The organism is Saccharopolyspora rhizosphaerae (assembly GCF_003931915.1).
GTDB lineage: Bacteria > Actinomycetota > Actinomycetes > Mycobacteriales > Pseudonocardiaceae > Saccharopolyspora > Saccharopolyspora rhizosphaerae.
Window position 1 is genome coordinate 57672 of record NZ_RSAA01000006.1, and the last position, 55948, is coordinate 113619.

Consider the following 55948-nt stretch of genomic DNA (forward strand, 5'->3'; position numbering starts at 1 on the left):
CTGCTGATCGGTTGCCGCCAGATCGCGCCCAGCAGCTCCCGGTACTGGTACGGGACCTCGGGGATCTCCTCGAGGACGGGGTGTTCGACCGTCACCGAGGCGACCTCGCCGAGCAGCGCCACGCGCGCTTCGTCGCGCAGGAAGGTGTCCTTCTCGGCCAGGTCGAGCACCCAGGAGGTCAGGGCCGGAGCGGCGACCGTGCGTTCGGTCGGCAGACCCCGCCAGACCAGCGTGTTGAGGATCGACAGCGGGACCTTGACGTGGTGCCGCTGCGGGGCGTCGAGGTTGGCGAAGGTGCGGATCGACTGCTGCGCCCGGTAGAGGTCCGGGCCGTCACCGAGCACGACGATCCGCTGGGCGGCGATGTCCGGGGTGAACACGGGCAGCACGACCTCGTCCCACTGCCAGGGGTGCACGGGCATCCACACGTAGTCGTCCGGGTTGAGCCCGCGTTCCGCGAGCTGCTGGGTGAAGCGCTGGCGGGTCGCCTCGTCCAGCTCGTGGGCGATCAGCTTCTCGTCAGGCAGGTCCGCGACGCCGCGGTACTGGGCGAGCTCGCTGTGCACGGCGATCCAGGGCAGGCGCAGGTCCTGCCGGGACTCCGGGGCGTAGCGGGCGGCGTCGGAGGCCGAGAACCCGATCCGGCCCTTGTTCGGCACGATCCACGGGTGCCCGGTCTGGTGACCTTCGAGGTCGACGTAGTTCAGGTCGGCGAGTTCGCTCGCGGTGGCCGCCTGCGAGCCCAGCAGCTTGGCGTCGGCGGCGAGGGTCGCGGTGAGCTCGCGGGCGAGGTGGCCGGCGGTGTCGCCGCTGATGCCCAGCGTCGAGTGCGCGTCCAGCAGGAACTGCAGGGTGTCGTGCGCGGGCCGCTCCTCGCCGGCGCGGCTGCGCACGATCGACTCGGCGTCCACCGTCCAGTGGCCGAACGATCCGCGCCGGGCGGCGAAGGTGTAGGAGACGTCGTCGGGCAGGTCGAGGCGGTACCGGCCCTCCTCGACCTCCACCGGTTCCAGCATCAGCTCGTAGGACAGCTCGGCCAGCGACTTGGCGAGCATCTCGCGGTCGGCGCGCCGCCAGTTCTCCGCGGTGAGTTCAGGGGGTACGGACAGGGACAACGGACACCTCCGTGGAGCGAGGGCGGGAAGGTCGTGCGGTCGTGAGCACGGGTTTCGTGATGATCGCGAGGACTGCGAACAGCCCCGCACCGATGACCAGCGGTGCGGCCAGGTCGTGCGCGGTGGCTGACATCGCGATCAGCGGAGCGGTCAGCAGACCGGTGTGCTGGGCGGCGGCCACCATGCCGTAGGAGGCTCCCGAGCCACGCGCTGCGATGAGGACCCGGAAGTCCAGGGCGACCTGGCCGAGCCCCAGGCCCGTGCCGAACACGAGCCGTCCCAGCGCGAGCAGCGACGGATCGGTGACGGCCGCCTGCAGCGCCAGGCCGGCGGCGGCGAGGACGAACGGGACCACCAGTCCGGGGGACGCCGTGCGCACCCGCCACACCGCCGCCAGGGCGGCGATGTGCGCGGCGACGAACAGCAGCGCGGCGACCAGCTCGGACTGCCCGACCGCGGTGACGTGCTCGGTGAAGTACGGGCGGACCACGGCACCCGCGAGGGCGAACCCGAGCACGAGCACCGCCAGCGGCAGCAGGGCCCGACGCGGCACGTCGACACCCGGCGGTGGTGGCGGTGCCGCCGACTCCGCCACGGGGGTGCGCAACGCGATCACGCAGACCACCAGCAGTCCGGCCTCGACCACCGCGAGCAGCGGCAAGGCCTGCCTCGGGTCGGGTGAGCTGACGATCCACGTCCCGATCGCGGACGCGGCGATCACCGCGGTCTGCAGCACGGCGACGTACTGCCGCACCCCCGGTAGCAGCCCGTCCGGGTGGGTGCGGGCGGTCTTGGGGTGCGCCAGCAGCACGACCGCCTTGGCCGCCACCAGCGCGACCCCGATGCCGGTGAAGACCGCGTAGCTGGGTGCCAGCGCCAAGCACGCCGTCAGCACCACCGCGGCCGACTGCCCGACGAGCACCAGGTGCTCGACGCGCCACCGGCGGGTCGCCAGTCCCCACAGCGGCACGGCGATGATCGCCGCGATGCGGGTGAAGGCGATGAAGTACCCGGTGGCAGCGAGGTCCTGGACACCGAACGCCGTCCGGAACAGCGCGGGGTAGAACGGCGCGAGCGCCGTCTCGGTGACCATGTGCAGTCCCGCTGCCGCCAGGAGGACCGGGCGTGAGCGCATCACACGACACCGAAGGTGGTGAACGCTCCGCGTTGCGGCAGCGAGTACGTCTGGCGCCCGGACACCGCGTTGAGGATCACGGCCGCGCGGTGCGCGCCCAAGCCCAGGTCCGGTGCGCCGACGCCGTGGCTGTGCATCTCGGCGTTCTGCACGTACACGTCACCGCTGACGGCCGGGTCGAGCACCACGCGGTAGTCGTCGTCGACCTGGTACCGGCCGTGCGCGTCCCAGTCGATCACGCCCGACAGCGGCTCGAGGCACTGCGGCCGGTTCGGCGAGTACCCGGTGGCCAGCACGACCCGGTCGGTCCGGACGGCGAAGTCGCGTTCCTGCTCGGTGTGCCGGCACGCCAGCTCGACACCGCCGTCGACCTGCTGCGCGCCGGTCACGGCCACGTTGGGCATGAGCTCGACGTCCAGCTCGTCCCGCCCGATGCTGCGTTCGTAGAGCACCTCGTGGATCGCCGCGAGGGTCGTCGCACTGCTGGCCTTGTACAGCTGCCACTGCGCGGGCACGACCCGGTCCCGGGTCTCCTGCGGCAACGTGCGGAAGTACCGGGTGTAGTCGGGCGTGAAGTGCTCCAGCCCGAGCTTGGAGTACTCCATGGGCGCGAAGGCCGGGGACCGGGTGAGCCAGCGGACGCGCCAGCCGGCGCTCTCCTGGGCTCGCAGCAGGTCCAGCGCCACCTCGGCACCGGACTGCCCGGAGCCGATCACCGTGACGTCCTCGGCGCCGCGCAGCGATTCCTGCCGGTCGAGGTACTCCGAGGCGTGGAAGACCTCCTTGCCCAGCAGACCGCGCACCGGTTGCGGCACGGTCGGTTCGGTGCCCACGCCGAGCACCACGTTGCGGGCGGTGAGGGTCTCCCGCTGGGCGGTGTGGACGTCCTCGGCGTCCACGTGGAACACCTCGCCCTCGGCGTCCCAGCGCACCGCGGTCACCTGCCGCCCGAAGCGGCAGGACGGCAGCGAGTCCGCGACCCACCGGCAGTAGTGGTCGTACTCGCGGCGCGAGATGTGGAAGTTCTCCGCGAAGTAGAACGGGAAGAGCCGGTCGTGCTCGCGCAGGTAGGACAGGAACGACCACCGGCTGGTGGGGTCGATCAGCGTGACCAGGTCGGCGAGGAACGGCACCTGCAGGGTGGTTCCGTCGATCAGCAGACCGTGGTGCCAGGAGAACTCGGGCTTGGCGTCGAGGAAGGCGACCGAGAGGTCGTCGACCGGGTCTGCCAGGGCCGCCAACGAGAGGTTGAACGGTCCGATGCCCACGCCGACCATGTCGTACACGCGGCTCATGCGGTGGACTCCCCTTCCGCGAACGGGTTGGTGAGGTCGACGTAGACCGACTGGGTCTCCAGCGGGCCGACCAGTTCGTCGAGCCCGTCGAGCCGGGTGAGCAGGTTCGCCTTGCAGCGCAAGGTCTTCTCCTCGACGAGCGTCCTGACCAGTGCGAGGTCGGAGAACGGGCGCAGCCGCTCGGCCAGCAGGGCCAGCAGCCGCCGTTCGTCGGCGAGGCCCTGCGATCCGAACGCGCCGACCAGGCCGAGCAGGTTGTTGATGCCGATGTAGTAGCCCAGCCGTTCGTCGATCACGGCGTCGGCGACGCGGTTGTCACCGGCCACCCCGACTCCCGGCAGGAACTCCTCGAGAGCGGCGACGCGGGCCTCGGAGATGTAGTAGCCCTGGTTGTCCCGGTACCAGCCGCCGCACGGCCAGCCCTCGGCGTCCAGGCTGATCAGGGTGTTCTGCTGGTGCGCCTCGAGACCGAGGCCGTGCTCCCGGTACAACCACAGCACCGGCGCGATCAGCTCGTCGAAGTAGCGGGCGCACCACTGCTCGGCGACCTGCGCGACGGGTTCACCGCTGTGCTCGGCCAAGTCGGTGATCACGGCTTCGAGAGTCGATCGACCTGCGTCGGGACGTTCGGCGACCAGCCCTGCGACGCACGCGACGCGCTGGTCGGGGTCGAACGGGTTGTCGCGCAGCACGACCTCCAGCCCGCTCTCCGCACCGGGTGCGTCGGGCAGGTCCACGGTGAGCCACGCGGGATCGCGCACGACCGAGAAGTTCGGGTGCGCGGCAGCGATCTCACCGCCCAGACCGGCTTCGAGCAGCCGGTCGATCTCGGCACCGCGGAGCAGTTCCTTGCGCAGGTTCTCCCGCTTGGAGTTGGTGATCGGCAGGCCCAGCGAGAACTTGAGCATGACCGGCGCGTCGGGCCGGTACAGCGTCCGGATCGAGGCGGTGGGGTACCAGTGCGCCCCCGACGTGCCGAGGTCCTGCACCAAGCCCGCGTCCACCAGCTGCCGCACTCCCGGGCGCTCGCGCACCTCGCGCGCCTGCCACGGGTGCGCCGGAACGGCCACCATCCCGTCCGGCACGGCCGGGGCGAACTCCGCGAGCAGCGCCTCCGCGCCACCCTCCCCGGAGATGACCGAGCGGTCGGCGGCGAACCAGTGCAGCTGGAAGCTGCCGCGCAGCTCCGGCGAGTACGCGGCGGCTTCGCGGTCGGTCCAGCCGATGCGGCTCTTCGGCGTCGGGTGCAGTGGGTGCCCGAGGACCAGCGCCTGCTCGGCGGCGAGGAACGAGACCGCGCCGTCCGCCTCCGGGCTCGCACGGCGTTCGCGCAGGTGCGTCGCAGTGCGGTGCTGCGAGTCGGCGACTCGGCCGACCAGGTCGACGACGCCCGCAGGATCGGGCGCGCCGCCGCCGGCGGCCTCCGAGGCGATCAGCGAGGCGAGCGTGACGGCGTTGACCGCGGCACCGCTGGGGAAGCTCACCTCACCGAAGCGGTGGTGCCCGGTCGCGGAGCGGTGCTGGACCTCAGCGCAGATCGTGGTGTCCGCGGTCTTCAGCGGCAGCTGGAGCTGCCCTGGTTCCGGGACGTGCGCACCGGTTTCGCGGACCCAGCACCGCAGCAACGCGTTGACCGTCGCCGACTCGGCGATCCGCTCGGGGTCGAATGCGGTCGTGGCGCTCATCGGGTCTCCTCGTCCACAGCGGCGGTGACCAGTTCCGCCAGCAGGTCGTTGATCTCGGGTTCGGTCGTGTTCGGGTTGAGCAGCGTGAGCTTCAGCCACACCGAGCCGTCCAGTTCAGTGCGGCCCACCACTGCCCGACCGCCGCGGAGCAAGGTGCGGCGCACCTCGGCGTTGATCGCGTCCGGGTCCCCGCTTTCGGGCCGGTATCGGAAGATGACCGTGGTCAGCACCGGCTCCTGGTACAGCTCGAGCCGCGGGTGCTCCCGGACCGTCGCCGCCGCGTTCCGGGCCTGCTCGTGGCACCGGTCGACCAGCTCGCCCATGCCGCGGCGGCCAAGCGCGCGGAAGGTCACGGCGATCTTGAACGCGTCCGGGCGGCGCGTCGTGCGCAGCGAGCGCCCGAGCAAGCTCTGGAAGCCCGCGGCCTCGTCGTCGGCGGTGTTGAGGTAGGCCACCCGCCGCTCGATCGGGTCGAAGGCCGCGGCCCGCCGTGCCAGCAGGATCCCGGCGGCGACCGGCTGCCACCCCAGCTTGTGCAGGTCGAGGGCCACCGAGTCGGCGCGGTCGACGCCGGTCAGCAGCGGGGCCAGCCGCTCGGAGAACAGCGCGCCGCCGCCGTAGGCGGCGTCGACGTGCAGCCAGGTGCTGTGCTCGGCGGCGATCTCCGCGATCTCCGGCAGAGGATCGATCACACCGAGGTCGGTGGTGCCCGCGGTGGCCACCACGGCGACCGGGATGTCCCCGCGGGAGCGCAGGTCAGCCAGGGTCGACCGCAGCGCCTGCGGGTCCATCCGGTTGTCGCTGCCCAGCGGGACCTGGACCACGGCCTCCTCCCCCAGGCCGAGCACACCGGCGCTCCGCGCGACCGAGAAGTGCGTGGCCTCCGAGCACAGGATCCGCAGCCGGCCGTGCAGCTCCGGAGGAATGCCCGACTCCACGCCGTGCGCACCGGCCGCCTGGGACAGCGCGTGCTCGCGCGCCAGCAGCAGGCCCGTCAGGTTGGACTCCGTGCCACCTGAGGTCACGGCGCCGGAGGCCACCTCGGGGTCGTAGCCCACGAGGCCGGCGAGGGCGTGGATGACCTGCGACTCCACGTGCGTGCCGGAGGGAGCCTGGTCCCACGAGTCCAACGAGGAGTTCAGCACCCCGGCGACGAGGTCCGCGGCGACCGCGATGGCCAGCGGCGGTGTGTGCAGGTGCGCGACGCACGACGGGTGGGCCGGGTCGGCCGCACCTTCGGCGAAGGCCTTCGCGAGGCCGTCCAGAGCCGTCTCCGCACCGTCGCCCTCCCACGGCAGCACGTCCTCGGCGAACAGGGCTCCGACCGCGTCGGCGCCACCGGTCGGCAGCGGCCCGCCTCGGTCGACGGTCCCCTTCCCCAGGGCGTCGAGCGCCGTGGCGAGCAACGGACGCAGGTTCTCCGGTCCACTGATCCCACCCGCGAGCTGGATACTGGTCGTCAAGTCCACTTCACCTCGTTGTCGAGCCGCGCGCCGCCGCGTCGCGCAGGAGTACGGCAGCCGCCATCCGGCAGCGGAGCAGCAGGTGCAGTGGTGCACCGCTCGCCGTCCGCCGCCGACGACCGCACGGATGTGCCCTGGTGGGGGCCGGGCCGCACCACCAGGAGGAGCTGGTTAGGTTTGCCTAGCCTTGCTGGGACGCGACCGTATCGGCCAACCGGGCAGATCCACAAGTCCGGACGATGAGGCCTACTTCACCCCGCAACGGACGGGGAGACACCGATCGGCGATGTGCCGCATCAGGAACGTTCCCGTCCACCTGCGCACACGGGGTCGAGAGTGTTGTCCACTGTGGACCTGCGTTCGACTCGTGCGTTGTCGGACACCGCGCCGACGCCACCCGATCGGACCCGCTCGCGATCTCACGGATGGTTGCAGCGCAGCAACTTCTCCCGGTGAAGAACCGGCACCGCGCCCGGACGCAGGGCGCCCGATGAGCCGCCGTGCTCGCCCGGAGAGACCGGCTCCCGGGCACCACCTGGACGAGGGCTGGGGAGATCACGAACTTCGCCGCCACGTGGTTACTTTCGGCCGTGGCGGCTCCTCCGGCACGCGCCCAGCATCGAGGGTGGGCACCGCTGCGCGTGCCCGGCTACCTGCGCCTTGGGGAGGTTGTGATGCGCCCGCGACACCAGTACACGATCGCGGTCGGCGTGGACGGCTCAGCCGCGTCGAAGACCGCGCTGCGCTGGGCGGCCTGGCACGCCGAACAGCTCGGCGGGAAGCTGGCCACCCTCATGGCCTGGGAAGTCCCGCTGATCTACAACTGGCAGGTGCCCGAGAGCGACGACATCGCGCGCCGCACCGCCGAAGCCTTGCACCAGGCGATCGTCGACACCATCGATCCGAACTCCGATCTCGTGGTCAGCAAGGACGTCGCCAACGGGCACCCCGCACGCGCCTTGCTCGACCTCGCCGAGGAGGTCGAAGCCGACCTGATCGCGGTCGGCAACCGCGGGCTCGGCGGCATCACCGAAGCCCTGCTCGGATCGGTGAGCCAGCACGTCGTGCAGCACGCCCGATGCCCGGTCGTCGTCGTCCGCGGCGACATCTCATGACCGCCGGACGCCTCGTGTTCTCCGGCTTCGACCCTGCCGATGAGGGGCGGCGAGAAGCGTTGTGCACCTTGGGGAACGGGTACTTCGCCACGCGTGGTGCCGCGCCTGAGTCCACCGCGGACGGCGTGCACTACCCGGGGACCTACGTCGCGGGATGCTTCAACCGGCTCACGAGCGAAGTCGCCGGCCACCGGTTCGAGGACGAATCGATCGTCAACGCACCGAACTGGCTGCCGCTGACCTTCCGCGTCGACGACGGACCGTGGTTCACCCTGCAGGAGGTCGAGCTGCTCGAGGCCGAGCAGGAGCTGGACCCCCTGCGCGGGGTCCTGGTGCGGCGACTGCGTTTCCGCGATCAGCACGGGCGCACCACCCGCCTGGTGCAGCACCGCCTCGTGCACCTCGGCCACGCGCACCTCGCCTGTCTCGACACGACGCTGCAGGTCGAGGACTGGTCAGGGACCCTCACGGTGCGCAGCGGCCTCGACGGCGACGTCGCCAACACCGGGGTCGCCCGCTACCGCGCGCTCGCGGCGCACCACCTCGTCGACCACCACGTCGCCGAGGCGAGCCCGGAAGTGGCCGTGCTGGACGCGCAGACCTCCCAGTCGCGCGTGCGCATCGCCGTCGCGCAGCGCACCCGGCTCCTCGTCGACCGCGAGCACCGGCAAGTGCCGACCAGCCACCTCGGCGAGAAGCGCGTGGACCACGCGTTCACCACCGACGTCATCCCCGGCGCGCAGGTCCGGGTGGAGAAGACCACCTCCTTGCACACCTCGCGGGACCCGGCGAGCAGCGAACCCGTCTCCGAAGCCGTGGACAGCGCGGGGGACGCGCCCGGTTTCGACGAGCTCTGCCGCAGCCAGACCGTGGCCTGGGGCCGCCTGCACCGCCACTTCACCACCACCACCGGCCTGGACGAACCGGCCCGGCGGAGCCTACTGCTGCACCGCTTCCACCTGCTGCAAACCGCCGCCCCGAACATCACCGACCTCGACGTGGGGCTGCCCGCGCGCGGGCTGCACGGCGAGGCCTACCGCGGACACGTCTTCTGGGACGAGCTGTTCGTGCTGCCCGTGCTCGACCTGCGAATGCCGCAGCTGTCGCGCGCGCTGCTGAACTACCGCTACCGGAGGCTGCCGCGCGCACGCCGGGCCGCCCGGCAGGCGGGCCTGGCGGGAGCCATGTTCCCGTGGCAGAGCGGCAGCAACGGGCGCGAGGAGAGCCAGTCCTGGCACCTCAACCCGCGCTCGGGCCGCTGGTTGCCCGACCACACCTACCTCCAGCGCCACGTGGGCCTCGCCGTCGCCCACAGCGCGCGCCACCACCACCTGGCCACCGGGGACGACGACTACCTCAGCGACCAAGGCGCGGAACTGATCTGCGAGATCGCGCGGTTCTTCTCGTCGCTGGCCACCTACGACCGCGGCACGGACCGCTACGTGATCCGCGGCGTCGTCGGGCCGGACGAGTACCACACCGCCTACCCCGGCCGCGACGAGCCGGGGATCGACAACAACGCCTACACCAACGTCATGACCGCCTGGCTGTGCGCGACGGCGACCCAGGTCCTGCGGGAACTGCCCGCCCTGCGGCGGCGCGAACTCGTCGACCAGCTGGACCTGCGCCACCACGAGGTGGACCGGTGGGACCAACTCGCGCACCGGGTGTTCGTCCCCTTCCACGGACCCGGCCTGCTCAGCCAGTTCGAGGGCTACCACGAGCTCGCCGAGCTGGACTGGGAGTCCTACCTCCGCCGCTACGGCACGATCCAGCGCCTCGACCGCATCCTGGAGGCCGAGGGCGACGACCCCAACCGCTACCAGGTCAGCAAGCAGGCCGACGTGCTCATGCTCTTCTACCTGCTCACCGCCGAAGAACTCGAGGAAATCCTCGGACGCCTCGGCTACCCCACGCCCGACATACCCGCCAACGTCGAGCACTACCTCGCACGCACCAGCCACGGCTCGACGCTCAGCGCCGTGGTGCACGCATGGGTCCTCGCGCGCGGCCACCGGCCCCGCGCGCTGGAGTTCTTCGACGACACGCTCGTCAGCGACCTGCACGACACCCAGCACGGCACGACAGCCGAGGGTGTCCACCTGGCAGCCATGACCGGCACGCTCGACCTGGTACAACGCTGCTTCACCGGAATCGAGGTCCGCCCCGACGGCCTGCACCTCAACCCCCTGTGGCCGACCGGACTCGGCCCGCTGGACCTGACGCTGCGCTACCGCGGCGTGCCCCTGGACGTCCGCGTGTCGGGGCGCACGGTCGCCGTGCGCACAGCCCCAGGACCACCAACGCCGACCATCACCTGCGTCTGCGGCCCGCACCACGCCCACCTCAGGCCCGGCGAAACCGCCCGGTTCTCGATGGACGCCACCGCGGCGGGAGGAGCTACCGACGAACCGCTGTGAGCGGGTCCTCTCCCGCGCCAACTCCACGGAGCACTTCATGAACGACCACGCCGCACACCGCATCGTCGCCGCCGTCGACGGCTCACCGCCGTCCCTCAGCGCGTTGCGCTGGGCGGTCGACCACGCGCGAGACACCGACGCGACCATCACCGCGGTGACGGCCTGGACCGTTCCCGACCTCTACGACTGGCCGATGCCCACGGCCGAGCAGCTCGACCTCGCCACCACGAACGCGCTGCGCGAGATCGTCCGAGGAACCGTGCCGGAGGCCGAACTCCCGCGCGTGCGCTTGCACACCGCGGGTGGGCACGCCGCCGAGGTGATCCTCGACTGCGCGGAGGGGGCCGACCTGCTGGTGGTCGGGCACCGAGGCATGGGCACGTTCGCGCGCGCCCTGATCGGCTCCACCGCCCGGTATTGCGTCGACCACGCCACCTGCCCGGTCGTCGTGGTGCGCGGGCCCGAAGCCACCTCGCAGCGTCAGGAGTGAACGCGTCGCCAGCCTCGGACGTCCCGCGTTCGAGTGAACTCTGTGGACACGCCGTGATGTCACCACGAGGACCGTCACGCCTGGGCTGGATCCCGCGCTGTGGCGGTGGAAGCCCCCACGACGAGGCGGTGGATCCTCCCGCTCGACAGGTCTCTCGACCCTTCCCGGGAGCCGGAAGGACGTCCCATGCTGGATCGGGAAAGCGACCACATCCAGGAGGAACACCATGACGAGCTTGCTTCCCAGCTCCGCCAGGGGATTGCCGGACCTCTTCCGCATCTTGGAGAGCGAATGGCCCTTCGCTGAACGGCAGTCGATGCGGATCGAAGCGTTCACGGAGGAAGGCAACTTCGTGGTCCGCTGCGAACTTCCCGGCGTCGAGCCCGACGACATCCACATCAGCGTCGAAGGTGACCAGCTCAAGGTCGAAGCCGAACGCAGGAAGGAAGAAAGGAACGAGGAGCACAGCGAGTTCTACTACGGCTCCTTCAGCCGCACGATGCTGCTGCCGTCCGGCTGCGACATCGACAACATCAAGGCCGACTACGACAACGGCATCGTGACCATCCGCGTGCCGCGGAAGGAGGCCCCTGCGACCAAGGAGATCCCCGTCGCACGCAAGGGATCGTGAGGTCGCGCGGAAGACTTCGAGGGCTGCCGGGGCGTCAGGTGACGACCACCGTCGCCACCCCGAAGTAGATGCTCACCGACAGCAGGTCCTGCACCACGGTCGCCAGCGGCCCGGAGCCGAAGGCCGGGTCCACGCCCAGCCGGTGGAACAACCACGGCAGGGCCATGGCGACGAACGTGGACGTCGCCGAGGCCGCGAACAGCGCGACCGCCACCGCGACCGCCACGGTCACGTCACCCCAGATCAGCACCACCAGCGGGAGCGCCGATCCGGCCAGCAGCAGGCCCAGGACCGCGCCGGTGAGGAATTCGCGGAACACCACGCGGGACACGCTGATCCCCACGGACAAGCCACGGATGATCAGCGCCTCCGTCTGGGTGCCGATGGCATCGGCCAGGTACACCACGCCCGGGACGAAGAACGCGATCAGCACCTCGTGCTCCAGCTGACGTTCGAAGGCGCCCACGATCAACGCCGCGACCAAGGCACCGGCCAACCCGACCAGCAGCCAGGGCAACCGGTGCCACAACCGGTGTCCGACGCCCTCGGTGGAGGCGCTGCGCGCGGACTCGGACGAGGCGAGGAACCCTCCCAGTCGCGCCATGTCCTGGTCGTGCTCCTGCAACAGGACGGACAGCAGGCGGTGCGGCGGGATCAACCCCAGGAACCGGCCCTGCGGTCCGACGACCGCCAGGCCCGGCTCCCGGTGCCGCACCGCTTCCCACGCCGCTCGCTCCTGGTCCGTGCCCGGGGCGACGACCGGTGGGTGGTGGTCCATCACCTCGCTCACGCGCACGCCCGCCGGTGCCGCCAGCAACCGCTCCACGGTCGCCAGACCCAGGAGCCGGTCGTCGTCGCACACCGCGACGACGGCCGCGCTGTCGAACCGCCGGCCGCGCAGACCGGCGAACACCTCGTCGACGGAGTCGCCGGGAGCCGCGATCGGCACGTCGGCCGACGCGTGGTGCTCCGCGATCCCCAGGGAGTCCCGGTTCGCGGTCACCGGCTCCGGTTCCGCCTGGGCCATCGCTCACCTCCGCCGGTGCACCAGGGCACGATGATCGACTCCACAGTGGTCGTGAACCACGCGAACTGCCTGGTCACAGCAACGATGCCCTACCTCACGGTAGACTTGGGGCGTTCCGGGTGGCCAACCCGCACAGCACGTCTGCGCCACGAGCACCGAGGAACGGTGCACCGAGCGGGAGCGCGGCCCCACGGTCCGACCGGACGAGGGGGAGTCATGTCCCGCGGCCGCGAACGCCGTCGTCTCAAGAAGATCGCACGCCAGCTCAGTTCCGATGATCCCGAGTTCGCCCACCGGATGACGACACCTCGACCCCTCTCGAAGCTGGTGGGGTGGATGACCGCGTGGCGAGCGCTGGGCGTCCTGGCGGCGTTCTTCGCCTTGCTGTGCCTGGTCCTCGGCCAGGCGGCCGAGTTCTTCATCGCGGCCCTCACCTCCGCCCTGCTGCTGGTCTACGCGTCGTGGCGTCAACGCGACCGCGGCAGCTGAGCAGCTCACCGGCGGGTCTGCACGGAGTTCCAGGCGGCGGACACGGCCGTGTCCGGTGTCCCCGAGCTGTCCACCTCGACCGCTTCCGGCCACGCGGCGAACCGCTCGGCCATCCGCTCGGCGACCTCGACGGTGGCGTCCGAGACGTCGTCCGTGCGGGCGGCCAGGCGGGCCGCGGTGACGTGCGGCGGCTCGTCGCAGCGGAGCTCGACGAGCGTGGCCCGCGTCTGCCGCGCGAGCGATCGGGCCGCCTGACGTTCGTCGGCGCTGCTCCAGCTCGCGTCCCGCACGACGCTCTCGCCGAACTCCAGCAGCCGCCGGGACCGCGCGACCACCTCGACGTAGGTGGCGTGGACCTGCCTGCTGTCGTACAACCCCCGCCCGTACCCCGCTCGGGGGTCGAGGGCCGCCGCGATCGGCCTCTCCTTGCGGATCTGGTCGGTTCGGAGCAGCACCGCGCCCATCCGGTCGGCCAGCGCGCCCGCCACCGTGGACTTGCCCACCCCCGGCAGCCCTCCCACGAGGACCAGCAGGACCTGGCCCGAGCGCATGTGCTCCCCCGTCATGTCCGCCAGCCGACGTGCCTGCTCCGCCGCCGCCGAGACGCCTTGCTCGTACCGCAGGCACGCGACCTTGCACCGCACGAACGCGCGGTACGCGATGTAGTGGTGGGTCAGCGACCGGGGAACTTGAGCGCCGGAGAAGTCCGCGTACCAGTCGAGGAAGGAGCGGCCCAGCTCCCCCGCGCCGAGGCGTTCGAGGTCCATCGCCAGGAACGCCGCGTCGTCGAGTCCGTCGACGCAGCGCCGGGCGTCGTCGAACTCCAAGCAGTCCAGCACGCGCGGCCCGTCCGGCAAGCAGAAGATGTCCTCGGCCTGGAGGTCGCCGTGCCCGTCGACCACGTACCCGCGCCGCCCCCGGCCCTCCAGCGAGCGTGCGCGGCCATCGACGTAGTCCAGCGCCCGCCGGACGATGCCGTCGACGGTGTCGCGGTCGAGGACCTCCCCCACGAACGGCTCCGCGCCCTCGACCTTGTCCGCCCACCGGCGGCACAGCGCGGCCGGTTCACCGGCCGACTCGACCTACGGACCGCGCTTCGCGGTGCTGTGGAAGGACACCAGCTTCCGGGCGAGCTGCTCGAGGTCCGCGCGGATGTCGACGCCGCGTTCGACCAGCGTCGCCATCCGGCGCTCCGGCGCATGACCACGATCCAGTCCCCACTGCGGCCCTCCCCGTCGAGCACCTGGCGACGTCGAGGTAGAAGTCCGGCGCCAGGCGCCGGTTGAGCTCCACCTCGCGGGCGCACGCCGCTCCGCGGGCTTCGGCGGAGGTGAAGTCCAGGAACCCGAAGTCCACCGGCTTCTTGACCTTGTACGCCCGGTCGCCGGGAAACCGACCACCGCCGTGTGGCTTTCCGCCACGGGCGCCACCTCGCGCGGTGGGCGCCGGGCCGTGGCCAACGCCCTCCACCGCCTGCCGCGTGCTCGTCATGCCCATGCCGTGCTCCTGCTGAGGAGGTGGGTCAGGCCGCGTGCGTGGTCGCGATCTTCCGGGCCCAGGCGGCGATCTCGTCCCAGTCGCGCATGTCCCTGGACGCCGGGTCGATCGACTGCGCCATCCTCCGGCGGAGGAACCCGCCGCTCCGATCGGAGACCGCACCGCCGAAGACCACGTGCTCGTGCGCGCCGATCCGCTCACCACGCCGCGTGATGCGCTGCGGTCGGGTCCAGTTCTCCCCCGCGCCGCTCCGGGCCTGCTCACCGACCGGGCCGCTGCTGAACAACCAGACGTCGCGCCCGGCCAGCTCGCGCCGCTCCAGCAACCGGCGCGCTTCCGGCACCCAGCGGCCCAGGTAGACGGCGCTGCCCAGCACGACCACGTCGTAGTCCTCAACACCGCGGACCTGACCGGCGCGGAGCACGTCCACCTCGAAGCCCGACTGCGCCAGTCCATCGCCGATCGCCGCAGCGATCTGCCCCGTGGCACCGAACTTCGTGCCGTAGGCGACGAGCACGCGCGTGCTCATGGGCGCCCCCTCGGCTCGACACCGCCGAGTGTCCTCTCCTGCGCCACCCGAACGCACCTCGTCCGCGAGAGCACCGGCGAGGCCCGGGCTTCGAACGAGGTCGCGAACCTCCGGCAACGGCCCGACACTGTGCGTACCCCCGCCCGGATCCGGGTAACCACGAACCACGCCTCACCCACTCGTCCCACGAGCCACGGAGCCGACATGGTCGCCACGGGCCTCGATCCGCGACGCCACCGCGGCGTGGTGTTCGACGTGGACGGCGTCATCACCAACACGGCTGCGGTGCACGCAGCGGCCTGGAAGCGGATGTTCGACGACTACGTGGCCGAGCGCCCGCCCGCCCCGGGCGAGGACCACCGGCCCTTCAGCAACGAGGACTACGTCGACCACGTCGACGGCAAGCGCCGGATCGACGGCGTGCGGGACTTCCTGAACTCCCGGGGCATCTCGCTGCCGCTCGGGGGCGCCGACGACGTCGCCGGCGCCCACACCGCCCACGGTCTCGGCAAGCTCAAGGACCGCTACTTCACCGACTCGCTCGCCTCGTCGGGCACGCTGCTGTTCGAGGACGTGGTCCCACTGGTCGAGGCGCTGCGCGAGCACGGCGTCCGCACCGCCGTGGTCTCCGCCAGCCGGAACTGCCGGGCGGTGCTGAGCCGCGCAGGCGCGGAGCAGTTGTTCGACGTCCTCGTCGACGGCGTGCTCGCCGATGACCTCGGCCTGCCCGGCAAGCCCGACCCGGCGATCTTCCTCAAGGCAGCGCGGCGCCTGGACCTGCCGGCCTCGGCGTGCGTGGTCGTCGAGGACGCTTCGGTCGGCGTCCGCGCGGGCCGGCGCGGCGAGTTCGGCCGCGTCATCGGCATCGCCCGCTTCGGACCGCCGAACCGCTTGGTGCGAGCAGGAGCCGACGTGGTCGTGTCCACGCTCGCCGACATCACGGTCACGACCACGCCGGACCGGCGCCTGTCCGAGGTGGGCGACGCCCACCGCTGCTGGGACGAGATCGCGCAGAGGCTGCGAGGTCGCCGGGTGGTCCTGGTGCTGGACTTCGACGGAACCCTCTCCCCGATCTGCGACGACCCCGCCGGGGCCGACATGTCCCCGCGCACGAGGGACGTCTTGCAGCGGCTGTCCAGGAGCATCCCGGTGGCGGTGCTCAGCGGCCGGGACCTCCAGGACGTGCGCCACCGGGTCGGCCTCGAGGACCTCTGGTACGCGGGCAGTCACGGGTTCGAGCTGGCGGCCCCCGGTGGGGAGACCGCCGCCCACGGCCTCGGGGAACCGGCTTCGGCCGACCTCGACGAGGCCGAACGGCTCCTCGGCGCTGAGCTGCGGGAGGTTCCGGGCGCGGAGGTGGACCGCAAGCGGTTCGCCCTCGCGGTCCACTACCGCCACGTAGAACCGGGGCTCATCGGTGACGTGCTGTCCGCGGTCGACCGCGTCGGCCGCTCACGCCCGACGCTCCGCGTGGCGCACGGACGCCAGGTGGTCGAGCTCGTGCCGGACGTCGAGTGGAACAAGGGCTGGGCGCTGCGCTGGCTGCTGAAGCGCATGGGTCCGGCCAGCGCCGGCGCGGTACCGGTGTTCGCCGGGGACGACTACACCGACGAGAACGCCCTGCACGAGATCCACCACGACGGCGTCGGCGTTGTCGTGCGCAGCGCGGAGCACGGCGACCGCCTCACCTGGGCCCACTACGCCGTCAACGACCCGTGCTCGCTGACCGAGCTGCTGGCACACCTCGCCTCGCTCGCGGAAGGCGGGAACTCCGACCGGTCCTGAGCCGTCGGTCGCGCGAGGTGCTCAACCGGGTCTTCTGGCCTGTCGTGGCCGCGCGGACCGGAGGTATGCCTGGAGCGTCGGACTCGTGCCGCCGGCCGGGGGCACGAGCCACCCCGCCGCAGCGACGGGACGTGGGCGCACAGCGAGGCAATCCGATGGGGGAACCGAGATGTCGACACCGGACAAGCCCGTGGTCGTGGGGATCGACGGCTCCGACGACGCCACCCGCGCGGCCGGCTGGGCCGTGACCGAGGCGGACCGCCGCCAGGCGCCGCTGCTGCTCGTGATCGTCAACGACGACCCGGCCCGCACGTCCTACGCCGAGGGCGCGGTGCACCGGACCGCCGACAAGTGCCGGGCCATGGCGCCCCAGCTCTCGGTGGACGTGGAGCTGGCGAGCGGACGACCGGTCGAAGAGCTGCTCCGGTACAGCCGGCAGGCGCAGCTGGTGGTGCTCGGCGGACGTGGGCACGGCGGGTTCACGGACGCGCTCCTCGGCGGGGTGAGCTCCGCGGTGGCCACCCACGCCTCGTGCCCGGTCGTCGTGGTCCGCCGGGGCGTGCCGACGACCGCGGGCCCGGTGTTGGTCGGGGTCGACGGTTCCGACTCGAGCACCGCCGCGCTGCGCTTCGCGTTCGAGGAGGCCCAGCTCGCCGGTGCCCAGTTGCTGGTGGTGGAGGTGTGGCACGAGGGAGATCTGCTCGCCGGCCCGCTCCGCCGCGAGGAGAGCGACCGCGTGCAGGAGGACGTCGAGAGGTCGCTGGCCGACCAGGTTTCGGCCGTGCAGGAGCAGTTCCCGGACATCCGCACCAGGCTGCTGGCCCAGCGGGGCCACCCGGTGGCCGCGCTGACCGACGCGGGCCGGGACGCGCAGCTGCTCGTGGTCGGGCACCGCGGACGTGGCGAGTTCGGCGGGCTGTTCCTGGGGTCGGTCGCCGCCGGCGTCCTGCACCACGCGCCCTGCCCGGTCGCGGTCGTCCGCCACGCGGCGGCCCGCTCCAGCTGACGCCTGGGCCGGGTTCCCCCGATCATGACCGCGCCGAGCCACCATGGAGGAGAAGAGTCCACCTCGGAGCGTGATCATGAACGCGACGATCCCGCTGGGCCGCATCGCCGGAGTGCGCGTCGGGCTGCACTGGAGCGTGCTGGGCATCGTGGTGCTGATCACGGTGGGGCTCGCCGTGCACCAACTCCCCCAGACCTTCCCCGGCCGTTCCACCGCCGCGTACGTCACGAGCGGGGTCGCCGCTTCCCTGCTGCTGGTGTTCTCGCTCCTCGGCCACGAGCTCGCCCACGCCGCAGTGGCCCGCCGCAACGGCGTCGCGGTGGAGGGCATCACGCTCTGGTTGTTGGGCGGCATGGCCCGACTGCGCGGCGAAGCGAGCAACGCCGCCGCCGAGCTGCGCATCGCGGTGGTCGGCCCGCTGGTCAGCGCCCTCCTCGCCGGGGTGTTCGGCGTGCTTGCTTGGGGTGCGCACGCAGCCGGGGTGGACGAGCTCGTGCTGGCCGTGATCACGTACCTGGCGCTGATCAACGCCGTGCTGGCGGTCTTCAACCTCGTCCCGGCCGCGCCGCTGGACGGCGGTCGCGTGTTGCGAGCGGTGCTGTGGCGGTGGAGCGGCGACCGTTTCAAGTCCGCGACCTGGTCGGCCCGAGCCGGTCTCGGCCTCGGCTACCTGCTCATCATCGCCGGGATCGCGCAGCTGATCGGCCAGCGTGCCGGCGGGTGGTGGTGGATCCTGCTCGGTCTGTTCATCAGCAGCGTGGCCGCCGCCGAAGAGCAACGCGCCCGCCTCGGCACCGCACTGGCCGACGTGCGCGTCCGCGACGTGATGTCCCACCCGGTGGACACCGTGGCGGGGGCCGTGACCGTCGAGAAGTTCCTGCGGACCGCCGAACGTCCGCACGCGGGCTACCCCGTCGTCGACGGGCTCGGGCGGGTCGAGGGACTGGCCACCGTCCGGCGCATGCGAGCCGTACCCCAGCGATCGCGGGACAGCACCACCGTGCGGGAGATCGCGACACCGCTGGACGACACCGCAACAGCCACCCCCGGTGAACCTCTGTCCGCGGTCCTGCCCCGGCTGTCCAGCGAGAGCGGCGGCCGCGTCCTCGTCTTCGACGGGCGCGAGCTGGTCGGCATCCTCGCACCGTCGGACATCAGCGGCGCCGTGGCGGAGCGCGGTGGTCACGTCCACCGCCCCGAGGACGCGGGCCCGCCGCCGCGGAACTGGTGGTATCCCGGCCAGGACCAGCGCCGGTGAAGGCGGTTCCGGTCAGGTCGCGGAGCCGATGCGGAGGATCGCGGCGCCGCGCACGCGATCACCGGCGAGATCCGCGAGTGCGCGATCGGCTTCCTCGAAGAGGTACGGGGTGGTCGTGACCCGGAGGGGATGGCGGGCGGCGAAGCGGAAGAACTCCTGTCCGTCGCACCGGGTGTTGGCCGTGACGCTGCGGACGGTGCGCTCGTAGAACAGGTGACGCTGGTAGGTGAGCACCGGCACGTCGGTGAGGTGGATCCCGGCGATCGCGAGCGTGCCGCCCCGGTCCAGCGCTTCCAGCGCCACCGGCACGAGGTCCCCGACCGGCGCGAACAGCACCGCGGAGTCGAGCGGCTCAGGTGGGCGGTCCGCCGGGCCGCCCGCCGAGGCCGCGCCCAGCTCCAGGGCCAGCGAGCGCGCCGCCTCGGAGCGCGTGAGCACGTGCACCGTCACACCGGACGCCAGGGCGACCTGGGCGGTCAGGTGGGCGCTGGCGCCGAAGCCGTAGATGCCGAGGCGGCCGCCGTCGGGGACCTGGGCCCGCAGCCACGCCCGGTAGCCGATCAGCCCCGCGCACAGCAGCGGGGCGAGCTGCTCGTCCGCGTACCCCGGGGGCAGGCGGTAGGCGTACTGGGCCGGCACCGTGGTGTGCTCGGCGTAGCCCCCGTCGGCATCCCACCCGGTGTAGAGCGAGCGGGGGCAGAGGTTCTCGCGACCGCCGCGGCAGTACGTGCACCGGCCGCAGGTGCGCCGCAGCCACGCGATCCCGACACGGTCGCCGACCTCGAACTCCGTGACCTCGGTCCCCTTCTCCACCACTTCGCCGACGACCTCGTGGCCGGGCACCACGCCGGGCCGGTGCACGGGCAGATCACCTTCGGCCACGTGCAGGTCCGTCCTGCAGACCCCGCACACCAGCACGCGCACGAGCAGCTCGTCGGCTTCGGCTCGCGGCATCGGCCGGGATCGCAGCGACAGCGGTCCGCGTTCCAGCGGCCCCGGGTTCTCAACCGCCCACGCTCGCATCGTCTCCGTTGCACCCATGACTCCCAGGCCAGCGGAGCTCCCGCCTCGGCGGTAGGGACGAGCGACCTCGATCCGACAGGAGCGGCGCCACGGACCTTGGACCCTGGTGATCCAGGACTCCTTCAGCGACGGTCGCAGCATCTCGTCCGACTGCGTGCCCGACCAGGAGGTGGCCGTGCTCAAGGTTTCCACGGCACTCGGTCTGACGGCCGCCGAGATCGAGCACGTCATCGAGCTCGCTGGGCTGGCTCCGTCGCTGCACAACTCGCAACCCTGGCGGTTCCGGGTCCTGCCGCACGTGATCGAACTGCACTACGACCCGTCCCACCGGCTGCCGGCCACGGACCCGTCGGAACGCGAGCTGCGCCTGGCCTGCGGCGCCGCGTTGTTCAACCTGCGGCTCGCGCTGGAAGGCGCCGGCGTCCGGCCGGTCGTGACCCTGCTCCCCCACCTGGCTGAGCCGACCGTGCTGGCGGAGATCCGCAGCGGTGGCCGCGCCGAGCCCCGCCCGGAGAGGCTTCGCCTGCGCGACGCGATCCCGAAGCGGCACAGCCACCGCGCCCCCTTCCGCGACATCCCGGTCCCGGCCGCGGACCGCAACCAAATGCTCCACGCCGCTCAAGCCGAGCAGTGCTGGCTGCACCTGATCACACCCGGTGAAGTCGGACCGCTGGAGGGCTTGGTCCACCGCGCGCACCGGGTGCAGGAGGCCTCTCCCCGGTTCCGCGCGGAGATGGCGGCGTGGACGGGACGGCCCGCCGACGTCTGGGAAGGCGTTCCCGCCTCCGCCGCAGGCCCCAAGCCGGGGCCGCAGGACCAGTGGGTGCACCGGGACTTCTCAGCCGGAACCGCCGCTCGCCCGGAAGGGCTCGAGTACGAGTCGCACCCGCTCCTGGCGGTGCTGTGCTCCCACCGCGAGGGGCAGGAGGCCGAGCTGCAAGCCGGGCAGGCGGCCCAGCACGTCTGGCTCACCGCCACCGACCGCGGCCTGTCAGCCTCGATGATCTCGGAGGTCATCGAGGTTCCCGACACGCGCGACGAACTGCGCCAGATGCTCGGCGGCACCCTGCACCCCCAAGCCCTGCTGCGCATCGGCTACGGAGGGGGCGCCGCGGTTCCCGCACCACGACGAGCCGTCGACGACCTCATCCTCGACGACGACACCTGAGGCCTCGGCTGCGCGCACGCGGGCGGACCACGGCTCGAGCATCGAGGTCGGGCACGTGCAGCCACGGGTTCGGACCCGCGCGTCCGCGCCCTGGCGTGATCGGGTCGCCGTCATGACCGGGCGTGGTGTGCGACCCGGGCAGATCCGCCGTGGTGAGGACATCCCCCCATCCAGGGCGGCGAGCGTGGTCCTGGGAGTCGGAACTCGCGCCACCATCGCCGAAGAGGAGCGTCATCGGCGCCGGTCGCGGACCAGGTCGACGATCCGGTCGGCCGCGGCTTCCGGGTCTTCGTGCTCCCAGACGCGGACCACCAGCCAGCCGGCGGCGGTCAGTTCGGCGTCGGTGTCGCGATCCCGCCGCACGACCCCGTCCAGCTTGCACCGCCACCACTCGCGGTTGTTCTTCGGGACGCGCCCGTGCTCCGGACACGAGTGCCAGAAGCCGCCGTCCACGAACACCGCGATCCTGGCCCCGCTGAGCAGGACGTCCACGCGCCGACGCCTGTTCGTACCGGGCGGTGTCGCGTCCACCATGTAGCGCAACCCGCGCCGGTGCAACGCCCGGCGCAGCCGCAGCTCCGGTCGGGTGTCCCGGCGCCCCGTCCTGCGCATGAGCTCGGCGGTTGAGGGCGAACTCGCTCGAGGTGCAGGACCTGGGTCGACGAACTCGTACACCTCCCCTCCCCCCACCCGGTTTCGAGGCCGCCTCAGGAGCGGTACCGGCCGACTCCCAGCGCAGTGTCCTCCGTCCTCGGAGATCCCGCGATCACGACTCGCCGGGGCGGAAGGAGGGGCGCCGGGTCCGCGAACAGCGACCCGGTCCAGCCTCTGCTCACCCGGATGCCCCGGCGTTCCGGGTGGCCCAGGCGTGGAAGGCTTCGGCGGAGGTGTGGGTCGGGGTGTACCCGAAGACCTCCTTGAGGCGCCGGTTGTCCAGCACGGGGCGGTGTTGCAGGAAGCGCGTCTGCTCGGGGCCGTAGGCGGTCAGGCCCAGGCGCTTGCCGATCGCCAGTGCTGCGCGCAGCAGTGGTTCCGGGATCGTGAGGACCGGTTTGCCGAGCCGGGTGGCGATCTCGTCGACGGTGAGGGCGCCGTCGCCGGCGACGTTGAACGTCCCGGTCGCCGGGCCGGTCACCGCGCGCTGGATGATGGCGACCACGTCGGTGTCCCAGATGAACACGAACGGGCTTTCGGCGCCCTTGATCTTGAGCAGGCGCGGGCGCTGGAACAACGCGGTGATCTGGTTGTCGACGTCGGCGCCGAGGATCGTGCCGCTCCGCAGCACCACCTGCTCCAGCTCGGGGTGGGTCTCCCGCAGTTCGGCGAGCATCGCCTCGACCAGTCCCTTGTGGTGGCTGTAGGCGAATTCCGGGTTGCCGCGCACCGGCTGGTCCTCGCTGATCCAGGACGGGTTGTCGGGGTGGTAGCCGTAGGCGGCGCCGCTGGAGGACACCACGACCCGCCGCACGCCGTGCTCCAGGCAGGCGTCGAAGACGTGCCGCGATCCGGTGACGTCGACGGCGTGCTCGCGCTCACGACTGGAGTTCCGGCCCGGTGTCACGACCGCTGCGAGGTGGACGACGACCTCGGGCCGGGCCGCGGCGATGGCCGACGAGACGACGGCGCGGTCGGTGACGTCCACGTGCACGTGCTCGACGCCGTCCACCGGCCGCGTCGGCTCCTGCAGGTCCGCGCTGACGACCTCGTGGCCGGCTGACGCCAAGCCGTGGACCACCGAGCGGCCGAGGAAGCCGTTCCCGCCTGTGACCAACACCTTCATGCCTTCTGCACCTCCGTGCGCGATCGCCACCACTGCGCCAACGCCAGTCCCGCGATGATGTCCCAGATGCCCCACCAGGCCGCGACCAGCGCCATGCCGCCCAGTCCGTCGAAGAAGGTGAACACCAGCAGCAGGCCGAGACCCGCGTTGCGGATGCCGACCTCGAAGGTCATCGCCTTGGTGCTCGCTGCGGGCAGCCTGCTCGCCCGCGCGACGAGGAACCCGATCAGCAGCGCCAGCGCGTCGTGCAGGAACACCGCGACCAGCACCACGCCGATGTGGGCGGTGAACACGTCCCAGTTGTTCACCAGCCCGACCGCGATGACCGCGCTGAGCGCGAGGAACGAAACCGGGCCGACGACGCGGTGCCCGGTGCGCGCCGTCCGCGGCCACAGCCTCGCGATGGTGGTGCCGAGGGCGAACGGGAGGAAGATGACGAACGCGATCTCCCCGAGCAGCGCGGCCACCGACACGTCGATGTCGCGGACCAGCGCGCCACCCGTGGGGTGCAAGGCGCCCCAGAACGCGAAGTTCAACGGCATCAGCACGACCGCCAGCACGTTGCCCACTGAGGTCATCGACACCGACAACGCGACGTCACCGCCGCTGCGGTGGGTGAGGATGTTGGAGACGTTGCCGGGAGGGCAGCAGGCCACCAGGACCATGCCCAGCGCGACCGACCCGCGGACGTCGAGCAGCACGGTGAGCGCGAAGGTCAGGGCGGGCAGCACGAGGAACTGCGCGACGACGCCGATCCCGATCGTCACCGGCCGGCGCAGCGCCGCGGCGAACGACGACAGCGGTGTGTCCAGCGCGATGCCGAACAGGATCGCGCCGATGACGATCTTGAGCGTGGTCAGCGAGCCGCCGTCGAAGGCGATCCGGACGCCGTCGACGTCGGTCACGGCCGCAGTCCGAGCGCGTCGATCTCGCGGCGCACGGCGCGGCGGTAGGCGTCCTTGTTGACGTAGTAGGCCATGCGCTCGACGCCGAGGTACCGGTAACCACCGGAGAGGTCGGGTCGTGGGCCTCGGGCGCGAGACTGCAGCGCGGCCGCCGCTGCCGGTCGTTCGGTGCGGGCGCGCAGGGACGAAGCGACGAGCTCGGCCTGCTCGTAGCGGCCCTGCCAACCGATGCCGGAGGCCTCGATCATGCCCAGCACGAACAGGTCCGGTTGGTCCGGGTTGAGGATGTTGAGGTAGAGGTCCGGTGCGGCGGGCGGGTTCCAGCGCAGCAACTGCCGGTCGATGAACGGGTAGTGCAACCGGTAGCCGGTGGCGAGCACGATCATGTCGTACTCGCGCCGAACGCCGTCGCGGAACACCACCGAGGAGCCGTCGAAGCGTTCGACGTCCGCGCGCACGCTCAGGTCGCCGTGCCCGAGGTGGTGCAGGACCAGCGAGTTGACGATCGGGTGCGACTCGTAGAGCTTGTGGTCGGGTTCGGGGAACCCGAACCGGGTCGGATCGCCGGTGAACAGGCGCAGGACCCGCGAGTCCAGCGCCTGCTTGATCTTGGCAGGCAGCGGCCTGCCCTGGTTGAGCGTGTCGGAAGGCTTGCCGAACAGGTACTTCGGCACGAAGTGGTAGCCGCGGCGCACCGAGATGTCCACGGCCGCCGCGTGGTGGACCGCGTCGACGGCGATGTCGCAGCCGGAGTTGCCCGCTCCGATGATCAGGACCCGCTTGCCCGCGAAGATCGTCGGGGACTTGTAGGCGCTGGTGTGCAGCAGCTCGCCGTCGAAGTGCCCCGGGAAGGTCGGGACGTGGGGCTCGGAGAGCGTGCCGTTGGCGAGGAGCACACCGGTGTGGTGCTGGGTCCGCTCCCCCTCCGGGCCCGAGGTGGTCACCTCGTAGCCGCCACCGTCCGCGGGTTGCACGCGGGTGACTTCGGTGCCGAAGCGGAATCCCGCCTCGAGGTCGAAGTGCTCGGCGAACGCGCGGAAGTAGGCGAGCAGTTCCCGGTGCGAGGGGTAGTCCGCCACCGCATCGTCCATCGGGAACTCGGTGAACTGCGTCGTGGTCTTCGAGGAGATCAGGTGGGCCGAGTCGTACACGGTGCTGCGCGGAGCTCGCGCGTCCCACAGGCCCCCCACGCCGTCGGCGAGTTCGTAGCCCTGCCACGGGATGCCGAAGCGTTGCAGGTTGCGGGCAGCGGCGAGACCAGAGGGGCCCGCCCCGATCACGGCGTAGGACACAAGGCGGACTGTAGCCCAGACAACGACCTGTCTCGTGTGTCGATCGTCTCTCCCCGACCACCTGGCCGAGGCGCAGGAGCCGATCTTTCGTCAGACCGAGCTTGGAAGGTTCCGGAGGGACCTGCCAGACGGACGAAGGACTTGGTCCGAACGGCAGCTGTCGTAGGAACCGTGCGTCCAGAGGCTCGGTCAGCCCGGAAGCAGGTGGGTCACCGGGCTCGACTGGAGCTCTCCACGCCGCTCGCCGTGACGGCGGCCGCTCCCGCCCGGAGGTCGCGCAGCCACGCCAACCACTCCGCGAGGCCGTCGCCGCGCGTGGCGGAGATCTGCTGGATCTCCAGGCGTGGGTTCACCGCCAGGGCGTCCGCGCGGAAGCGGGCCACGTCGAAGTCGACGTGCGGCAGCAGGTCGACCTTGTTGAGCAGGACGAGGTCCGCTGCGCGGAACATGTGCGGGTACTTCAGCGGTTTGTCCGCGCCCTCGGTGACCGAGGTGATCACCACCCTCGCCCGCTCTCCCAGGTCGAACAGCGCGGGGCAGACCAGGTTGCCGACGTTCTCGACGACCACCACGGAGTCCTCCGGCGGTTCGAGATTGCGCAGGCCGTCCGCGAGCATCTCCGCGTCCAGGTGACAACCGGCACCGGTGTTGATCTGCACGACCCGGCACCCGGTCGCCCGGATCCGGTCCGCGTCGAACAGCGTCTCCTGGTCGCCCTCGATCACCGAGATCGGCGGCGAGCCGGCGGCCTCGGCCAGGGTTCGTTCCAGCAGCGTGGTCTTGCCCGAGCCCGGTGAGCTCATGAGGTTGAGCGCCACGATCCCGGCTTCGGCAAGCCGGTCGCGGTTGCGCTGGGCCAGCGCGTCGTTCTTGGCCAGCACCCGCTGTTCCAGCGTCACGGTCCGGTCCGCGCCGTGGCCGTGGCCGTGCTCGTGCTCGTGCTCGTGGTGGTGTGCCGGCGCTGCGCCCACCTCCGGCCCGCTGATCCGGACCCCCGCGTCGCCGCACCCGCAGGTCGCACACATCTCACATCACCTCGACTGATCTGATCCGCAGCTCGGTCCCCGCGAGCAGTTCGACGTCGGCGTTGCCGCAGGGGCACAACGCCACCGGCCCGTTGATCTCGGTCTCGCTCCGGCACCGCGCGCACGCGATGCGCCCGCGCGGTTCGTCGATGTCGAGCCGGGCTCCCTGCACCGTCGTGCCCTCGGCGACCAGCTCGAAGCAGAAGCGCACCGAGTCGGCCACCACCCCGGAGAGCGCACCGATCTCCAGTTGGAGGCTCGCGATCCGCGTCGAACCCATCCGCTCGACGACCCCGCTCACGATGCTCTCGGTGATGGCCAGCTCGTGCACCCGACTCCCTCCTCGACGAGCGGCAGGACCGCCACCCCCACACCGGTTCACCGGGTGGGGCGCTCTTCCTCGGGCATGGCCTGCCCCATCAGCTCCAGCCCGGACAGGGCCTCGTCCGCCTGCGCCCGGTCGACCTTCTCCACGGCGAAACCGACGTGGATGAGCACCCAGTCACCGGGAGCGAGGCTCCCGGGCTCGAGCAGCCCGATGTTCACCCGCCGCCGGGCGCCGACGACGTCCACGATCGCGAGCTGGTCGTTGTCGGCGACCAGCTCCACGACCTCTCCGGGAATTCCCAGGCACATGCTCGTGACGCTCCCTCGACGCTGTCGTCACATCGTGCGGATCCGCTTGTACCGCTTGACGTCCGGCCACGACAGGACGCCGAGGTAGACGCCTCCGGCGACAGCCGCCAGCAAGAACACCGTCGTGGCGATCCCGAGCTTGCGCATCATTTCTCCTCACCGGCGCCCGCAGGCGCCAACTCGTGGTTCAACAGGGACGTGATGGTCGCGACGGCCGGTTCGAGCGCCGCCGCGACGGGTTCGGAGAGCCCGAGGGACTCCTCGGTGGACAGTGGTGTGCAGCCGACGACGTAGGTGCGGGGCAGTTCCCCGCCCATGGCCACGAGAGTGGCCAGCACCGACGTGGGGTTCATGCTGTGCGCGTCGAGCCCGTCGGCCTCCTCCACGTGCTCAGGCCCGACCTCCAGCACCCGCATCTCGCCGGGCGCACCGTCGGCCGGGAGGGCGTCGACGAGCACCAGGGCGTCGTACCCGTCCAGCAGTTCGTAGGCCAGGTGCAGTCCCCTGATCCCGTAGTCGATGACCCTGGCGTGCTCGGGCACCGGCCTCGCCGAGAGCAGACGGACGACCTCGGGGCCGAAACCATCGTCGCCGAGGAACATGTTGCCGATCCCGGCCACGAGCACCCGGGGCCTCATGCGACACCTCCGGGCTCGAGCGGTTCGATCTCCTCGGGTCCGAAGTAGAGGTAGCGCCCGTACCACTGGTGGAGGTCGCCGGCGGGGTCGTCGCGCAGCACCACCGCCACGTGGACCCGCCCGTCGACGTCGCGGTCGACCCTCGTCACCACAGCGACCTGGCCCGCGAGGAAGAGGTCCTGGGCGTCGGCCCGACGCGAGGGTCGCAACCGCACGTGACTGCCCGCTGCCACCGGGGTTCCGCCGACCAGCACGGAGTCCGTCTCAGGCCGCACGCTCGCATCCACGTCCGGGTCCCACCACGGCCGGTCCGCACCGTCGTGCCCGGGTGTCGACCACGTCGGGACCTCGCCGCCCGCGGGAACCTCGCGGGTGGTGCCGTGCAGCCGTCCGAGCTCGGTGTCGGGCAAGCTCTCGCAACGGTCCAGGAGCGCCCGGGCGCGGTCGTCGGTGGCGCGGACCTCGCGCTTCTCGTCCTCGGTCAGCGTCATGACCCGCAGCGTGAGCAGCTCGTCGATCTCGGTGGAGTCGAAGAGGTCACCGGGGCTCTCGGCGGCGACCTCGGGCCAGTCGTAGAGGATGATGGGCGCGGCGAGCACGACGTCCTGGTCCCCCTTCTCGCCGACGAGCACCGGCCAGCAGCGGTGGTTCGCGCACTGCGCCGCCGCCTCGGAGGCCCAGGCCGGCGGGTCGATCACCGACAGGAACCGGCCGTCCAGCACCGAGAGCACCACGTGCGCGCTGAGCAACGAGCGCTGCAACGCCTGGTCCCGGTGCGGTCGACCGGATTCCAGGGGGACCCACGGGTGCTGGTTCTCCAGCCGCAGGCCGACCGCCACGGCACCACCCACCCGCCGCGCGCTCACCCGCAGCACCGCGCTCAGCGGCAGGCGCTCGCGCACGACCTTCCCGACGAGCTCGCCGTGCTCGTCGCGGAGGAGCTCGGCCTCCGCGCCGCCCGGGACCTCCACCGGCAGGAGCCGCTCCACGCCGTCCAGCAGCTCCGGGATGTGCTGCGGGGCGAGGTCCACCTCCTGCTCCACCGCTTCGTCCCAGCTCAGCCAGGTCTGGGAGCCGCAGGTCAGCTCGTGCACCGGCGTGAGCCGGCGCGGTGTCGCCTCCCGGCGCCACACCGTGCGCGACTGCAGCTGCAGGAAGCGCACGCGGATGTCCACAGTGGTCTCACCGCCGAGCTCCAGCAGGCAGTCGGTGGACATCGCGGAGTCCTCGCCGCAGCCGGCCTCGCGGGCGCCGATCGGCCCGAGCACGCCGAACTGCCAGCGCACCTGGTTCTTCGCGGCCGAGGCCCGGTAGGGGTAGAGCAGGTAGCCCTCGTAGAGCACCGCGTCGGCGATCACCCGCGCCCGGTCGAGCAGGTCCGTGCTGGTCACGACCTCACCTCCGCCGCGTCCCGCGCTTCGTCGAGCAGTGCGGCGCACACCTCGTCCCAGCCGAGCAGACCACGCCGCTTCTTGAAGCGCCGCAGCTCGGCGATGGTCTCCTCCTGCAGCCGCAACCACCCGCTGCCCGGGAAGTGCCGGTGCACCAGTTCGTCCCAGACGGCGACGGGCATCCGGTGGTCGACGTCGTGCTCCCAGGAGATCTGCTCGACCGCGAAACCGGTGTCACCGCGGGTGAAGACCGTTCCGGCGAAGCTGAGGCAGAGCGGTACCTCGCCGTCCTCGAGGGCGTGCAGGTACTTCGACGCGGCGACCTCGTGGTCGTAGGTGACCGACATCGGCAGGTCGAACTCACGAGCACCCCGGAAGCCCTGCACCGTGGTCGAGCAACACCCCCATAGCAGGGGTTTCAGCGTGCGGCCCCACCGTTCGGGTTCGCCGAAGAGGTCGGTCACCCCCTCCTGTTCCGCCTCGGTGTAGCGCCGCCGCTGCGCGTCGATGCGCACCTGCGCGCGCACCGCCATCGCGTGCACGGTCTCGCCTGTGCTCTCGTCCACGCGCACCCGGAACTGCAGCACCGGCGACACGGCGTAGGGCTCCGGCCGGGCGTCGAGGACCGCGAAGGTCAGCCGAGTCATGAGGCCTCCTGTCCGGTGCGCACGGGGCGGCTGCGCGTGCGAAGGTCGTCGAAGAACCGCTGCAGCCGTTCCCGGACCTCCTGGCCGCCGTCGAAGCCGCGCCACTGCCGCCGCAGGTGCCCGACGAGCTCGTAGCAGGCGTCGATGGGGACCAGGAAGCAGTCGAAGGCGTCCTCCCCGGCCCCGACCGGCCCCTCGACGTTCCGGTCGGCGACCAGGACGGCCTCCACGTCGGGTTCCGCGTCGGCAAGACCGGGGTTGACGGCGACGACCTCCTCCCACCCGGCCACGGTCAGCTCGGACTCGGTGGCCCCGGCGGGGCTCGGGTAGAACGCCACCACCCGGCCCAGCCGCGAGTTGCGGAAGAAGAACGCCATGCCGACCGGGACCCCGAGCGCTTCCCACTGCGCCCTGGTCAGGGCGAATTCCGGGAACTGCTGGTAGCGCTCGGGAACCGCTCGGTACCGGCCGGCCGCGGCGCCCTCCGGGACGAACAGGAACGAGCACGGCCGGCAGGTGCACATCAGCTCGCGGCTGTCGAGGTCCACCACGTGCGGGTGGGACTGCTCGACGGGTTCCGCGCACATCTCGCAGCGCTCGCCGTCGCGGCGGCTGGGAGCGTTGCGCATCACCCGCTGCAGGGCGCCCACCGAGCCCGGGGGAACGCGCCGGCCCGTCATCCCGCCACCGCCGGTGCCGGTACCGCGATCTCCAGCACGCCGTCGTTCTCCAGCAGCGGCAGCGGGTCCAGGTGGCGGGTCCCTTCGTCCAGCCCGGCTCCGGCGGCCCGCACGTCGTAGTGCGACCGGCAGGTCGGGCAGATCAGGATCGCCGAGCCGGCTGGACCGCCGGGTGCCCGCTGCAGGCTCGCCCCGGCGACGCTGCCGCCGCACCCGGGGCAGGCGTCCCGGAAGGCGTAGCTGTGCCGGCCGACCCGGCAGACCACGACGTCCACATCGGACACCACCAGCGAGCGGATCTGCCCGGACTCCAGCGGACCGGCCTCGACCTGCTCCCACACCGCGTTTCCCGCGACTCGGCCGGCGCGAGCACGGTGCAGCAGGGACTCGGCCGGGATCACCGAAGCGTCCTCCGGCGAGTCGTCGCACTCGATGGACTCGATCTCCGGTGCGGCGGCCTCGATCGCCCCCTCCACGGCCAGCGTGAGCGTCACCGTCGAGGAGGGGCAGCCCTGGCAGGTGCCGAGCATCCGCAGCCGCACCACGGAGTCCTCGACACCGAGCAACCGGACGTCGCCACCGTGCGAGCCGAGGTAGGGACGCACCCGTTCCAGGGCCCGCTCGATCCGCGTCTCGACGTCGTGCGGGTGCAGGCCGTGCAAAAGCAGCAGGCTCGACACCAGCTCGTCGTCGGCGAACCGCTCCAGCAGGTCGCCGCTGAGCAGCCCCGCCTCGTCGGTGATCTCCAGGACGCGTTCCAAACCTGCGCCGTGCAGCCGCGAGACCAGCCGGACCAGTTCCTCGGCGCGCTGCCGGGCCAACGGCCCGCTCGCGTCGAAGGACGCCAGCAGCTGGTCGATCCGCTCTCCCGAAACCTCGTTGCCGCTCATTCCTCCGGACTACCTCCGCTCGGCGAGTGCAACCGTTCCAGCGACTTCCCCTTGCCCAGGTACATGTGCACGCCGCAGGGCAAGCAGGGGTCGAAGCTGCGGACCGTGCGCATGATGTCGATGCCCTTGAAGTTCTCCCGGTTGTTCTCCTCGAACAGCGGCTGGTCCTGCACCGCGTCCTCGTAGGGGCCCGGGGTGCCGAAGCTGTCGCGCGGACTGGCGTTCCAGGGCGTCGGCGGGTACGGGTGGTAGTTGGCGATCTTGCCGTCCTGGATCACCATGTGGTGCGAGAGAACGCCGCGCACCGCTTCGGTGAAGCCGCAGCCGACCGCCTCGTCGGGCACCTCGAAGCGCTCCCAGGTCTTGGTGTTGCCGGCGTGGATCTCGGCCATCGCGCGTTCGGCGAAGTGCAACGCGCACGCGGCGGCGTAGGCCTGGAAGTAGGTCCGGGCGCGGTTGCGCTCCAGCGTGTTGCTCCACTTCGGGATCTTCCACTCGAGCTCGACCTCGGGCTTGAGCCCGGTCTTGGGCAGCCGGATCTTCACGCTCTGGCCGGTCGCCTTGACGTGGTCGGTCTCGACCTTGCCCGCCAGCGCGGTCGCCCACAGGCGGGCGAGCGGGCCGCCACCGGTGTCCAGCGGCAGGTGGTCCTTGCCGTCGTACCACCGCGGCGACATGACCCAGCTGTACTTGTCGTCGAGGTCGCGGCGCTGCGGGTGCGGGTTGGTGTGCTGGTTCCAGGGGTGGCGTTCGTCGACCGGGTTGCCCAGCGGGTCGCGTTCGACGAACTTGCCCTGACCCTTCCAGTCGTCGTAGTAGGAGCTGCCGAGCAGGATCCGGATGCCCAGGTTGATGTCGACCAGGTCGGTGGTGACCAGCCTGCCGTCCACCACGACTCCAGGGGTCACGAACATCTTGTTGCCCCAGGCGTTCATGTCCTTGTAGGAGAAGTTGCACACCTCGGGGTCTTGGAAGGCCCCCCAGCAGCCGAGCAGGATGCGCCGGTTGCCGACCTGCTCGTAGCCGGGCAGCGCCTCGTAGAAGAAGTCGAAGAGGTCGTCGTGCAGCGGCACCGCGCGCTTCATGAACTCCACGTAGCGCATCAGCCGGGTCGTGTAGTCGGTCATGAGCTGGACCGTGGCGACGGTGCCGACCCCGCCCGGGTACAACGTGGAGGGGTGCACGTGCCTGCCCTCCATGAGGCAGAACATCTCCCGGGTGCTGCGGCTGACCTGCAGCGCTTCGCGGTAGTACTCGCCGGAGAAGGGGTTGAGCGCGCGCATGATGTCGGCGATGGTCCGGTACCCGTGCTTGTCCGCGTTGGGAGCTCGGGTGTTCTCCGCCTTCTTGAGCACGCCCGGGTTGGTCTCGGAGACCATCTTCTCGCAGTAGTCGACCCCGACCAGGTTCTCCTGGAAGATGTTGTGGTCGAACATGTACTCGGCGGCCTCGCCGAGGTTGACGATCCACTCGCTGATGTTCGGGGGCTTGACCCCGTAGGCCATGTTCTGCGTGTAGCAGGAGCAGGTGGCGTGGTTGTCCCCGCAGATGCCGCAGATCCGGCTGGTGATGAAGTGCGCGTCGCGCGGGTCCTTGTCCTTCATGAAGATGCTGTACCCGCGGAAGATCGACGAAGTGCTCTTGCACTCGGCGACGGTCCGGTTCTCGAAGTCGATCTTGGTGTAGATCCCGAGGCTGCCGACGATGCGGGTGATCGGGTCCCAGTTCATGTCGACGAGCTGGGTCTTCTCCTTCTTCGTGGAAGGCTGCACTTTCGTGGCCATGTGGCTGTCCCCCTGCGGACGGGTGCGAATTCGGGCGGGTGCCCGGGCGCGGTGCCGGGCTGGGTGCCGGCTAGCGCTGCGATCCCTGGTAGCCGGTGGTGAGCTCGGCGGCGCGATGGCGCCACTTGGGTTCCTTGTCGAGCGTCTTGCCGGTGATCTTGCGCAGCGAGCGGACCGCGGCGCCGTAGGGACCGACCACGGTGGTGGACAGCTTCCCGCCGGGGGGTTCGTCCATGAACGGCATGAACTTGTCCGGGAACCCGGGCATGGTGCAACCGATGCAGATGCCGCCGACGTTGGGGCAACCGCCGATGCCGTCCATCCAGCCCCGCTTGGGCACGTTGCACTTGACGACCGGGCCCCAGCACCCGAGCTTGACGATGCACTTCTCCGAGCCGTACTCCTCGGCGAAGTCACCCTGCTCGTAGTAACCCGCGCGATCGCAACCCTCGTGCACGGTCCTGCCGAACAGCCAGGTCGGCCGCAGCGCCTCGTCCAGCGGGATCATCGGCGCCTGACCACTGGCCTGGTAGAGCAGGTAGGTGATCGTCTCGGCGAGGTTGTCGGGCTGGATCGGGCAGCCGGGCACGCACACGATCGGCAAGCCCGCCTTGGACTTCCAGTCCCAGCCCAGGTAGTCGGGGACACCCATGGCGCCGGTCGGGTTGCCCGCCATGGCGTGGATCCCGCCGTAGGTCGCGCAGGTTCCCGCGGCCAGCACGGCCAAGGCCTTGGGCGCGAGCCGGTCGATCCACTCGTTGGTCGTGATCGGCTGCTGGGTGGCCGGGTCGTTGCCGAACCCGCACCAGTACCCCTCGCCGCTGACCTCCTCGTTCGGGATCGAGCCCTCGACCACCAGCACGAAGGGCTCCAGCTCGCCGCGGTCGGCCTTGCGGAACCACTCGAGGAAGTCGTCGGCCCCGCCCTGCGGACCGCACTCGAAGTCGATCAGCGGCCAGTGCACCGCCACGTTCGGCAGTCCCGGCAGGGCGCCGAGCGCGATCTCCTCCACGCTCGGCTGGGTCGCGGCGGTCAGCGCGACGGAGTCGCCGTCGCAGCTGAGTCCTGCGTTGATCCACAGCACGTGGATCGGTGCTTGCTCAGGAGAAGTCTTCGCCCCTGCTGTCATCGTGCCACCACCTCCAGGTGTCTCGGACGGGCCGGGTGGGCCCGGGTTCCTCGGCGATCGGGTGGCACGTCGTGTCAGCGAGCTCCGCTCCGCGGCGGTGGCACGGGTGCTACCCCTCGGCGGTGGCCCGGCACGAGCTCACCGCTCCTCAACTGATCCGGCACGATCACCCCCTCTGCTGTCAGGAGCCCTCGAGGTCGGCGGACGGACGTTCGGTGCGCGCGGTCCGGTCCCGGGCGAGGGTCCGGTTGGTCAGCCGCAGCTGACGGTCGGTGCAGTCGCGCAGTGCGGCGAGCTGCCGGTCGTTGAGCCGGTCGCAGACCCAGTCCCAGTGCATCGAAACCTGGTCCCCGGGTTTGATGTCGCGCAGCAGCGAGCGTCCGCGGTCCGCCCAGCGCGGCCGTTCCTCCCGTTCCGGACCCCACGACAGCTGCCGGCCGTCCCACCTCAGCGGGCGGGAGCGCACGACGGCGCGGTCCCCTTCCACGGCCAGCACCCGGCCCCACCGGATGCGGCACTGGTCGAGCACCGACAGGGCGGGTTCGCCGTCACCGCGGCCGAGCATGCCGACCCACGGGTACACCTCGAAGACGTGGAAGCTGTGGTGCGGCAACGCCTCCGACGTCTCGAACCGTCCCGCGGGCAGTCCGGAGAACCGGGCTCCGACCTGGTCGGCGAAGCGGGCCCGCACCGTCGCGCCGAACCGGACCGGGTCGACCTGCTCCAGCAGCGGGCTGCCGATCCAGTACGCCTCGACGACGGCCGGATCCAGGGGATCCGTACCGGTACCGGCGGAGATCACCTCCAGGTAGGCCCACGCCCCGTCGAAATCTCGTGCGCGGCGGACCAATTCGCTCTCCGACACCACATCCTCCGCAGACGCGGAGGACAGCAGCTCCTCGGCGGAAGGCGGCCCGCAGTAGCCCAGCTCGTTGGGCGGGTAGGCGTAGCGCGCGAACATCGCAGGTCCGCTCTCCAGCTGGTGCACGGTCCTCCTTCCCCGACCCGACGGTCAGCAGATCCGGGGCAGCTGCTCGCCCAGCGGCAGGTCCACGACCCGGGTGGCGCCGAGGCCGGTCCGGGCCACCATCGTGCCCGGGTGTTCGGCCACGCACTCGCCGATCACCCGCGCCTCGGCACCGAGCTCGTGGCGGCGCATCGCCTCCAGGACCCTGTCGGCGTCGTCTGCGGGCACGATCGCGATCAGCTTGCCCTCGTTGGCCACCAACATCGGGTCCAGTCCCAGCAGTCCGCAGGCGTTGACCACCGAGTCCGGCACCGGCAACGACCGCTCGTCGATGCGGATGCCGACCTGGGCGGCGCGGGCGATCTCGTTGATCGAGGCCGCCAGTCCACCGCGGGTGGGGTCGCGCAGCACGTGGATGTCGGCGCCCGTCGCGAGCATCTCCGTGACGAGCCCGTTGAGCGGCGCGGTGTCGCTGCGCACCGCCGTGCCGAACTCGACGCCGTGCCGGCTGCTCATCACCGCGACCCCGTGCAACCCGAGTGGGCCGCTCACCAGCACCTTGTCGCCCACGCTCGCCCTCGACGGCCGGACGTCGACGCCATCGTCGACGATGCCGATCCCAGCGGTGTTGACGTAGATCCCGTCCCCGTGGCCGGAGTCGACGACCTTGGTGTCCCCTGTGACCAGCCGGACGCCCGCGCGCAGCGCCGCCTCCCCCATGGTCCTGGCGACCCTGCCGAGGTCCTCCATCGACGTGCCCTCCTCGATGATGAAGGCCGTCGACAGGAACTGGGGCCGTGCGCCGGACATCGCCACGTCGTTGACGGTGCCGTTGACCGCGAGGTCACCGACGTTGCCGCCGGGGAAGAACGTGGGCTTGACGACGTAGGAGTCAGTCGAGAACGCCACCCGGCAACCGGGCAGCGGCAGCACCGCGGCATCCCCGCCGTCCCCACCGTTGGCCTCGCCGTAACCGGCGAGGAACAGGTGCTCGACGAGCTCGGCGGACAGGGCTCCGCCGGCGCCGTGGCCCATGACGATGGTCGGCGAATCCCGCAACGGCAGCGGGCAGCTCCAGCCCGGGTCGATCGCGGTGGCCGCCACCTCGCGGGAGCCGGTGATCACGTTCTCACTCATGCGCAGCCGCTCCCACCAAGTCCAACCGGCGGTACTGGAAGTAGGCGGCGCAGGCGCCCTCCGAGGAGACCATCGTGGCCCCGAGCGGGTTGCGCGGCGTGCACTCGGCACCGAAGGCCGAGCACTCGTGCGGCTTGATCAAGCCCTGCAACACTTCACCGGAGCGGCAGATCGCCGATTCGTCGGTGCGGACGCCGTCGACGTCGAAGCGCCGCTCGGCGTCGAAGGCCACGTACTTGTCAGCGAGCCGCCAGCCGCTGCGCGGGATCACCCCGATCCCCCGCCACGTGCGGTCGGTCTCGGTGAACACGTCCCGCAGCACCTGCTGCGCAGCCGGGTTGCCTTCGGCGGGAACCGCGCGCGGGTAGGCGTTCTCGACCTCGTGCCGACCCTCTTCGAGCTGGATGACGGTGCGCCGGATGCCCTCGAGGATGTCCAGCGGTTCGAACCCGGTGACCACGATCGGCACGCCGTACTTCTCGGCCAGCGCGGGGTATTCGGCCGTGCCCATCACGCTGCACACGTGTCCGGCTCCGAGGAAGCCCTGCACGCGGCAGTGCGGCGACTCCATGATCCCGGTGATCGCCGGTGGCACCAGCACGTGCGAGACCAGCATCGAGAAGTTCCGCAGCCCCAGCCTGTTCGCTTGGTGGACGGTCATCGCGTTGGCCGGTGCGGTGGTCTCGAAGCCGATCCCGAAGAACACGACCTCGCGGTCGGGGTTCTCCTTGGCGATCTTGAGGGCGTCCAACGGCGAGTACACGACCCTCACGTCACCGCCGGCACTCTTGATCTGGAAGAGGTCGCGTTCGCTGCCGGGCACGCGCAGCATGTCGCCGAACGAGCAGAAGATCACGTCCGGGCGTTCGGCGATCACCAGCGCTCGGTCGATGGTCTCCAGCGGGGTCACGCACACCGGGCACCCGGGGCCGTGGATCATCTCCACGCTGTCCGGCAGCAGCTGGTCGATGCCGTGCCGGATGATCGAGTGCGTCTGACCGCCGCAGACCTCCATGATCGCCCACGGTCGGGTCGCCGTTTCGCGGATGCTGGTCAGCAACCGCTGCGCCAGCTCGGGATCGCTGAACTCGTCGAGGTACTTCATGCTCGGGGCTCCTGTTCCACACCGGGCTGCTCGACTCCGGCTTGCTTCGCCGCCTGCGCGAACCCGTCGCCGAACTCCTCCTCCAGCAGCCCGAGGTTCTCGAAGTTCGCTAGGGTCTCCAGCGCCGACTTCTCGTCCAACCGCTGGATCGCGAATCCCACGTGGACGATCACGTAGTCGTCGACCGCGACGCTGGGGAGGTACTCCAGGCACACGTCCTTGAGCACGCCTCCGAAATCGACTTCGGCCATCCGGGCTCCGTCTTCCGACCGGAGGCCGACGACGCGTCCGGGGACTGCCAAGCACATGGGCACGGTCTCCTTCCGTGGCCGGGTTCGCGTCCCGGCGCGCAGACCAGCGCGAGAACGGCTCGTCGCTGTCGTGGTGGGGGTTCGGTCAGGTGGGTCCACGGAGAAGTGGTCGTCATGCTCTGCGTCGCACCTAGGCCGTGTGTAGACCTGCTCCACACCGCCTGCAAGTCGAGCTCTCTACGTGAAAATCTCGCGCATACCGTAGTTCCCACAGCTCACAGCGCATGCGGACGAGATCATCCAGTCGCGCCCGGAAACACGGCTCTGGCTCATCCGGGGCACGCGGCGACGACCGCCTGGCCCAGGCACACCCCGCCGTCGTTGGTCGGGACCCGCGAGTGCGTGAGCACGCGAAAACCGCGATCTTCCAAGGCGGACACGGTGCGGTCGAGCAGCAGCAGGTTCTGGAAGACCCCTCCCGACAGGGCTACACCGGTGACACCGGTCCGATCCCCGAGCACCTGGCACCCGCGCACGATCACGTCCACCACCCCGTTGTGGAAGCGCGCAGCGATCCGCGACGGGTCGACCCCCGCTCGCAAGTCCTCGACGCAGGCGCGGACCAGGTCGACCCCGGCGACGACCAGCGGGTCGGAGTCGGAGATCCTGGCGCGGTAGGAGGCGGTTTCGGTGATGTCGGCACGTTGTTCGAGCTCGACCGCCGCCTGGCCCTCGTAGTTGATCGCATCGCGCGAGCCCAGCAGCGAGGCCACCGCGTCGAACAGCCGGCCCGCGCTGGAGGTCAGCGGCGAGTTGAGCCCGGCCCGCAGCAGGCTGCGCACACCGGCCCACTCGGACTCGTTGCGGCGCAGCACCTCCAGGTCGGCGGCCGAGATCTCAGCACTGGCGAGGTAGGAGGCCGCCATCCGCCACGGTTGCTTGATCGCCGCCGTGCCACCGGGCATCGGCACCACGCCCAGGTGACCCACGCGCCGGAAGCTCGAGACGTCGGCGAGCAGGAACTCACCTCCCCAGATCGTGCCGTCGGTGCCGTACCCGGTGCCGTCGAACGCCACGCCGATGACCGGGCCGCGTTCCCCGTTGTCCGCCAGGCAGGAGGCGATGTGCGCGTGGTGGTGCTGCACACCGACCCGTTCCACGCCGTCGAGTGCGCGCGCGTACTTCGTCGACAGGTACTCCGGGTGCAGGTCGTGCGCGACGACCTGCGGGGTGATGTCGAAGAGCTCGCGGAAGTGGTCGATCCCCGTGGTGAACGAGCGCAGCGTCTCGTAGTTCTCGAGATCGCCGATGTGGTGGGAGAGGAAGGCGTGCTTGCCCGCCGCGAGGCAGAAGGTGTTCTTCAGCTCTGCTCCGCACGCGAGCACCGGACGGCCGAAGCCGCCCGGCACGGTCACGGGTTCGGGGACGTACCCGCGCGAGCGGCGCTGCAGCTGCTCTCGCCCGCGGAACGGACGCACCACCGAGTCGTCGGTGCGGATGTGGATCTCCCTGTCGTGCACGAGGAAGGCGTCCGCGATGCCGCGCAGCCGGGTGAGCGCGTCGTCGTCCTGGTGGACGATCGGTTCGTCGGAGACGTTCGCGCTGGTGAGCACGATCGGAGCGGCGAGGTCGGCGAGCAGCAGGTGGTGCAGCGGGGTGTAGGGCAGCATGATGCCCAGCTGCCGGTTGCCGGGCGCCACCTCCGCCGCCACCGCGGCGTCAGGGTGCTTGGGCAGCAGGACGATCGGCCTGCGCCGGCCGAGCAGCAGCCGTTCTGCGAGTGCGTCGACCTGGCCGAGGCGGCGCGCTGCGTCCAGGTCGGGCACCATCACGGCGAACGGCTTGTCCTCCCGGTGCTTCCGCGCGCGCAGCGTCGCCGCCGCGGTGGGGTGGGCCGCGTCCACCGCCAAGTGGTAGCCACCCAGTCCTTTGATCGCGACGACCTGCCCGGCGCGCAGGCCGCTCACGACCGCCTGCACCGGATCTCCGGGGATGCGCCGACCGTGCGCGTCGTGCAGCCCCAAGCTCGGTCCGCAGTCCGGGCAGCACACCGGTTGGGCGTGGAAGCGGCGGTCCCGGGGGTCGTCGTACTCCCGCGCGCACGCGGGGCACATCGGGAACCCCGCCATGGTGGTGAGCGGTCGGTCGTAGGGGATCCCGCGCACGATCGTGAACCGCGGGCCGCAGTGGGTGCAGTTGACGAACGGGTACCGGTAGCGCCGGTCGGCCGGGTCGTGCAACTCGGCCAGGCAGTCCTCGCAGGTGGCGCTGTCGGCCGAGACCAGCGTGTTGGTCTGGCCGCCGGTCGGACTGGCGACGATGCGGAACTCGGCCTCGCCCACCGGCGCGATCTCCTCGGAGCGCACCGCGTCGACCACCGCGAGTGCCGGCGCCTCGGTCTGCAGGGAGTCCAGGAACTTCTCGATCGCCGATCGATCACCCTCGACCTCGACGAAGACGCCGTCCGAGTCGTTGCCGACGTGACCGCCGAGCCCGAGGCGCGTCGCGAGGCCGTGCGCGAACGGCCGGAAACCGACCCCCTGCACCACGCCTTCGACACGCACGGACACCCTGACCTGCTCACTCACCACGGACTCCCTCCTGCCACCACGATCGCGGTGCGCTCGGTGTCCATGGAACCGCAACCCGCGCCCCTCCACGACCGGGTCCTCTGTGGACATGCTGCGACGATCCCCCGTTGTGAAGCCGAGAATCCTTCACGCGAGCAGGAGGACCGCTCGGGCGTCGGGCAGATCCGAGCGGCAGCAGGAGGCTGTTCACCATCGCGGCGCACCGCCGCCGGCAGCGCCTCGTGGCGAGTCGCGCACACCAGGAGTGGTGCAGGTGGCCCCGGAGCCGCCCAGGTCCTGCTACCGGTACCCGAAGGCGTTCAGGAGCGCTTGTAGACCTTGCCGTCGAGGGTGCGCGGGCGGTCTGAGGGCGGCCAGACGTACGGCATGTCGTCGGGGACGCCGTCGAAGAACCGCCGGTAGTGCTCGGGGTGCTTCCGCACCAACGCGGACTGGTGGCTGCGGTGGAACAGCGGGTCGCCCCACCACGGCGGCAGCTCTCCGGCCTCCGCGAGCTCGTCCTGCGAACGCACCGCGGTCAGCCCGGTCGTCTCCAGCAGGTCTTCGCGGATGCTCACCTCGCAGGTGTCGGGCCTGCCGGTCACGGTCCAGGCACCGCACATCGCGAGGCCGTAGCAGGCCAACGCCTCTTCGTACCCCGCCCACATCGCCACCGCGGGGTGGTGCTGCCAGCCGTACCCCTCCCGGGTCAGCGCGCGCAGCACCTGCAGCGCTTCCACGCGCTGCTTGCCGAGCCGGCGATCATCGAGCACCGCGGCCGACTCGTCGAAGCTCGGGTACGGGAGGAACGTCTGCACCCCTCCCGGGTTCCCGCACGCCACCACGGGTAACCGCCCACCGAGGCACCGCCGGTGTCCGTGCGCTCACGTGGACCGGGCGCGGTCGGTCCACCGACGGCGTGCCGTCAGCGGCGGCCACCCCGGAGCGCCACCAGCGCGGCCAGCGCGGCCAGATCCGCGGTTGCGCCAGCAACGCCCGGATCGCGGGCGTCGGAGGCTCTCCCTGCCGCGATCCGACCGTCGGAGTCCACGGTCAACCTGTCGATCACGGGGAGGCGCAGTTCCCGGTCACCGAGGTGAGCGAGCAGCACCAAGTCCACCACGAGGACCTCCCCCTCGGTCCACCACCGACGGACCTCCCCGCGGAGGTCGGGCATCAGCTCGAACAGGCGTCCGTACTCGTCGGCGAGAGCCTCACGACCTCGTCGATCCGGGAGCAGCGGTTGGTGCAGTTCCACGTCCGGGCTGAGCAAGTCGTCCCAGGCATGAGCGTCCGGCTGTGCCCACCCCCGGGCGACTGCTCGACCACGCGCTCCGCTGCCGGGTCGACCACGGTCTTCCCTCTCACCTGCCCGCGCACGTCCCACAGGCGCAGGGAACACAGCGCCGAGCGCCACGTCAAGGTTGAACGCCCAGACCGGACGAACGCCGCGCCCCCGATCGCTGCGACCGGGGGCGCGGCGCACACCGCCACCACCCGAGGGCACGCCATCGCTGACGACATGTCGTCAGCCTGCCGAAACACCACCCTGACCTGCGCGAACACGCACCGCCACGAAGGCGAGGCGCGACGTGGAGGGAGCGAGGGGGCGTCAACCTCGCGTGAGGACGTCGCGAGCGCTTCTGAGCACGACTGCGCCGTGAGCAGCGCGGACTCGCCCGGCGTCTGGCGGGCGCCGCGTCTCGACCTGAGCAGCGGAGTCAACAAGGTGGACAAGCTGGGTGCGGACTTCTACTTCCGGACCACGGACGTGACCGGCGTCGTGACCCTGCCCGAGGCGTGATCCCGGTGTAGTGCAGAACGCGCTCGGTCGTGGTGGTCCTGCCCGCATCGATGTGGGCGTCGTGGCGGAGGCGGGGCGCGACCCCGGTTCCCGGGCCGCGCCCCGCCTGTCGAAGTCATCCTCCCACTGCTCGTCCCTCGTGGACGCTCGTCAGCGGTCTCGATGACGACGACGTCGTACCCCTGGTGCGGAGAGTCCAGCGAAGCTGCTCCTACGAGCGCACGCCCACCGTGGAGGAAGGCGAGCGGAACCACCCTCGCGCACAGCGGCGTTGCGGCCTCACCCCTTGACGGCGCCGCCGAGCTGGGCACGCACCAGGTGGCGCTGGCTGATCAGGAACACCACGGCCACCGGCACGGTCGCCACCAGCGCGATGGTGAGCTTCAGCGGCAACTGCTGCCCTTCGCCCAGCGCTCCGCCGACGAGGCGGGCGAGCCCGACGGTCAACGTCTCGTAGCCGGGGCTGGAGGTCGACACCAGGTAGTGGGTGAACTCGTTCCACGAAGCTTGGAACGCCAGGATGCCCAAGGTGACCACCGCCGGACGCACCATCGGCAGCACCACGCTCCACCAGCGCCGCACGACGCCCGCGCCGTCCATCTTCGCCGACTCCTCGACCTCGTGCGGGACCTGCTCGAAGGCCTGCTTCATGAGGAAGATCCCCATCGCGTCGGCCAGCAGCGGCAGGATCATCCCGGCGTAGGAGTCGAACAGCGACAGTTCCCGCAGGACGAGGAACTTCGGGATCAGCAGCACCACCGGTGGCACGGCCATGACCATCAGCACGCCGCTGAACACCGTCCCGCGGCCGCGCCAGCGCAGTCGTGCCAGCGCATAACCGGCCATCGCGTCGATCAGCAGCCGCCCGACGGTGACCGAGACCGTGACCAGCAGCGAGTTGCCCAGCCACAGCGGCACGTCCACCGCCGGGTCGGTGGCGACCCGCTCGTAGCTGCTGGTGTCGACCTGCTCGGGGATCAGCGACAGCGGGTGGGCCACCGCGTCCGCGTCCGACTTGAACGAGGTGGCCACCTGGATGAGGAAGGGGCCCAGGTAGAGCACCGCGCCCACGACCAGCACGAGGTAGCCGAGGGCCACGCCCAGCACCCGGACTCGCTTGGTGCTCACGTGTTCCTCCCATCCCGCAGCAGAACCCGCTGCAGCGCTGTGAGCCCGACGATCAACAGGAACAGCAGCAGGGCGATCGCGGCGCCGACGCCGAAGGAACCCTCGGCGAAGGACTGCTGGTACGACAGGAACGCCGGGGTCAGCGTGGTCTTCGCCGGGGCGCCCTGGCTCATCACGTAGACCTGGTCGAAGACCTGCCAGGTGCCGATGAGCCCGAGGGTCGCGACCAGGAAGATCGTGGGCATCAGCTGCGGCACGGTGACCTTCCAGAACTTCTGCCACCAGCCCGCGCCGTCGACCAGCGCGGCTTCGGACACGTTCTCCGGCAGGTTCTGCAGCGCCGCGAGGAAGATCAGCATGTAAGTGCCCGAGGTCGTCCACACCACCAGCGCGATGACCGTGACCAGCGCGACCGACGGCCCGGAGACCCACTCCCACAACGACAACCCGCCGAGCTCGGTCTCGGCCAGCAGCCGCGGCGGTCCGTCCAGGCCGAACAGCGCCAGCACCTCGTGCAGCACGCCGCGCGAGTCGGTGAACCAGTTCGGCCCCTGCACCCCGAAGAACTCGAGCAGCGCGTTGACCGCACCCGAGCCGGAGAACAGGAACAGGAAGATCACCGAGATCGCCACCGAGCTGGTGATCGACGGGAAGTAGAACACCGAGCGGAAGAACGCCCGCCCCCGCAGCGCCCGGTTGTTGACCACGACCGCCAGCGCCAGCGCCACCAGCGTCTGGCTGGGCACGACCAGCAGCACGAAGTACGTCGTGTTGCGCACGCTGGTCATGAAGTCGCGCCGGACCAGCCCGTCCTCGAACAGCAGCTGCCGGTAGTTGTCCCACCCCACGAACGGCGCACGGCCGGTCAGCGGGCTGTAGGTGCCGTTCCAGTCCAGCATGCTCACGTAGAAGGCCAGTCCCGCCGGGACGACCAGGAACAAGCCGATCAGCGTGATGGCCGGAGCGACGAACAGCCAGCCGGCGCCGTTCTCCCGGCGCGCCTCGGCGGTCTTCGTCCCGCCTCGGCGCGGGGGTACCGGCCCGCCGGCGGGCGGAGCCGGTCTCACCGTCGCTTCGGTCGTCGCTGTCACTTCGTCAACACCTGTTCGGCGCTGCGCTGCAGCTCCTGCAGGATCTTGGCGGGGTCGTCCCCGGCGGCCAGGCCCAGCACGCGGGAGTCGAAGTCGCTCTCGACCGAGTCCCAGCCCTGGACGGTCACCTCGCCCTGGGCGTAGTCGGCGCCCACGGCGAAGCCGGTCATCTCCGGCTTGCCCTCGGTCAGCTTCGGAGCGGCCTGCTGGTGGGCGGGGTTGACGCCGACCTCGGCGGCGATGCGCTCCTGCTGCGGCTGGTCGGTGAGGAAGGCGACCAGGTCCTGGGCTGCGGCATGCTTGCTGCTGCGCTCGGGGATGCCCCAGCAGTTGGTGAACGACAAGGTCCCCTTGCCCGCCGGTCCCGCGGGCAACTCCACCGAACGCCAGCGGGCGTTCGGGTAGTCGGAGGCCAGCGCGCCGCTGGCCCAGTTGCCGTCGATGGCCATCGCGGCGTTGCCCTTGCCCAGCGCTTCACCGGCCCAGCCCGCGTCGACGTCGGCGGCGAACGCGGTGCTGCCGGACTGCAGCAGCGACTGGACGTAGCGCAGCGCCTCGAGGTTCTGCGGGGTGTCGAGGGTCGGCTTGCCGCTGCCGTCGACGTGCCAGCCACCGGCCTGGCGCATGAAAGCACCCATGCGGTCGGCGCTGTCGTCCACGACCAGGCCCTTGCGCTCCGGGGTGGTCAGGCGCTGGGCGACCGCGGCCAGCTGCTGCCAGTCCTTCGGGACGTCGGCGTCGGTGAGGCCGGCCCGCTTCCAGGCCTCGGTGTCGATCAGCAACGCCAGCGTGGAGAAGTCCTTGGGCGCGCAGTAGAGCTTGCCGTCCCGGGTGAAGACGTCCTTCACGTTGGGGTAGAGCGAACCGGCGGTGCGCAGCTGGTGGCCGTAGGGGTGCAGGGAACCGTTCTCGACGTAGCGACCGAGGGAGCCCGGTGCGAGGTAGAACAGGTCGGGCGGAGTCCCGCCGGCGAAGGCCTGGCCGAGCTGCTGGTCGAGCTCAGCGGCCTGCACGATCTCGACCTTGTTGCCGGTCTGCTGCGACCACGCCGCGGTCTGCTCCCGCAGCACCCGCGTCTCGGCCGTGGTGCCCGACCCGACCAGCAGCCGCAGGCTGACCGGACCGGACTCCTGCTCGGCGCCGTCGTCGAAGCCGCTCCCGCAGCCGGTCATCACCGTGGCGAGGACCGCGACCGCGGCGGCGAGCCATTTACGGTTCACTCTCATCAGGACTGTCCTCCGTCGTCGTTGCCGGATGAGCTGCTGGCCCGCACGATCAGCTCCGGTCGGAGCAGTTCGCCCGGTTCGCCTTCGGGGCGGTCGAGCAGGCGCACCACCCGTTCAGCGATCCGGTCGATCGGTTGGTGCAAACTCGTGAGGCCGGGGCGCACCACCGCGGCCGTCGGGCTGTCGTCGAAACCGGTCAGCGCCACGTCCAGGCCCGGGCGCACACCGCGTGCTTCCAGAGCCTCGTAGGCGCCCAGGGCGATCGCGTCGTTGGCGGCGACCAGAGCGGTGGGCCTCGGCTCGGAGTCGAGCAGGCGTCCTGCGGCTTCCCCTCGATCGCGGTGCTCGTCGGCCGACCTCGCCAACATCCGCTCGCCCGCCTCGATGCCGTGCTCGGCGCAAGCGCGGCGCCAGCCGGCCGCGCGGTCGTCGCCGACCGGGTTCCCCTCGGGCAGGCCGAGGAAGCCGATACTGGTGTGGCCCTGGGCGACCAGGTGCTCGACAGCCTGCGCGGTTCCACTCGCGCCGTCGACGTCGACCCAGGGACCGGGCTGCGGCTCGTCGCTCCAGACCCGGCCGAACGAGGCGAAGGGCACCCCCTTGTCGCGCAACCACGCGTGCCGCGGGTCGCCGGGCCGGGTGTCGCTGAGCACGAAGCCGTCGACCGCGCTGCGCGCCAGCAGGTCGTCGTAGACCGACAACCCGGCTTCGCCTTCCGGCGCGGTGAACAGCAGCAGGTGCCGACCGGTGCGCTCGACCTCGGTGGTCAGCGCTCGCAGGAACCGGTCCATGAAGACGTTGACCGAGCCGTCCTGGCGCTGGGCGACGCAGTAACCGAGCAGCCCGCTGGAGCGGGTGCGCAACCCGCGAGCTCGGGTGTCCGGGCGGTAGCCGAGCTCATCGATCACCTGCCGGACCCGCTCCAGGGTCTCCGGACGGAGCTTCTCCGGAGCGTTGAGCGCGTTCGAGACGGTCTGCCTGGAAACACCCGCGCGCTCCGCGACCTGCTCCAGCGTGGTTGCCCGCGACACCCCATCGACTCCTTCGAACTCGCTCTGGCTTCGCGGGGCGCGGTCGTGCAAGACTGCCCTCCGCTTGATGTGAACGTTCAAACGCGTCGGTTTGAACGTTCACATCGAAGGTGAATGTTGATCCCACCGTCCGCGGTTGTCAAGAAGCGATCAGGAGACCCCATGCCCCACGGCAAGCAGCCCGCTCTCCACGAGCTGACTACCACGCTGTGCGCGCCGAACATCGCGCTCAGTTCGCCGTCCGGCCAGATCAGCCGTGGCGACGGCACCGGGCTGTACCGGCAGGACCGACGCAGCCTCGCCCACGCCGCGTTCGGCGTGGGCGCCGCGGAGCTGGTCCCGGTCGGCAGCGCGGCGGGCACGGGCCACACCCGTTTCCAGGGCCTGGTCCGCGGGCATGGCGACACCACACCCGACGTCGGACTGCACTACGTCCACGACCGCACGCTGACCGCGGACGCGATGCGCGAGACCTGGACGCTGCACAACGTCTCCACCGAGTCCGTGACGGTGACCGTCACGCTCAACGCCGCCACCGACCTGGCCCGCATGGACCAGGTCAAGGGCGGGGAGCAGCCGGCCCTGCTGGACCCCTCGGCCACCGAGGCCGAGGCGGCCTGGAAGCTCGACGACTGCGAGGTGCGGCTGCGCCTGGGCTCCGCCGCCGACTCGGTCTCGGTGACCGACGGGGACATCACCTGGAGCTGGCGGGTCGAGCTGGAAGCCGCTGCGGCTCGGGCGTTCTCCTTCGAGGTCGAGCAGCACGAGACCGAGCAGGGCGGCTTCCTGCCGAAGCGACCGGAGCCCGCCGTGGGCCTCCCCCTCCCGGAGGCGGCGTCCCTCGAAGGCGATCACGGCCGGTTGCTGCGGCGCAGCCTCGCGGACCTCGACGGCCTGCAGCTCTCCGACGACGGCACGCCAGGCACCGCGTTCCTGGCCGCCGGCAGCCCGTGGTTCCTGACGCTGTTCGGCCGGGACTCCCTGCTGGCCGCCCGGCTGCTGCTGCCGCTGAGCACCGACCTTGCCGCGAGCACCTTGCGCGTCCTGGCCGCGCGGCAGGGCACCAAGCACGACCCGGACACCGAGGAGCAGCCCGGCAAGATCCCGCACGAGCAGCGGAGGGTCGCCATCGACATGGACGGCGAGAACCCGTTGCGGCTGCCCCCGCTGTACTACGGCACGATCGACGCGACCCCGCTGTGGGTGTGCCTGCTGCACGACGCGTGGCGCGCGGGCATGGCCGAATCCGAGGTGCGCGAACTGCTCCCCGCGCTGCGAGCCGCGCTGGAGTGGGTGCGCGGGCCGGGCGACGCCGATGGCGACGGGTTCCTCGAGTACAGCGGTTCCGCGGGCGCCGGCCTGTCCAACCAGGGGTGGAAGGACTCCGGCGACGGTGTGCGCTGGGCCGACGGCACGATCGCCACGCGTCCGCTGGCCCTGTGCGAGGTGCAGGGCTACGCCTACGAGGCCGCGATCGGCGGCGCGGCGGTCTTGGCGGCCTTCGGTGAGGACGCCTCGACGTTCCGGGAGTGGGCGGCGGACCTCCGCGAGCGGTTCCGCGCGTCGTTCTGGCTCGACGACGAGCACGGCCGCTACCCCGCCATCGCCCTCGACGGCGACAAGCGGCCCGTGAGCGGCCCGACGTCCAACATGGCGCACCTGCTCGGCACCGGTCTGCTCGACGCGCACGAGGCGGAGCTGGTCGCCGAGCAGCTCGGCGGGCCCGCGCTGAACAGCGGGTACGGTCTGCGCACGCTGTCGGCTCAGGTGCGCGGCTTCAACCCGTTCAGCTACCACTGCGGCAGCATCTGGCCGCACGACACCGCCATCGCCGTGCTCGGACTGGCCTCGGAGGGCTTCCACGAGCAGGCTCGCGCGTTGGCCGAGGGACTGGTGCACGCCGGGCCGGCGTTCGACTTCCGGTTGCCCGAGCTGTTCGGCGGAACCGACCGCGGAGCGGGCGACGCGGTGTCGGCCTACCCCTCCTCGTGCACGCCCCAGGCCTGGGCGGCCGCGGGCGCCACGGCCGTGGTCGGCTACCTCCAGGGCTGGAACGACCCGGCGTCGGAGCGCTGAGATCTTAGCCCCGCGAGCGAGACCCCGTGAGCAGCGAACAGGCGGCACTGCGCCTGCAGTGCCGCCCGTTCCGCGTCCTGATCAGCTCTGGCTCTCGCGGACCAGCTCCCGCACGTACTCGATGCGACCGCAGTCCTTGTCGAGGTAGTGCTGCCGCGACCGCAGGAACGCCTCGCCGAGCTCGTCGCGACGCTGCTGCGTCACGGTGGCGCGGGCGTCGTTGAGGATCGTGCGCTCCTCCTCGTCGAGGTGGTGCGTGATCGTTTCGCTGAGCTGCTCCAGCTTCTCGTCCCAGGAGTCACCGCCCGGCTCGTCGACTTCGAGGAGGTCGAGCAGCGCCTCGTGGCCCTCGGCGTGCTCCTCGGCGCCGTGCTCGACCTCCTCGTCGTCCACTTGGGACGACTTGCGCAGCGTCGGGTAGACCTCGGTCTCCTCGGCCTGGGCGTGCGCGACGAGCAGCGCGGAGAGATCGCCCAAGGCGGTGCGGCGGTCGCCCTCCGAACTGCGCAGCTCGCGGAAGAGATCCTCGAACTTGCGGTGATCGGCCAAGATCAGCTCGACGACGTCAGATGACATGCCACTCTCCCGTTCCACTCCATCACCAAGATCTTCAACTCTAAGCACATCGGGACCAACAGGCCCTCGACATTCTGGCGCGTGTCGCGCTCGGCCCGGCCGCGCTGGTGTCGTGCACAACAGTTCGGTTGCGGAGGGTCCCGGGGCGCGCCCCCTGCCCTACAGTGCGGTGACCTTCCGCCCCCGTCCCCCGAAGGTGGCAACCATGTCGAAGCGCCGCGACCGCAAGTCCTTTCGCAAGAGCATGCGCAACGCCGGTTGCCTCAGCGCGCTGGTCGTGCTGCTCGTCGTGGTCGGTGTGATCGTGCTGCTGGCGTTCATCGCGCACGACCCCTCCGGCGCCGCGAGCGGGATCAACTACTGGTGGGGACGGCTGGGCGATGGGGCCCGCGCGATCTTGCACGCCCCGATCGACTTCTTCAACGCGCTGCTCACCTTCGTCGAGCAGGTGGGCGGCTGACCGTCCCGGACGCAACGCAGCGAGCTACCCGTGACGGGTAGCTCGCTGCTCGGATGCTCAGTCCGCCTCGTCGCCGGGGAACGGCGGGTTCGGGCGCAACAGGGTGTCGTGATCGTCGACCGGCATCTCGACCTCGATCCGGTCCTGCCCGGGCACCACATCGTTGGGCAGTTCGACTTGCTGGTCACTTGGGGTCGCCATAGTGCCTTCTCCTCCACTCCGGTGCTCTTCGTCAGCACCGCGGTCTTCGTCGGTCCGGGCCTCTCGTGGCACCCGGTACCTGGCCGAGCGGGCGTCGGCGGCCGTTCGGCTGGTCAGCAGGGCAGGTCGGCCGTCGGGGGACGTGCGCGCTCGTGTCCACGAGCAGCGCCTGCGCCACGCCGTGGGCCTGCCTCAGCTACCGGCTGAACTGGGACAAGCCACCTCTGGTGCCGCTTCGGGGCTGGCACCGACCTGGTTGAGAAGTACCCCGGACGGTGCACGGCACAAACCCGAAGCGTGACAAGTCACAGGCGGAGCGCGACCAGCGGTGCGCCCTGCGGCCGGGTGCGCGCCGGACCTGGTCGTGGCCGGGGTTTGGGGCTGCTCGGCACCGGGTAGACCCGGTCCACAGTGATCGAACGATCGAAGCACCGACGGGAAGGGTTAGCGTTGAAGCTTGGTTTCCTGCAAGGCGTGTACGAGCAGCAAGGCCCGTTCGCGACGGTGTACCTGGACACCTCCGGTGATGCCGAGGACGCGGGCAAGGCGATCGAGCTGCGCTGGCGTTCGGCCCGCGAGCAGCTCTCCGAGGCCGGGGCGGACGAGACCACCCTGCAGATCATCGACGAGGCGCTGCAGGAGCCGCAGCGGACCTCCGGCAACCGCGGTCTGGTGATCGTGGGCAACTCCGACGGCGTCGTGTTCTCCGACGAGCTGCCGGACCGCCCGGGCGACTTCTCCGACGACGAGCTGGCCACCTACGGCCCCGTCCCCGCCCTGTTCCCGTACCTGAGGATGCGCGGGACCCGCATCCCGCACGTGATCGCGGTGGTCGACCGCGAGGGCGCCGACATCACGACGGTCCGCGCGACGCTCGCCAGCAAGACCACCGAGGTGGAGGGCGACGCCGACCTGCTGCACAAGAGCCACACCGGTGGCGGTGCGGGCAGCGAGCAGCGCCAGCAGAACGCTGTGGAGGAGAACCGCAAGCACAACGCCGGGCAAGTCGCCGAGGAGATCTCCAAGCGAGCTGCGGCGATCAACGCCGAGGCGATCGTGCTCGCCGGTGATCCCCAGCAGCGCCAGCTCGTCCGGCAGGACATCCGCAAGGGTCTGCAGCCGCTGGTCGTGGAAACCGAGGCCGGCCACCGCGACCCGAACGCCTCCGAGGAAAGCCTCCAACAAGAGGTGTCCGAGACGGTCGGCGCGGTGGTCGACGACCGCGTCCAGAGCGTGATCTCGGACTTCGAACGCGAGCGCGGCGAGCACTCCCGGGCCACCGAAGGTTGGGAGTCCACTGTGGCCGCCGTCCAGCGCGGCCAGGTGGAGACCTTGTTGCGCGCGGTCCCGGATGCCAGCGAACGGCCGTCCACACTCCACATCGGACCGTCGCAGGCCGACATCGCCACCTCCGAGTCCGCGTTGACCGACATGGGTGTCCAGGGCGTGCAGACGGCCCCCGCGGACTCGGCACTGGTGCGCGGCCTGGCCGGGACCGATTCGGCCCTCGTGCTGGTCGACTCGGAGAAGGTCTCGCTCTCCGGCGGCATCGGCGCCGTGCTGCGCTACACCGAGGGCTGAGGAAGACCCGCGTTCCGCCGAGCGCCCCGGTCGGGTCGAGCACCCGCACCGCGGGCGTGGCGAAGCCGCCCCTGCCCGGGAGACCAGGGGCGGCTTCGCCCACGCCCGGCGAGGTTCCCAGCCGACGACTCCTGCCCCCGGGTGCTGACCTTCTCAGTGGAACTTCAGCACCCGGGGGCAGGAGCGTTTCTGATCAGTGACCCCCCTCGCTGTGCGAGGGTCGAAGAGCACCCGGCGCGTGGACGACCTCGCTGACGGGGAAGTTCGCGGCCGTCCCGCGCCTCGGCAGCGTTGGCAGGTTCGGTGTCGCCGCAGTGCAGCTCATCACAGCGGTGATCCGCAGGAGCGCTTCGAGGTCCACGAACCCGGCATCATCGACACCGACACCGTGGCCAGCGGTCGTGGGCGTGGGACCAAGCCCGCTGGGTGCCGGCCTTCGACCAGCCCGAGCACGCCCGGCCTCCCAGAGGGCCGGGCGTGTGAGGCTCAGTGAAATCCTGCGAAGTTCGAACCCCCAGCCAAGCCGCACGGCGCGCGCGCCTGCCCGACGAGGCCACCGCCCGCACCGCGGTCCACGAGTACGGGCGAAGCACCCGGCCTTCCCGCACCCGCGGACCCGACCAGCGCACACACCCGGCCTCCTGAGACGGCCCTGGCGTGTCGGGCGGGGTCGAAATCCTCGCCGAGTTCGAGCGCCCGGCCCAAGCCGCACGACCCCACGACAAGGCCCCCACACCCACGCCGCGACCAGCGAAGACGCCTTGAGGCAGGCCAGCGCAGACGCGCTGAGAGACGACTCGGCGGCCTTGGTCGGGACCCTCGAGTGTCCCGACGGCGAGGCGCACCGGGGAGCCCTGTCCCGCGTTCCTGCAGGTCGGCGTCGGGCGCATCACCCTGGCCCGCGACAGGTCGACCTCATCGTGGAACCCACCTCAGGGCCAGAGGCCGCCGGTGCTCGCGGTGCTGCTCGACGACTGCGAGACCGTGCTCGACCTTCGGTTGAAGGAACTCCTGCTGCCTGCAGAACCTGATCACCGCCACCGCGCGGCCTGGGAAGCACGAGGAGAGCTCCTGCTCCGCCCTCCCCGATTCCGCCGCGACCAACAACACTTGCAGTGAGCGGTGATCACGCGCGGTAGCGAGCTCGTGATCGGACACTGATCGAATTCACCGCACGCTGAAACCAGCGTTGCACCCGAACATCATCGGCGATTTTCTCCCCACCATCCCGCATCGTGGTATTCGATTGGCGCCCCGGCGAATTGACGTCTCCCTCGTCCGACAGACCCGTGACGTCGACCATTCCGATCTCTTCTCGCCCCATTCCGCGCGGTCGCGGAATGTAGTCTTGCGTCAGCGGAAAGGGTGAGCCCTTCCGGCTGATGTTGACGATTGAGGATTGATCGAGAGATGTGCCAACCACCGGATCAGCACTTCGTGGCCGAGCTGGCCATGGCGCGGAGCGTCCGCGATGACCTGAACCAGCTCCCCACCACCGAGGACGAGGGGCACGACAGGGCCGGCCCCTCCGCGAACCGAACCGGCGAGTGACCACGCCGGGGGCCCGCGCGGCTCCGGAGGCGGAGTGAAACGGACCCGCGGGCACTGGCCGCAGCGGTGATCCGAAGGTGATGTGACTGGTGACGGCCGCGGGTGCTTGTCCGCGGAGGGCTCCTGGCGGTTGAGATCGTCCCTCGGCGCCGAGATCAGCCCGCGCCGGAGGGGTTCAGCGGGTGATATCGCTCTCGCGCTCGACGAGTCGGGCGGCGACCTCGTGGAGCTTGACGTTGGCCTGCTGGGACGCCTTGCGCAGGTGTTCGAAGGCCTCGTCCGGGCCGCAGTTGTGGCGGGCCATCAGCAGACCCTTGGCCTGCCCGATCGTGTCGCGGTGGTCGAGGGCGTTGCCGAGCTGCTCGACGAGCCCGCGGGCCTTCTGGTGCTGGTAGGCGTGGTTGATCGCGGTGGCCACCGCGTGGGTGACCATCTCCAGCAGGGCTTCGTCGAGCGGGTCGAAGGCGTTCGGCTCCGGCGCGGTGAGGTTGAGCGCGGCCGTGGTCCGAGCGATGTGGGGATCGATGAGCAACGGAGCGCCGAGTGCGACCGCGACCTCCTGGTCGCGGGCCGCGCGGCAGTACTCCGGCCAGCGTCCCGGCTTGCTGGTGTCCAACCGCACCAGCTGTCCCGTGCGAGCCGCCTCCAAGCAAGGGCCGTCTTGAGCGTGGTACTGGCAGTCGTCGAGCTCGGCGGCCCAGGTGTGGCTGGCGGCTGCCGTCCGCGGCTCCTCGCCGCGCACGATGGTGACAGTGGCACTGCCGGTATCGGGAATGGTGGCCGCGACCGACTGGACCAAGCGGTCCAAGACGGTCTCCAGCGGTTCGAACCGATCCAGCAGCGTGGCCAACTGGTCGAAAGCGTCAGTGGCCTTCTCCACGCGTCGTGCGGGCTCTTCGACGGTCACGTGCAAAGGTCCTTCCTCGAGAAGTCACAACCTCTCCGCTGCTGGTGGTGCAGCCGGGGAAGAGGTGGCTCCTTCCGAGCTTAGAACTGCGTCCTGGCAGGTGGCGAGAGGGCGTCGGCCACATCGCTGTGGCATTCGAGCCGGTCCAGACCGGCGATCCGGAACGCGCGCAGGACGGCGTGGGTGGTGGCCACCAGCCGCAGTGAGATGCCGCGCGAGCTCGCGTCCATGGAGGTCCGCTTGAGCAGTTCGAGCCCGGAGACGCTGATGAACGTGACCGCCGACAGGTCGAGCACGATCGCGCCGATCACGCCTGTCAGCCTCGGCCGCACGAGCTCGGCGAGCCGCGGCAGCGTGGCCTCGTCGATGACGCCCGCGATCGTGATGGCGGTGACGCCGGGAACCGGGTAGTCGACCCTCAGCTGGAGGCCCGACCCGGTCCGGGATGCAGTCCTCCACTGCGTCGGAGGCTTCGGCTCCTGCCGAGTTGCGGGAGGAGCGTTCTGCTGCATTTCCGGAGGATCGCCAACGGGTGTGGTCATACGGGGAGTGCTCCCTTCGACCAGGGAGCCACCAACCTCGAGCCCTCAGGGCTCGGTCCTGAAGGATCATCACCAGCCGTGAGAAGGCCACGAGACCAATGACGCCCTGCGTTGTGGTCGTGTCCTGAAGGCTGGATTTTCAACCTGCTGACGCCACCCTACCTGTGTTCCGCGACTACGCACAGGTGTCGGGCCGATCGGCAACAACGTTGCCGCGCAACGGACCGAGGAGGCAGGGCCGAGCGTGCGCGCTCGGAGAAGCCAAGAACGCCCACGCCCGTGATCCCCCGGGCGCACCGCAGCTGCTTCCTCAACTGGGGCTCGCCTAGGTTCGCCGCCGCCCGGGACAGCGCGGACCTGCTGCCCGGCTACCCCGTGCACGTCCAGGGGCAAACGTCCCGAATCAGGACGTCCAGGGCGGACACCGCTCGGCTCGACGCTCGAACGCCGAGTCGTCAGGCGCGGCGAGGTCCCCACCGGGCGGATCGATCCCCTCCCTTCCGTTGTGGATCGAGGGGAGCTCATCGCCTCGCAGCGAACGCCCGCTCAGGACCCGAGTTCGCGAGCGTCGTGTTTAGTCCCCGTCCCCACCGGGCATCTCAGGATCACGGTAGCGCTCTTGGAAACACCGGGGCGCTGTTCCCCCGCCAGTTGAACGCCAAGGCCAGCTGTCGGGTTGCCCCGCTGCGGAGTGCGGGCGCGGCCTCAAATGCAGGTGGAGTGCGTCGATTCGGCGCTGGGGCTCGCTTCGCGCACCGCGGCGAGGGCTCGGCTGCCACCGACGTGGCGCGGCCGCAGTGAAACGAAGCGAGGAACAGAGGTGCTCACCTGATGACTTCCGTGCAGAAGACACACACCGAAGACCGTTATCCGACCCGGTCCTCCGAGTCGGCCCTGCTCGAGCGCACCGACCCGGTGGTGTGGCCCGGGGTGGACAACGGCCCGGCCAGCGCCGCCGAGCTCGCCGAGCACGACGAGAAGGGCTTCCACGTGCTCACCGGGCTGCTGTCCCCGGCTGAGGTGCAGCAGCAGTGGCAGGAGCTGCAGCGGATGACCGACGACCCCGCGATCCGCTCGGACGAGCGCACAGTGGTCGAGAAGGGCACCGAGGAGGTCCGCTCGATCTTCGACGTGCACCGCACCAACCGGTTGATCGCCGACCTGATCCGCCAGCCGCGGATCCTCGACCGCGCCCGGCAGATCCTCGGCTCCGACGTGTACGTCCACCAGAGCCGGATCAACTACATGCCCGGGTTCCGCGGGAGCGGCTTCTACTGGCACTCGGACTTCGAGACCTGGCACGCCGAGGACGGCATGCCGGCGCCGCGCGCGGTGAGCCTGTCGATCGCGCTGACCGACAACTACCCGTTCAACGGCGGGCTGATGGTCATGCCGGGCGCGCAGCGCACCTTCATCTCGTGCGCGGGCGAAACGCCTGAGGACAACTACAAGTCCTCGCTGAAGAAGCAGGAGGTGGGCGTCCCGTCCGAGGACGACATCTCCAAGCTCGCCTACGAGCACGGCATCGAGCAGTTCACCGGACCGGCCGGCTCGGCGCTGTGGTTCGACTCGAACACGATGCACGGGTCGGGCAACAACATCACGCCCTACCCGCGCTCGAACATCTTCATCGTGTTCAACAGCGTGGAGAACACGTTGCACGAGCCCTTCGCCGCGAACCAGCCGCGTCCGGAGTTCGTGGCCTCCCACGACTTCACCCCGCTCAGCCGGTGAAGCGGAGGCCGACACCCAGAACCACGCAAGAACCCACGCCGCGGACCGGCGGGTCCTGAGGCCCCCGGAAGCCGCTGCAGGA

General features: G+C 70.9%; 54 protein-coding genes (1 of these 54 running past the window's edge). 15 read left to right on the top strand and 39 right to left on the bottom strand.

The window, feature by feature from the left end:
* The 5 genes in view from EIL87_RS05825 to EIL87_RS05845 are tightly spaced (each overlapping or abutting the next) and all read right to left on the bottom strand, a layout consistent with a single transcriptional unit that may run on beyond the window.
* A protein-coding gene (locus tag EIL87_RS05825; RefSeq protein ID WP_125089134.1) for an IucA/IucC family protein crosses the window boundary here: on the bottom strand, window positions 1-1115 show its 5' portion. Its footprint begins 670 nt before the window's first position; 1115 of the gene's 1785 nt are visible here — the first part of the coding sequence; the start codon lies at window positions 1113-1115; its stop codon lies off the left edge, out of view.
* Window positions 1093-2250: a hypothetical protein gene (locus EIL87_RS05830; protein ID WP_125089135.1), complete on the bottom strand. Its 1158-nt coding sequence runs from the start codon at window positions 2248-2250 to the stop codon at window positions 1093-1095. The genes EIL87_RS05825 and EIL87_RS05830 overlap by 23 nt, the downstream gene beginning before the upstream one ends.
* Complete coding sequence (locus EIL87_RS05835; RefSeq protein ID WP_125089136.1) at window positions 2250-3545, bottom strand: lysine N(6)-hydroxylase/L-ornithine N(5)-oxygenase family protein; 1296 nt, start codon at window positions 3543-3545, stop codon at window positions 2250-2252. Before EIL87_RS05835 ends, EIL87_RS05830 begins: the two co-directional genes overlap by 1 nt.
* The gene (locus tag EIL87_RS05840; RefSeq protein ID WP_125089137.1) at window positions 3542-5230 is read right to left on the bottom strand and encodes an IucA/IucC family protein; all 1689 of its coding nucleotides are present in this window, start codon (window positions 5228-5230) and stop codon (window positions 3542-3544) included. Before EIL87_RS05840 ends, EIL87_RS05835 begins: the two co-directional genes overlap by 4 nt.
* Window positions 5227-6699 carry a pyridoxal phosphate-dependent decarboxylase family protein gene (locus EIL87_RS05845; protein ID WP_407690515.1) on the bottom strand — a complete coding sequence of 491 codons (1473 nt, stop codon included), beginning with the start codon at window positions 6697-6699 and terminating at the stop codon, window positions 5227-5229. The genes EIL87_RS05840 and EIL87_RS05845 overlap by 4 nt, the downstream gene beginning before the upstream one ends.
* Before the next feature lie 668 nt (window positions 6700-7367).
* Between EIL87_RS05845 and EIL87_RS05850 the strand changes: the two genes are divergently transcribed.
* From EIL87_RS05850 to EIL87_RS05865, 4 genes are all read left to right on the top strand, one after another.
* Complete coding sequence (locus EIL87_RS05850) at window positions 7368-7808, top strand: universal stress protein (RefSeq protein ID WP_125089139.1); 441 nt, start codon at window positions 7368-7370, stop codon at window positions 7806-7808.
* Window positions 7805-10228, top strand: coding sequence for a glycoside hydrolase family 65 protein (locus EIL87_RS05855; RefSeq protein WP_125089140.1), 2424 nt, complete (start codon window positions 7805-7807; stop codon window positions 10226-10228). Before EIL87_RS05850 ends, EIL87_RS05855 begins: the two co-directional genes overlap by 4 nt.
* Before the next feature lie 37 nt (window positions 10229-10265).
* Window positions 10266-10718, top strand: a complete 453-nt coding sequence (locus tag EIL87_RS05860; protein ID WP_125089141.1) for a universal stress protein — start codon at window positions 10266-10268, stop codon at window positions 10716-10718.
* Between the two features lie 226 nt (window positions 10719-10944).
* Window positions 10945-11349, top strand: a complete 405-nt coding sequence (locus tag EIL87_RS05865; protein ID WP_125089142.1) for an Hsp20/alpha crystallin family protein — start codon at window positions 10945-10947, stop codon at window positions 11347-11349.
* 34 nt (window positions 11350-11383) lie between these two features.
* On the opposite strand, the gene EIL87_RS05870 is transcribed toward EIL87_RS05865, so the two are convergent.
* Window positions 11384-12376 (bottom strand): magnesium transporter, encoded by a 993-nt coding sequence (locus EIL87_RS05870; RefSeq protein ID WP_125089143.1) that lies wholly within the window; start codon window positions 12374-12376, stop codon window positions 11384-11386.
* 216 nt (window positions 12377-12592) lie between these two features.
* On the opposite strand from EIL87_RS05870, the gene EIL87_RS26745 reads away from it, so the two are divergent.
* Window positions 12593-12865, top strand: a complete 273-nt coding sequence (locus tag EIL87_RS26745) for a DUF3040 domain-containing protein (RefSeq protein ID WP_158628592.1) — start codon at window positions 12593-12595, stop codon at window positions 12863-12865.
* A 5-nt stretch (window positions 12866-12870) separates the two neighbouring features.
* Here the strand turns inward: EIL87_RS26745 and EIL87_RS05880 are convergent, their stop codons facing one another.
* Window positions 12871-13875, bottom strand: a complete 1005-nt coding sequence (locus tag EIL87_RS05880) for an AAA family ATPase (RefSeq protein WP_233576056.1) — start codon at window positions 13873-13875, stop codon at window positions 12871-12873.
* A gap of 512 nt (window positions 13876-14387) precedes the next feature.
* Entirely contained in the window at window positions 14388-14891 is a 504-nt protein-coding gene (locus EIL87_RS05885; RefSeq protein WP_125089145.1) for a flavodoxin domain-containing protein, read from the bottom strand.
* Between the two features lie 204 nt (window positions 14892-15095).
* On the opposite strand from EIL87_RS05885, the gene otsB reads away from it, so the two are divergent.
* From otsB to EIL87_RS05900, 3 genes are all read left to right on the top strand, one after another.
* Window positions 15096-16676 (top strand): trehalose-phosphatase, encoded by a 1581-nt coding sequence (gene otsB, locus EIL87_RS05890; RefSeq protein WP_125089146.1) that lies wholly within the window; start codon window positions 15096-15098, stop codon window positions 16674-16676.
* 169 nt (window positions 16677-16845) lie between these two features.
* Window positions 16846-17682: a universal stress protein gene (locus EIL87_RS05895; RefSeq protein WP_125089147.1), complete on the top strand. Its 837-nt coding sequence runs from the start codon at window positions 16846-16848 to the stop codon at window positions 17680-17682.
* 76 nt (window positions 17683-17758) lie between these two features.
* Entirely contained in the window at window positions 17759-18940 is a 1182-nt protein-coding gene (locus EIL87_RS05900; RefSeq protein ID WP_125089148.1) for a site-2 protease family protein, read from the top strand.
* A 12-nt stretch (window positions 18941-18952) separates the two neighbouring features.
* Here EIL87_RS05900 and EIL87_RS05905 read toward each other — a convergent pair whose 3' ends face one another.
* On the bottom strand, window positions 18953-19963 hold the full coding sequence (locus EIL87_RS05905) for a zinc-binding alcohol dehydrogenase family protein (RefSeq protein ID WP_199740288.1): 1011 nt from the start codon (window positions 19961-19963) through the stop codon (window positions 18953-18955).
* Window positions 19964-20069: 106 nt separating this feature from the next.
* Here EIL87_RS05905 and EIL87_RS05910 point away from each other — a divergent pair, with 106 nt between their 5' ends.
* The gene (locus EIL87_RS05910) at window positions 20070-21131 is read left to right on the top strand and encodes an Acg family FMN-binding oxidoreductase (protein ID WP_233576057.1); all 1062 of its coding nucleotides are present in this window, start codon (window positions 20070-20072) and stop codon (window positions 21129-21131) included.
* Between the two features lie 231 nt (window positions 21132-21362).
* Here the strand turns inward: EIL87_RS05910 and EIL87_RS05915 are convergent, their stop codons facing one another.
* From EIL87_RS05915 to EIL87_RS06015, 22 genes are all read right to left on the bottom strand, one after another.
* Window positions 21363-21743 carry a PDDEXK family nuclease gene (locus EIL87_RS05915; RefSeq protein ID WP_125089150.1) on the bottom strand — a complete coding sequence of 127 codons (381 nt, stop codon included), beginning with the start codon at window positions 21741-21743 and terminating at the stop codon, window positions 21363-21365.
* Window positions 21744-21963: 220 nt separating this feature from the next.
* Window positions 21964-22911 carry an SDR family oxidoreductase gene (locus EIL87_RS05920; protein WP_125089151.1) on the bottom strand — a complete coding sequence of 316 codons (948 nt, stop codon included), beginning with the start codon at window positions 22909-22911 and terminating at the stop codon, window positions 21964-21966.
* The gene (locus tag EIL87_RS05925; protein WP_125089152.1) at window positions 22908-23816 is read right to left on the bottom strand and encodes a bile acid:sodium symporter family protein; all 909 of its coding nucleotides are present in this window, start codon (window positions 23814-23816) and stop codon (window positions 22908-22910) included. The genes EIL87_RS05920 and EIL87_RS05925 overlap by 4 nt, the downstream gene beginning before the upstream one ends.
* On the bottom strand, window positions 23813-25108 hold the full coding sequence (locus EIL87_RS05930; protein WP_199740280.1) for a flavin-containing monooxygenase: 1296 nt from the start codon (window positions 25106-25108) through the stop codon (window positions 23813-23815). The genes EIL87_RS05925 and EIL87_RS05930 overlap by 4 nt, the downstream gene beginning before the upstream one ends.
* A 209-nt stretch (window positions 25109-25317) precedes the next feature.
* Window positions 25318-26133, bottom strand: coding sequence for a hydrogenase nickel incorporation protein HypB (gene hypB / locus EIL87_RS05935; RefSeq protein ID WP_125089153.1), 816 nt, complete (start codon window positions 26131-26133; stop codon window positions 25318-25320).
* A gap of 1 nt (window position 26134) precedes the next feature.
* Window positions 26135-26464 (bottom strand): hydrogenase maturation nickel metallochaperone HypA/HybF, encoded by a 330-nt coding sequence (locus tag EIL87_RS05940; RefSeq protein ID WP_125089154.1) that lies wholly within the window; start codon window positions 26462-26464, stop codon window positions 26135-26137.
* A 47-nt stretch (window positions 26465-26511) separates the two neighbouring features.
* Window positions 26512-26769: a HypC/HybG/HupF family hydrogenase formation chaperone gene (locus tag EIL87_RS05945; protein ID WP_125089155.1), complete on the bottom strand. Its 258-nt coding sequence runs from the start codon at window positions 26767-26769 to the stop codon at window positions 26512-26514.
* 27 nt (window positions 26770-26796) lie between these two features.
* Window positions 26797-26916, bottom strand: coding sequence for a DUF6893 family small protein (locus EIL87_RS27910; RefSeq protein ID WP_407690516.1), 120 nt, complete (start codon window positions 26914-26916; stop codon window positions 26797-26799).
* Window positions 26916-27407 (bottom strand): hydrogenase maturation protease, encoded by a 492-nt coding sequence (locus EIL87_RS05950; protein ID WP_125089156.1) that lies wholly within the window; start codon window positions 27405-27407, stop codon window positions 26916-26918. Before EIL87_RS05950 ends, EIL87_RS27910 begins: the two co-directional genes overlap by 1 nt.
* Window positions 27404-28798, bottom strand: coding sequence for a hypothetical protein (locus EIL87_RS05955; RefSeq protein WP_125089157.1), 1395 nt, complete (start codon window positions 28796-28798; stop codon window positions 27404-27406). The genes EIL87_RS05950 and EIL87_RS05955 overlap by 4 nt, the downstream gene beginning before the upstream one ends.
* Entirely contained in the window at window positions 28795-29445 is a 651-nt protein-coding gene (locus EIL87_RS05960) for a DUF6084 family protein (protein WP_125089158.1), read from the bottom strand. The genes EIL87_RS05955 and EIL87_RS05960 overlap by 4 nt, the downstream gene beginning before the upstream one ends.
* On the bottom strand, window positions 29442-30125 hold the full coding sequence (locus EIL87_RS05965) for a DUF5947 family protein (protein ID WP_233576058.1): 684 nt from the start codon (window positions 30123-30125) through the stop codon (window positions 29442-29444). Before EIL87_RS05965 ends, EIL87_RS05960 begins: the two co-directional genes overlap by 4 nt.
* Complete coding sequence (locus EIL87_RS05970; protein ID WP_125089159.1) at window positions 30122-31015, bottom strand: NifU family protein; 894 nt, start codon at window positions 31013-31015, stop codon at window positions 30122-30124. Before EIL87_RS05970 ends, EIL87_RS05965 begins: the two co-directional genes overlap by 4 nt.
* Window positions 31012-32799: a nickel-dependent hydrogenase large subunit gene (locus EIL87_RS05975; protein WP_125089160.1), complete on the bottom strand. Its 1788-nt coding sequence runs from the start codon at window positions 32797-32799 to the stop codon at window positions 31012-31014. The genes EIL87_RS05970 and EIL87_RS05975 overlap by 4 nt, the downstream gene beginning before the upstream one ends.
* Before the next feature lie 70 nt (window positions 32800-32869).
* Complete coding sequence (locus EIL87_RS05980; protein WP_125089161.1) at window positions 32870-33928, bottom strand: NADH-quinone oxidoreductase subunit B family protein; 1059 nt, start codon at window positions 33926-33928, stop codon at window positions 32870-32872.
* A 181-nt stretch (window positions 33929-34109) separates the two neighbouring features.
* Window positions 34110-34916, bottom strand: coding sequence for a DUF6390 family protein (locus tag EIL87_RS05985; protein ID WP_199740281.1), 807 nt, complete (start codon window positions 34914-34916; stop codon window positions 34110-34112).
* Window positions 34917-34940: 24 nt separating this feature from the next.
* Window positions 34941-36032: a hydrogenase expression/formation protein HypE gene (hypE, locus tag EIL87_RS05990; protein ID WP_125089162.1), complete on the bottom strand. Its 1092-nt coding sequence runs from the start codon at window positions 36030-36032 to the stop codon at window positions 34941-34943.
* Window positions 36025-37137 (bottom strand): hydrogenase formation protein HypD, encoded by a 1113-nt coding sequence (hypD, locus tag EIL87_RS05995; protein ID WP_125089163.1) that lies wholly within the window; start codon window positions 37135-37137, stop codon window positions 36025-36027. Before hypD ends, hypE begins: the two co-directional genes overlap by 8 nt.
* Window positions 37134-37445 carry a HypC/HybG/HupF family hydrogenase formation chaperone gene (locus EIL87_RS06000; RefSeq protein ID WP_125089164.1) on the bottom strand — a complete coding sequence of 104 codons (312 nt, stop codon included), beginning with the start codon at window positions 37443-37445 and terminating at the stop codon, window positions 37134-37136. The genes hypD and EIL87_RS06000 overlap by 4 nt, the downstream gene beginning before the upstream one ends.
* A gap of 272 nt (window positions 37446-37717) precedes the next feature.
* Window positions 37718-39976, bottom strand: coding sequence for a carbamoyltransferase HypF (hypF, locus tag EIL87_RS06005; RefSeq protein ID WP_233576060.1), 2259 nt, complete (start codon window positions 39974-39976; stop codon window positions 37718-37720).
* A 302-nt stretch (window positions 39977-40278) separates the two neighbouring features.
* Entirely contained in the window at window positions 40279-40776 is a 498-nt protein-coding gene (locus tag EIL87_RS06010; protein ID WP_125089166.1) for an MSMEG_6728 family protein, read from the bottom strand.
* Window positions 40777-40883: 107 nt separating this feature from the next.
* Complete coding sequence (locus tag EIL87_RS06015) at window positions 40884-41465, bottom strand: nuclear transport factor 2 family protein (protein ID WP_125089167.1); 582 nt, start codon at window positions 41463-41465, stop codon at window positions 40884-40886.
* A gap of 153 nt (window positions 41466-41618) precedes the next feature.
* On the opposite strand from EIL87_RS06015, the gene EIL87_RS26750 reads away from it, so the two are divergent.
* Entirely contained in the window at window positions 41619-41762 is a 144-nt protein-coding gene (locus EIL87_RS26750) for a hypothetical protein (protein ID WP_158628594.1), read from the top strand.
* Window positions 41763-42041: 279 nt separating this feature from the next.
* On the opposite strand, the gene EIL87_RS06020 is transcribed toward EIL87_RS26750, so the two are convergent.
* The 4 genes from EIL87_RS06020 to EIL87_RS06035 are packed head-to-tail and all read right to left on the bottom strand — an operon-like array spanning window position 42042 to window position 46238.
* Complete coding sequence (locus EIL87_RS06020) at window positions 42042-42890, bottom strand: carbohydrate ABC transporter permease (protein ID WP_125089168.1); 849 nt, start codon at window positions 42888-42890, stop codon at window positions 42042-42044.
* Complete coding sequence (locus tag EIL87_RS06025; protein WP_233576062.1) at window positions 42887-43981, bottom strand: carbohydrate ABC transporter permease; 1095 nt, start codon at window positions 43979-43981, stop codon at window positions 42887-42889. Before EIL87_RS06025 ends, EIL87_RS06020 begins: the two co-directional genes overlap by 4 nt.
* A complete protein-coding gene (locus tag EIL87_RS06030; protein WP_125089169.1) occupies window positions 43978-45207 on the bottom strand; it encodes a sugar ABC transporter substrate-binding protein in 1230 nt (409 codons plus the stop codon). Before EIL87_RS06030 ends, EIL87_RS06025 begins: the two co-directional genes overlap by 4 nt.
* The gene (locus EIL87_RS06035) at window positions 45207-46238 is read right to left on the bottom strand and encodes a LacI family DNA-binding transcriptional regulator (RefSeq protein ID WP_125089170.1); all 1032 of its coding nucleotides are present in this window, start codon (window positions 46236-46238) and stop codon (window positions 45207-45209) included. Before EIL87_RS06035 ends, EIL87_RS06030 begins: the two co-directional genes overlap by 1 nt.
* 162 nt (window positions 46239-46400) lie before the next feature.
* Between EIL87_RS06035 and EIL87_RS06040 the strand changes: the two genes are divergently transcribed.
* On the top strand, window positions 46401-48314 hold the full coding sequence (locus EIL87_RS06040) for a glycogen debranching N-terminal domain-containing protein (RefSeq protein WP_158628595.1): 1914 nt from the start codon (window positions 46401-46403) through the stop codon (window positions 48312-48314).
* 81 nt (window positions 48315-48395) lie between these two features.
* Here EIL87_RS06040 and EIL87_RS06045 read toward each other — a convergent pair whose 3' ends face one another.
* Window positions 48396-48890 (bottom strand): hemerythrin domain-containing protein, encoded by a 495-nt coding sequence (locus EIL87_RS06045; protein WP_125089172.1) that lies wholly within the window; start codon window positions 48888-48890, stop codon window positions 48396-48398.
* Window positions 48891-49095: 205 nt separating this feature from the next.
* On the opposite strand from EIL87_RS06045, the gene EIL87_RS06050 reads away from it, so the two are divergent.
* The gene (locus EIL87_RS06050) at window positions 49096-49350 is read left to right on the top strand and encodes a hypothetical protein (RefSeq protein WP_125089173.1); all 255 of its coding nucleotides are present in this window, start codon (window positions 49096-49098) and stop codon (window positions 49348-49350) included.
* 57 nt (window positions 49351-49407) lie between these two features.
* Here EIL87_RS06050 and EIL87_RS26755 read toward each other — a convergent pair whose 3' ends face one another.
* Window positions 49408-49551 carry a hypothetical protein gene (locus tag EIL87_RS26755; RefSeq protein ID WP_158628596.1) on the bottom strand — a complete coding sequence of 48 codons (144 nt, stop codon included), beginning with the start codon at window positions 49549-49551 and terminating at the stop codon, window positions 49408-49410.
* A 474-nt stretch (window positions 49552-50025) separates the two neighbouring features.
* Here EIL87_RS26755 and EIL87_RS06055 point away from each other — a divergent pair, with 474 nt between their 5' ends.
* Window positions 50026-51132: a baeRF2 domain-containing protein gene (locus tag EIL87_RS06055; RefSeq protein ID WP_233576063.1), complete on the top strand. Its 1107-nt coding sequence runs from the start codon at window positions 50026-50028 to the stop codon at window positions 51130-51132.
* Window positions 51133-52542: 1410 nt separating this feature from the next.
* Window positions 52543-52683 (top strand): hypothetical protein, encoded by a 141-nt coding sequence (locus EIL87_RS26760; RefSeq protein ID WP_158628597.1) that lies wholly within the window; start codon window positions 52543-52545, stop codon window positions 52681-52683.
* Window positions 52684-52858: 175 nt separating this feature from the next.
* On the opposite strand, the gene EIL87_RS06060 is transcribed toward EIL87_RS26760, so the two are convergent.
* Window positions 52859-53590 (bottom strand): GAF and ANTAR domain-containing protein, encoded by a 732-nt coding sequence (locus EIL87_RS06060; RefSeq protein ID WP_158628598.1) that lies wholly within the window; start codon window positions 53588-53590, stop codon window positions 52859-52861.
* A gap of 80 nt (window positions 53591-53670) precedes the next feature.
* A complete protein-coding gene (locus EIL87_RS06065) occupies window positions 53671-54102 on the bottom strand; it encodes an STAS domain-containing protein (protein ID WP_158628599.1) in 432 nt (143 codons plus the stop codon).
* Between the two features lie 861 nt (window positions 54103-54963).
* Here EIL87_RS06065 and thpD point away from each other — a divergent pair.
* Window positions 54964-55866, top strand: coding sequence for an ectoine hydroxylase (gene thpD / locus EIL87_RS06070; RefSeq protein WP_125089177.1), 903 nt, complete (start codon window positions 54964-54966; stop codon window positions 55864-55866).
* Window positions 55867-55948: the final 82 nt, after the last annotated feature.

Coding starts and splice junctions, on each gene's coding strand:
- EIL87_RS05830 (WP_125089135.1), bottom strand. CDS start 2,250: ATGCGCTCACGCCCGGTCCTCCTGGCGGCAGCGGGACTGCACATGGTC.
- EIL87_RS05835 (WP_125089136.1), bottom strand. CDS start 3,545: ATGAGCCGCGTGTACGACATGGTCGGCGTGGGCATCGGACCGTTCAAC.
- EIL87_RS05840 (WP_125089137.1), bottom strand. CDS start 5,230: ATGAGCGCCACGACCGCATTCGACCCCGAGCGGATCGCCGAGTCGGCG.
- EIL87_RS05850 (WP_125089139.1), top strand. CDS start 7,368: ATGCGCCCGCGACACCAGTACACGATCGCGGTCGGCGTGGACGGCTCA.
- EIL87_RS05855 (WP_125089140.1), top strand. CDS start 7,805: ATGACCGCCGGACGCCTCGTGTTCTCCGGCTTCGACCCTGCCGATGAG.
- EIL87_RS05860 (WP_125089141.1), top strand. CDS start 10,266: ATGAACGACCACGCCGCACACCGCATCGTCGCCGCCGTCGACGGCTCA.
- EIL87_RS05865 (WP_125089142.1), top strand. CDS start 10,945: ATGACGAGCTTGCTTCCCAGCTCCGCCAGGGGATTGCCGGACCTCTTC.
- EIL87_RS05870 (WP_125089143.1), bottom strand. CDS start 12,376: ATGGCCCAGGCGGAACCGGAGCCGGTGACCGCGAACCGGGACTCCCTG.
- EIL87_RS26745 (WP_158628592.1), top strand. CDS start 12,593: ATGTCCCGCGGCCGCGAACGCCGTCGTCTCAAGAAGATCGCACGCCAG.
- EIL87_RS05885 (WP_125089145.1), bottom strand. CDS start 14,891: ATGAGCACGCGCGTGCTCGTCGCCTACGGCACGAAGTTCGGTGCCACG.
- otsB (WP_125089146.1), top strand. CDS start 15,096: ATGGTCGCCACGGGCCTCGATCCGCGACGCCACCGCGGCGTGGTGTTC.
- EIL87_RS05895 (WP_125089147.1), top strand. CDS start 16,846: ATGTCGACACCGGACAAGCCCGTGGTCGTGGGGATCGACGGCTCCGAC.
- EIL87_RS05900 (WP_125089148.1), top strand. CDS start 17,759: ATGAACGCGACGATCCCGCTGGGCCGCATCGCCGGAGTGCGCGTCGGG.
- EIL87_RS05905 (WP_199740288.1), bottom strand. CDS start 19,963: ATGCGAGCGTGGGCGGTTGAGAACCCGGGGCCGCTGGAACGCGGACCG.
- EIL87_RS05915 (WP_125089150.1), bottom strand. CDS start 21,743: ATGCGCAGGACGGGGCGCCGGGACACCCGACCGGAGCTGCGGCTGCGC.
- EIL87_RS05920 (WP_125089151.1), bottom strand. CDS start 22,911: ATGAAGGTGTTGGTCACAGGCGGGAACGGCTTCCTCGGCCGCTCGGTG.
- hypB (WP_125089153.1), bottom strand. CDS start 26,133: ATGTGTGCGACCTGCGGGTGCGGCGACGCGGGGGTCCGGATCAGCGGG.
- EIL87_RS05945 (WP_125089155.1), bottom strand. CDS start 26,769: ATGTGCCTGGGAATTCCCGGAGAGGTCGTGGAGCTGGTCGCCGACAAC.
- EIL87_RS27910 (WP_407690516.1), bottom strand. CDS start 26,916: ATGCGCAAGCTCGGGATCGCCACGACGGTGTTCTTGCTGGCGGCTGTC.
- EIL87_RS05950 (WP_125089156.1), bottom strand. CDS start 27,407: ATGAGGCCCCGGGTGCTCGTGGCCGGGATCGGCAACATGTTCCTCGGC.
- EIL87_RS05960 (WP_125089158.1), bottom strand. CDS start 29,445: ATGACTCGGCTGACCTTCGCGGTCCTCGACGCCCGGCCGGAGCCCTAC.
- EIL87_RS05965 (WP_233576058.1), bottom strand. CDS start 30,125: ATGACGGGCCGGCGCGTTCCCCCGGGCTCGGTGGGCGCCCTGCAGCGG.
- EIL87_RS05970 (WP_125089159.1), bottom strand. CDS start 31,015: ATGAGCGGCAACGAGGTTTCGGGAGAGCGGATCGACCAGCTGCTGGCG.
- EIL87_RS05975 (WP_125089160.1), bottom strand. CDS start 32,799: ATGGCCACGAAAGTGCAGCCTTCCACGAAGAAGGAGAAGACCCAGCTC.
- EIL87_RS05980 (WP_125089161.1), bottom strand. CDS start 33,928: ATGACAGCAGGGGCGAAGACTTCTCCTGAGCAAGCACCGATCCACGTG.
- hypE (WP_125089162.1), bottom strand. CDS start 36,032: ATGAGTGAGAACGTGATCACCGGCTCCCGCGAGGTGGCGGCCACCGCG.
- hypD (WP_125089163.1), bottom strand. CDS start 37,137: ATGAAGTACCTCGACGAGTTCAGCGATCCCGAGCTGGCGCAGCGGTTG.
- EIL87_RS06000 (WP_125089164.1), bottom strand. CDS start 37,445: ATGTGCTTGGCAGTCCCCGGACGCGTCGTCGGCCTCCGGTCGGAAGAC.
- EIL87_RS06030 (WP_125089169.1), bottom strand. CDS start 45,207: ATGAGAGTGAACCGTAAATGGCTCGCCGCCGCGGTCGCGGTCCTCGCC.
- EIL87_RS06040 (WP_158628595.1), top strand. CDS start 46,401: ATGCCCCACGGCAAGCAGCCCGCTCTCCACGAGCTGACTACCACGCTG.
- EIL87_RS06045 (WP_125089172.1), bottom strand. CDS start 48,890: ATGTCATCTGACGTCGTCGAGCTGATCTTGGCCGATCACCGCAAGTTC.
- EIL87_RS06050 (WP_125089173.1), top strand. CDS start 49,096: ATGTCGAAGCGCCGCGACCGCAAGTCCTTTCGCAAGAGCATGCGCAAC.
- EIL87_RS26755 (WP_158628596.1), bottom strand. CDS start 49,551: ATGGCGACCCCAAGTGACCAGCAAGTCGAACTGCCCAACGATGTGGTG.
- EIL87_RS26760 (WP_158628597.1), top strand. CDS start 52,543: ATGTGCCAACCACCGGATCAGCACTTCGTGGCCGAGCTGGCCATGGCG.
- EIL87_RS06065 (WP_158628599.1), bottom strand. CDS start 54,102: ATGCAGCAGAACGCTCCTCCCGCAACTCGGCAGGAGCCGAAGCCTCCG.
- thpD (WP_125089177.1), top strand. CDS start 54,964: ATGACTTCCGTGCAGAAGACACACACCGAAGACCGTTATCCGACCCGG.